Here is a 40,818-nt window from a genome sequence, read left to right as displayed (position 1 = left end):
GCTTTTCTTTTGAAAAAGGAAGAAAGTATACGCTTGGCTTTATCGGTACCCTACAATAACGGTCTCGTTGAAGGAACCAATAATAAGATTAAGTTGTTGAAACGTTCTGCTTTCGGATTTCGAAAACATGAGCATCTATTTGCCAGAATTTACTGGATGCAGACTCCTGCTGTCCACTCTATCTAAAAATCCCTCCCCTCTAAGGAGGGGAGGAAGGAAGATTGTCTTTATTCTATATTGTCAGTTTTCAGGGATTCCACACAACTTGACAAAGAACCTGATAAAAGGACTTAACGCTATTGGCTAAGTCCTTTCAGTTTTGGTTATTCTTCTGCCTCTTCTTGGCTGGAACTGGATGAGCTACTTGAATCGCTATCTTCCAGGAATTGTTCCGGGTGTAGGGCCTTGTATGTTGGGGAATCAAAGAGATCAATGGTGCTGGATTGACGTTGGCTAAACAAGCTGCTGGATGTTTGGCCTTTTTCTTTTTCAATTTTTAGCAGTTGATCCATGGCCTTATTGTAATTGATCTTACTTACATCTGGTTTGCCCAGGCGGTTCTCACTATAGAAGCGGAGGAGGTCCCCTGTTTGAATCATGTCTGAGATAGAGAGCTGTTTATTGGCCTTATCTCTGGCATCATCAATAGCTTTCTGGGTGGAGTCGTCAGGAGTGGTAATCTCTTCTCCAGTAGCAGTGTAGTAGGTCCGACCGGAATAGGACGTGTACTCTGGAGTTACAAAGTAGTTACTGGAGCGGAAGGCTACAATCTGCTCGTGGTCAGGTGATAAGAGATCCTGTCCAACTTGGAGGAAGTTGCTGGAGTTGATTCCAAGCAGGTGTTCCAGGGTTGGTAACATATCGATTTGGCCACCATAGGTGTCGATGACAGCTCCATCTTGCATGCCGGGTACGACAACAATGTAGGGAATCCGTTGCAACATGGCATTGTCATAAGAAGACCAGGTTTCAGGATTTTTGTCTAATAGGGGAGCCAAGGATGGGTTCCGTGAATTGGAAATTCCATAGTGGTCACCATAGAGGACAATGACTGAATTTTCATATAAGCCAGTTTCTTTGAGATAGTCAAAGAAGGATTTAATGGCTGAGTCAAGGTAGTTAGCTGTGGCGAAATAACCATTGATGGTTTCATCCTTGGTTTCTGCCAAGGGGAATCCTTGTTCATCGCCAATCAAGCTGGTGGTATAAGGGTAATGGTTGGAAACCGTTAAGTATTTTACATAGAAGGGTTGTTGCATATGTTCGAGGTACTTAATAGAGTCCTTGAACATGATTTTATCATTCAAGCCGTACTGGAAGGAATTTTCACTAGTGGCCTTACTCATATAGGATTGATCGAAGAAATAGTTGTAGCCCCATTGTTTGTAAGTTGTGTTTCGGTTCCAGAAACTTCCAATGTTTCCATGGAAAACAGCAGAAGTATAATCGCCAGTTTGAGCCAGAATATGCGGTGCCGCTTGCTGGGTATTGGTTCCTCCGTAGTTGACCATGAAGGATCCTTGGTTGAGTCCAAATAAGCCCGATTCAATCATGGTTTCAGCATCAGATGTTTTTCCAGCCTTAACTTGGTTGAAAATATTGGAGAAGGCGAAACTTTCGTTTGAATGATAGAGTGAGTTAATAAAAGGAGTCACTTCGTATTCTTGATTATCAGACTTGAGTTTGTAATCTATTAAAAATTGTTGGAAAGACTCCAAATGGAGATAAATCACATTCCGCCCCTTGGCAATTCCGAAGGTTGCGGGGTTCGGTTCTGCATTGTGCTCCTTGATATACTCCAAAACAGGTTCTAAATCGGTTTCGGAAGCCTTGGCCCGTTCCTTATCCGCCTGGTAGGTCTGGTTGGCACTATAACCAAAGAAGGCTGGAAGTCCCAATGCACGGACTACATAATAGTTGGAGAAGCCACGGCTCAATAGCTCCGGACGATCAACTTCGGCAAAGAACAGATTGGCCGAGAAGAGCATGGTGGATAAAGAGGTGATCGCAAAGCTAGCATTGAGGCTGAGCGGACGATCATCAAAAGTGACCTTTTTCTTCCAGAAAAGGTAAACAATAAGTGGAATATCCAACAAATAGAGCAGGTCGAATGGTCGAAAGAGCTTGGCCGCTGCATCTCCCAAACCTGCGGAAACACTGCTGGAAGCGAGCATGGTATTGAGCGTAATAAAGTCTGAGAATTCCCTGTAGTAAATAACATTGGAGAAAAGCCAAGAGAAGAGTACTAGGTACATAATGGCTAAGAGCGGGTAGTAGACTTTGGTCGGTTTGGCATAAAAAGGAAGTCCTAATAACAGGAGTCCCAGCGGTAGTGGGTTGAGAATGGCCAGGGCCAATTGGTAAAACCCTTGCATATTTCCGAGCTGAATATCCAGATTAAAATTGAGGAAATAGGCAACGATGCTTTTGAACCAGTAGAGGATTAGGAGAATAAAGACTAAGCCCAATCGACTACTCATGGTTGTTAGAAGTGTTTGTGTTAGTTTTCTCACGGAATAATTTCCTTACTTTGTCCATGTATCCATTATGGATGAGACAGTTATTTTTGGGAATCCTCCCAATTTTGTTTCAAACTTGATTATATCACAAAATGAAAGAGGGAAACCAGAATCAAGATAAGGGTGGTTTATTTTTAAGAATCGGTTAAGTTTGCAGGCTGGAGATGGAGGAAATAGGGAATAGGACTACTCGAAAAAGAGAATTTTGTCCAATTGTTCTGTAAATTTTGTTATAATTGAAGATATGAAACAAGCAGTTCTATCAAAGAAGTGTCAACTAGAGGTTGAACGGGGAAGAATTCTTCTGAATGAGAAGGACCTAAAACCAACTGATTTAGACAATGAGTTTGTACATTTCTACAATCAACATGGCGAGTTTTTGGCTTCAGGCTACCTTGCTAAACAAAATAAGGGTCTTGGCTGGGTTTTATCACGGGAGTCCGTGACCTGGGCGGACTTTGGGTTACAGGCTCTAGTCGCAGCTGCAAAGGAGAAGCGACAAGCCTATTTGCAGGACACAGGGACCACAGCCTTTCGGGTTTTTAACCAGGAGGGAGATGGTCTCCCGGGTCTGACGGTTGACTTGTACGGAGACTATCTGCTCTTTTCTTGGTATAACGCTTTTGTTTTCCAACAGAAAGAGGATATTATTGCTTGTTTTCAAGCGATTTATCCCGAGTGTCTGGGTGCCTATGAAAAGGTGCGCTTCCAGGGGCCTGGTTATGAAACGGCCCATCTCTATGGGGAGACGGCTCCTGATCACTTTTTGATTGCTGAAAATGGTGTCCGCTATCAGGTTTTTCTTGATGATGGCTGGATGACGGGGATTTTTTTGGACCAGCATGAGGTTCGCAAGGATCTGGCTCAGGGCTTGGCGCAGGGGCAGCGTGTGTTAAATCTCTTTTCCTATACAGCTGCCTTTTCAGTGGCAGCTATAGCTGGCGGAGCGGTTGAAACAGTTTCGGTCGACCTTGCCAAGCGCAGTCGGGAGTTGTCCCAGGCGCATTTTCAGGCAAATGGGATGGGACTTGACTCTCATGCCTTGGTGGTGATGGATACTTTTGAGTACCTGCGTTATGCGGCGCGGAAGGGTTTGACCTTTGATGTCATTATTATTGACCCTCCAAGTTTTGCCCGGAATAAAAAACAAGTCTTTTCTGTCAGCAAGGATTACCATCGTTTGGTGGAAGAGTCACTTAAAATTTTAGCTCCGCAAGGAAAAATGCTACTCAGCACAAATGCTGCTCAGTTGTCTTTGGACAAATTCAAGCAGGAGATTCAAAAAGGAATGGGGGAGACTTCTTATACAATTGAGAAGGTTTACCGTCTACCGCAGGATTTCCCAAGTTATGCCGAGGAGCCGACAAGTAATTATTTAAAAGTTATACAGATAAGGGTGGATGAATGAAGTTAGTTGTACCAATCATGCCGACCAGCCTAGAAGATGTACAGGCATTGGACACCGACCGCTTTGATTCGGTGGATATTATTGAGTGGCGGGCAGATTATAGTCCCAAGAAGGAGGATATTATCGCCCTAGCTCCAGCTATTTTTGAAAAATTTGCAGGTCGCGAAATTATTTTCACTTTGCGAACGACGCGTCAGGGTGGAAAGATGGAGTTGAGTGGACCGGAGTATGTGTCTATTCTACGGGAGATTCAGACCTTGTACCAACCAGAGTATATTGATTTTGAGTTCTATGCCTATCGTGAAGAATTTGAGCAGGTATTGGATTTTTCAAATTTGGTCTTGACCTATCATAACTATGAGGAAACTCCTGATAATTTAATGGAAATTTTATCCGAGTTGACGGCTCTGAATCCTCGAATTGTCAAGGTTGCAGTTCAGCCCCAGCATGAACAAGATGTGCTGGATCTTATGAATTATACGCGTGGTTTTAAGACCTTGAATCCAGAGCAGGAGTATGTGACGATTGCGACTGGAAAATTAGGGGTTTGGACACGGTTAACGGGTGATTTAACGGGATCTGCCTGGACTTTTGCAGCGCTGGAGACTCCAAGTGCTTTGGGGCAGTTATCCCTGCATAAAACACGACAGATTCTGGAAGCCATCGATGATGCGGATTCTGAGTAGTTCGGGCTCAAGGGAGGTGACTCATGCTTGAGTTTGGAATCTTTATCAGTATCGGTATCTTGGCAGGTCTGCTAGGCTCTCTTTTGGGTTTGGGTGGTGGTATCATTTTAACGCCAATCTTGACCATTGCCCTGGGTTATGACATTAAGGTGGCGGTTGTCGTCTCCATCTTTGCAGTCCTCGGGACCAGTGCGGGATCCGCCCTGGCTTACTTGGAGGATGACTTGCTCAACCTGCGATTGGCCATGTACTTGGAGATTTTTACGACCATTGGAGCCTTTGTCGGTGCGCTTTTGTCGAGGCTGGTGCAAGGTCAATTCCTTTTTATCCTCTATGGTTTGCTGATGTTTTATCAAGCCTATACCATGTGGAAAAAAATAAGGGGTGGGGAGACCCACCATTTGCAGAGTGCTGTTCAAAAAGAACCAAATCTCCTGCAAAAGTCCCTCAGTGGTTCTTACCAGGATTTGCAAAGTAAGACCCAGGTCGATTACCAGGCAGCCAATATTCCTCTGGGATCCTTTATTATGTTTTTAGCCGGTGTTGCGTCCGCCCTCTTGGGGATTGGAGCAGGAGCCTTTAAGGTTTTGGCGATGGATAATGTGATGGGCCTACCCCTGAAAGTATCATCCGCAACCGCTAATTTCATGATGGGGGTTACGGGAGTTTCTTCCGCCATCTTCTACTTTAGTCAAGGTTCGGTTGAGTTGCCCATTGTGGCACCGATTGTTCTTGGAGTCATTGCTGGTTCGACCTTGGGAAGCCGGTTGATGCCTCGAATTCCGGTGGCCTTTCTACGGGTCTTGTTTGTCTTGGTACTGTTGGTGACAGGGGTCCAAATGTTTCTCAGGGGATTAGGAGGATAAGATGCAGTCCATCAAAACGAGTATTCAAGCCTTGCTACGGATCGGTTTGGTGTTAACAGTGATTCTCTTGGCTCTGGGTAGTTTCTTACATGTCCTGGGCTTGGAGCAAGTCAGTCAGCTGACTCTCTTGCTTGGTGCTTGGACCTTGCTGCTAACGCCTATCCTCCGGGTGCTGATTTCCCTGATCTTTTTCTACCAGGAAAAAGACCGCCTGTATCTGGCGATTACCCTTTTGGTTTTAGCCATTATTGGCCTGTCAATTGTCTTTGCCTAATCAAGTTTTCTTTTAGGAAACTAGTTTATGATGTATAAAAAGGAGAAAATCATATGTCTAATATTTATGATGTCGCAAATGAGTTGAATCGTCGTCTTCGTGGTTTACCTGAATACCAAGCGGTCGTTCAGGCTAAGAAAGAGATTGGCCAAAATCCGGAAGCCCAAGCTATTTTTGAGGAGTACATTCAATTTCAAAATGAATTGCAACGGATGGCGCAAATGGGGCAAGCTCCTGAAGGGGATTTCGAAGGGCGGATGCGCGAGTTCTCTGAGAAAATTCAAAGTAATGAGCTTGTATCCAATTTCTTTGCTAAGGAACAGCAATTGGGAGTTTACCTCAGTGATCTTGAGCGGATTGTGTTCGAGCCTGTTCAAGAATTGCTGCAGTAAGCTGTGAGAAGGAGGTCGTTAGGCCTCTTTTTTGCTAAATACTTTTGTTAGAGAAGCAAAAAAACCAGCCATTTTGGCTGGTTTTTGAGACTTATTTGAGACCGTATTTTTTGTTGAAACGATCCACACGTCCATCTGCTTGTGTGAACTTTTGGCGTCCAGTGTAGAATGGGTGTGAGTCTGATGAAATCTCAACACGGATCATTGGGTAAGTTTCACCTTCAAATTCAACAGTTTCGTTAGAGCTCTTTGTAGAACCGCTAAGGAACTTGTAACCAGTAGATGTGTCCATGAAGACAACAGGGCGATATTCTGGATGGATATCTTTTTTCATGATGTTAAAAAATCCTTTCTGCCATGGTCTCTTTGCGAGCCATAGATTATTACCTAGCTAGTTTACCAAATGTGATGGGCTTTGGCAAGTTTTTTTGATTTATTTCTGACTTTTTTTCAGTAAATCTTGAATTTCAGAGTAGATTTGATCATTTTCGGCTAGATTAGCGGAGTTGGCTCCGCTGGCGAGGGGATGGCCCCCTCCGTCATGCTGTTTGGCAATGTCATTGATAGGGATCCTTTTGGAGCGGAGGCGAACTCGGTAGCCGCCATCTTCTTGCTCGACAAAGACGCCCCAGCTTTGGACATCTTTAATTCGTCCAGGAGCTCCGACTACCGTAGAGGTGTCGGTTTCTTTGAGCTTGAGTTGTTTGAGGAGATCCTGCCGGATGGTCACACGCGCAGCTCCGTTTTCGTCGATTTCAAGGTTGTCATAGACATAGCCCTGGAGTTTGGCAATTTCAAGGCTGATGGTGTCCATTTGGCGAGACAGGTCGCTGAAGTCAATAGAGAATTGGCGCAGGTAGGCAGCCATTTCAAAGGTCAAGCTGGAGGTTGAAGGGAAGAGGAAACGGCCGGTGTCGCCGACGATCCCCGCATAGAGTAGACGAGCGGTTTGAACGTCCATGAGAAGCTTGGCTTCACGGGAGAAGCGCGTGATCATTTCACTGGTGGATGAGGCTTGGGGATCGACCCAGGAAATATCGCCGTAGGGGGCATCATCCGGGTGGTGGTCGATTTTAATCAGCTCTTTTCCGTTTTGATAGCGCTGGTCATCAATTCGTTCCCGGTTGGCGGTGTCACAGACAATAACGAGGGCGTCTTGGTAGTCCTCGTCGGCGACATAGTTCATACCGGCTAGCCAGTGGAGGTTGGGTTCGTCGTAGCCGGTTACTAGGATTTTTTTCTCGGGATAGTTGAGGAGGAGGAGGTTCTGCAGGCCAACCTGGCTACCGATAGCATCGAGGTCTGGGCGGATATGCCGGTGGATGATAATTTTCTCGTACTGGGTAATCTTTTCCAGTATTTTTTCAACAATTGCTTCCATAGTGATTCCTTTTTGCTTTTTTTCCATTTTAACATAAGGGAGGAGCAATGCAAACTTTCAGATTACTTGTGATATAATGTAAAGCGAACGAGGAATGCTCATTTTCAAAAATTGAGTTTGTGGAGTATTCTGATTAGGTATAAAGAGGAGGAACTTATGGCATTAGCAAAAATTGTCTACGCAAGTATGACAGGAAATACAGAAGAAATTGCGGACATTGTTGCCGATAAATTACGAGATCTTGGTGTGGATGTGGCTATTGATGAGTGTACAATGGTTGAAGCAGAGGGTTTTCTCGAGGCTGATGTGGCTATCGTGGCTTCCTATACTTACGGGGATGGTGAGTTGCCAGATGAGATTGTGGACTTCTATGAGGATCTTAAAGATGTAAACCTTGAAGGCAAATATTATGGAGTAGTTGGCTCTGGGGATACCTTCTACGATGAGTTCTGTAAAGCAGTTGATGATTTTGATCAGGTTTTTGCTGAAATTGGTGCTGAAAAGATTTCCGAAAGTGTTAAAGTTGATTTGGCTGCCGAAGACGAAGATATTGAAAATCTCGAAAAATTTGCCGAAGAGATTGCTGCGAAGTTGGCTTAATGAAACAAGAGGCTGGGCCATGCCCGGCCTCGAAGTGTATTGTCGAGAAGACTGGAGGCAGTTCAAAGGGGAAGATTCTTTTCCTATTCCTTGCTGCCCCCGATAATCCCTCTTAGTGTGGAAAGGACGGAAGGACATGTCCAAACTTTATCAGGTCTTAACGAGACTATTGCAGATTTTTTTACTGATTCTAGCGGTGCATTGGGTGTTGATTGCTTTTGTCAATTTGAGCCAGCCTTGGTGGCTGACCATGCCGGCTGCCCTGGGTCTATTTTTTTGGATCTATAAGCAACCGGCTTTTTGGAAGCGGATCTATGATTTTTTAGACCGGCATAAGCTTGCAGTGATTTTGATTTTGACGGCTTTTCAAATCCTATTGCTCTTGTCAGCCCAGCTCTTGATTCGGCGGGATGCAGCGGTTGTCTTTTTAGGAGCCTTTGAGCTCTCCAAGCCGCTCTCGATTGCCAGTTACCTCACGCGCAACCCCAATAACCTTCCCTTGTTTCTCTATGAGCGTTGTTTTTTTAAGGTCTTTGGGATGAATGCCCTTTGGGTCTTACAGGGGATCAATCTACTGGCGACCAATGGTACAGCCTTGATTCTCTTTAAGGGAGTCGAGAGCTTTTGGGGACGCAAGCGGGCAGATCTGGTTTTTCTCTTTTATACAGCCTTGCTGGTGGCGTCGCCTTTCTTTATGGCCATGTATACAGATATGCTGGCACTGCCCCTGATTAGCCTGCAATTTTTCTTTGCTTTAGGCCTGCTGAAGGCGCGACAGATGACCCCGCTGATTATTCGTTTGGCCTTGCAACTAGGCCTGTTGACGGCCCTAGCCTATTTTCTCAGACCAACCGTTTTAGTGACGATTCTAGCCCTCTTTTTAATGTTATTTTTTACCAAAGAATGGAAGAAATGTCTTTTGGGCCTTAGTTTCTTTGGTTTGGGCTTTGCCTTGCTGAGCTTTCCGGTGCAACAGATGATGGCGCATCAAGATGAGGTGCAATTAATTGAAGGAGAAGGTTTGGCAAAAACGCCCCTCCTCTTCATCAATCTGGGCTTGACCTATTCCGGGACAGATCAAGAGGACATGAAGGAAGGCTTGCTGGCCTACTTGGAGCCGGAGGAGCGGGAGAAGTATAATAATGGCATGTTTGCTAAGGAGAATGTCAAAAAGGAAATTGTTCGTCGCCTCCAAGCCTATACTCCCTGGACCTTCCTGGAACACACCCAGGTCAAACAGGCAGGAACTGTGAAAAACGGAACGATGAATTGGATCTATTATGAAGACTTGGCCAAGGAAAAAACGCCTTATGTGTCTCCCCTCTATGAGGAAATTGGCCAGCAAGCCTTTTTCACCTGGATCCGCCGGCATTTTATCTCCTATGATCGGCCTGAGTTTCAGCTCTATGCTTGGGTCAAACAGCTGGTCTGGTTAGCCCTGGCCTGGGGAGTGTTGCGAGCTAGCCGGCCTTATGCTGGAGATCGGGTGGAGCTGCAGTTTGTGATGCTGGCAGTTTTGGGTGGTTTTCTCTTCTTACAAGTCTTTGAAGGGGGTAAGACTCGTTATCTAATTCAGTTTTTACCACAAATTTTAGCCTTATCAAGTATGGGATGGATTCGAAATGACAAGCATGGATAGATTGAAGCAAACAGACTGGTACCCCGCTTTGCTAGCGGAACTGGGAAGTGATTATTTTGACCAGATTCAGACTTTTCTGGATGAGGTTTATGCAGATAATCGTGTTTTCCCAGAACGGGAGGCTGTTTTTCGGGCTTTTGAGTTGACCAGTCTGGCTCAGACGCGGGTGGTGATTTTGGGTCAGGATCCCTACCATGGGGAGGGGCAGGCAGATGGCTTGAGTTTCTCGGTTCCGGCTGGGATCAAGGCTCCGCCTTCTCTGCGCAATATTTTTAAGGAGTTGGAAGCCGATCTGGGGGTGCGGCAAGAGACGGACTTGTCTGACTGGGCTCGGTCTGGTGTGCTTTTGTTAAATACCGTTTTGACGGTCGCAGCTGGTCAGGCTAACAGTCATCAAGGGCGTATCTGGGAATCTTTAACAGATGCCGTGATTTCGCTTGTGGGACGGAAAACAGAAGTAGCGGTTTTTATACTATGGGGCAAGTCTGCTCAAAGGAAAAAGTCTTTAATTGGGCCGGGACATGGTGTCTTGGAAGCGGTCCATCCCAGTCCTCTGTCAGCCTATCGAGGTTTCTTCGGAAGTCGGCCTTTTTCCCAGGCGAATGCATTCTTGGCAGAGCCGATTGATTGGTTAGGAGGGAAATCATGAAGCAGCAGTTGGCAACGATTTGTTATTTGGATAATGGGCAGGAGTTTTTGCTTCTGTATCGGAATAAGAAGCCTAATGATGTGCATGAGGGCAAGTGGATTGGTGTTGGTGGCAAGGTCGAGGCGGGTGAGAGTCCGGAAGAGTGTGCCAAGCGTGAGGTCTTTGAGGAGACTGGGTATGTGGTCGAGGCCATGGACCTGGTTGGGCTGATCACGTTTCCGTCTTTTACGCCTGGGACGGACTGGTACACCTATGTTTATCGGGTTCATGATTTTACGGGTGAGCAAATTGAGAGTCCGGAAGGAACTTTGGCCTGGGTGCCCTATGATCAGGTTCTCGCTAAACCAAGTTGGGAGGGAGATCATCTTTTTCTCCAGTGGATTTTAGACCAGAAACCTCTGTTCTCAGCCAAAATGGCCTATGAAGGACAGGAACTCACGGATTGGTCTGTTCATTTTTATCAGTAGGACGAAGAATAAGTAGTTCTATTTCTGTTTTTGTTTATAAAAGCCGAACGTTCATCTTTTTTTGGAAAAGTTATGTTGATTTTGTTCGGCTTTTTTTCTTTCTTGTGCTATAATAAGGTGTAGAAAATGGAAAGGATTGTATCAATGAAAAAAGAAGCATTGCTGCCACTTGTATCTGCTGGCCTCCTGGCCCCACTCTTCCTCTCAACAGGAGTTGCTGCTGACGAAGTCAGCGCCGAACAACCAGCGGAAGCGGTTAGTCAGGTTGAAAGTCCTGCTGCTGAACCAGCTTTTGCTCCTGCAGCAAGTTTGGCTGCCCAACCCCCAGTCGTGGAGGTTCCTGAAACAGCTGCAGTGGAAGTCGCCGAAGCGCAAGCTCAAGCTGAGCCAAAAGATGTGACAGCGCGTGCTGCTAGTGCGGAGGCTGAACCTGCTCAAACAGCTCAGGATTTAGTAATTCTCCATACGAATGATGTTCACGGGCGGATTGTCGAAGACCGGAATGTTATCGGTGATGCCAAAGCAGCCGCTGTCATCAAGGCTGAAAAAGCGCAACAGCCAACCTTGGTGGTTGATGCTGGAGATGCCTTTCAAGGGCTCCCAATTTCTAACTCTAGCAAGGGTGAGGAACGCTTGAAGATTCTTAACATGGTTGGCTACGATGCGATTGCAGTTGGAAACCATGAGTTCGACTTTGGTTTGGATCAACTTCGTCGTTATGAGCAATTGCTTGAGTTTCCAATCCTTTCTGCCAATACCTACATCGATGGAGCGCGTCTCTTCAAGGCATCTACCATTGTGGACAAAACTCCAGACCTTGCTGGAGATGAGTTTGTAGTTATCGGGGTCACAACACCTGAAACAGCAACCAAAACACATCCGAATAATGTGGTCGGTGTAACCTTTACTGAGCCGATTGCAGAAGTTCAAAATGTAATCGCAGAGATCGAAGCCAAGGCTAAGGCTGAAGGTAAGTCTTATAAAAACTATGTAATCTTAGCCCACCTTGGGGTGGATGCAACAACACCACTGGAATGGCGTGGCGATAGCTTGGCCGAAGCCCTTTCAAAAAATGAAAGTTTGAAAGATAAGCGTATCATCTTGATTGATGGTCATTCCCATACTGTTGCAACAGCGACCTACGGTAGCAATGTAACCTATAACCAAACTGGTTCTTACCTCAACAATATTGGTAAAATCGTTTTGAAATCCGATCAATTGCTTGGTCAGACCAGCTTGATTTCTGCAGCCGATTTGAAAAATGCTGAAGCAGATCCAGAAATTGCAGCAGTGGTGAGCCGGATCAAAGAGGCCTATGACGCCGATAATGCTGTAGTCGTTCGGGCCAATAATACCGTTGAACTAAAAGGAAATCGGGAAAATGTCCGGGTTCGTGAAACCAACCTTGGAAACATTGTCACAGATGCCCTTTATGCTTACGGTCAAACTGGTTTCCAAAATCCAAGTCACCTAGCGGTAACCAACGGGGGTGGACTGCGTGAAACCATCGCTAAAGATAAGGACATTACCAAGGGTGATGTGATTGCGGTGCTCCCATTCGGAAACTTGATTTCCCAAATCACCGTTAAGGGTCAACAAATTCAGGACATGTTCAAGCGTTCGCTGTCTGCGATTCACCAGAAAGGTGCCGATGGCAATCCTGTCTTGGATGAGAATGGTTTGCCATTGCTAGAGCCAAGCGGTTTCTTCCTCCATGTTTCTGGTGCGCGTGTCTTCTTTGACCCAACCCTTGAAGCATCTGAACGGATTCTGAAAATCCAAATCTTGGATCCAGAAACACAAACTTACCAAGATCTTGATTTGGAAAAAACCTACTACCTTGCAACCAATGACTTCGTTGCAGCAGGTGGTGATGGTTATGACATGCTCGGTGGTGCCCGTGAAGAAGGACCATCCATGGACGCTGTCTTTGCTGAATTTTTGAAAACAGCTGACCTCAATCAATACACTGTAGTGAATCCAAATTCACGGATTGTAGCTACATCCAGCGTTTTGGATAGTAATGCCAATGGAATCCCAGACTGGCAGGAAGTCGCTAAACCAGAAGAGCCAGTGAAACCAGAAGAGCCAGCTAAACCAGAGCAGTCAGCGAAGCCAGAACAACCGGCTAAACCAGAGCAGCCAGCGAAGCCGGAAGAGCCAGCTAAACCAGAAGAGCCAGCCAAACAGGATCAAGTTGCGCAAAAGCAAGGGAAACCTGCTACCAAACGGGTATCCTTGGGTTACAACCCAAGTTACCAGGCACCTGCTAAGGTTCAAGCTACAGCTAAGGCTAGCTCAGCAGCTAAGTCCTTGCCAAACACTGGTACTGAAGATGCATCAGGAGCTGCAGTTCTTGGACTTGGTTTCCTAGCAACTCTGGGAATGGTTCAACGCAAGCGTCGGAAGAACTAGACCTCAACTAGGAAAATAATGATACTTCATTTATAGCTCTGGAGCGTGTACTTGTCGCCTTTTCCAGCTAAAAATGATATTGATTACGGCACACAATTGAAAAGGTCTAGTCTCATCGTTTAGGCTAGACCTTTTTTACGATGGATGCGAATTAGATGGAGGTAACCTATGGAAAAATATTACAGCCTTTTAAAATCATCCTTGAAGGATAAAAGCTCAGTCATGACGGAAATTATAAACCTCGAAGCGATTCAACATCTGCCAAAAGGTACAGAATTTTTTGTGAGTGATTTACATGGTGAGTATGGTGCTTTTGACTATCTTTTAAGAAATGGTTCGGGAATCATCCGGAAGAAAATTGATGAATATTTTGGCGACGATCTTTCCGATTCTGACAAAGATGAGATGGCCTTGCTGATCTATTATCCGACAAAGCAAATAGCTCTTATGAGAGAATACCGTGGGAGTATTTATGTAGAGCAGTATCTGGAGCAGGTTTTGCCGAACTTGGTGAAATTACTTCAGTACATGGGGAGTAAATACACGCGCTCCAAGGTACGAAAGCTGCTTCCAAGTCAGTTTAGCTATATTATTGAAGAATTGGTAGCTGAGATTGAGCGATCAGCCTATAAAGAGCAGTATTTTCAAGTGATGATTGATAAAATTGTACAACTGGATCAGCTCGAAAATCTTGTTGAGGCTCTATCGAAAGTCATCCAAAGTTTAGCTGTTGATCACCTACATGTTGTTGGCGATATTTTTGATAGGGGACCCGAACCTGATTTGATTTTAGATCGTCTGGCAAGTTTGCGATCGGTCGATGTTCAGTGGGGGAATCACGATGTAACCTGGATGGGAGCCATGTCGGGCTCTCTCATCTGTATGATCAACATTGTTCGAATTTCAGCTAGATATAATAATTTACGGTTGATCGAGGAGAGCTATGGGATTAACCTTAGACCACTCATCGCTTATAGCCAAGCCTATTATCAGCCAAAACCAGCCTTTGTACCGATTCTTGATGAGGGGAATATTACGGAAGAGGAGAGCAATCTCTTAAACCAGCTGCAGCAGGCGACTGCCGTTTTGCAGTTTAAATTGGAAGATGCTTTAATCGAAAGACGACCAGATTTCCAATTAGACCATCGCCGTTTGTTTAGAAAAATCGATTTTAAGGAAACAAGGATCCATCTTGGAGAAAAGATGTATCCTCTGCGGGATTTTAACGTTACTTGTATCAACCCTGAAAAACCGGATCAACTGACATCCGAGGAGATGGAAATTCTTGAACAGTTAAGGCGTAATTTTTTAGCCTCAGAGCGATTGAAGAGGCATGTTGACTTTCTGTTTGAACATGGTTCTATGTACTTGAGCTATAATAACATGTTGCTCTATCACGGATGTATTCCAATGCATGATAACGGTGATTTTAAATCCTTACGGATTGGACAGGCCCTCTATCGAGGTAAAAGCCTATTAGATTTTTATGAGGAACAGATTCGTCAAGCTTACCGAAATCCTACGGTTGATAATGATTTGGCAACAGATTTATTTTGGTATCTTTGGGTGGGGGAATGTTCGTCTCTGTTTGGTAAAGCAGCTATGACAACGTTTGAACGCTATTATATTGAAGATAAAGGGACTCATAAGGAAGAAAAAAATGCTTATTACAGGCTACGCCAACGAGCAGATATCTGTGAAGGGATTTTGGAGGAATTTGGCTTAGAAAAGGAAAGCCATATCGTAAATGGCCATACTCCCGTTCGTGAAATTGACGGTGAAAATCCCATCAAAGCAGAAGGAAAACTTTTGGTAATCGATGGCGGTTTTGCCAAAGGTTACCAGAAGCAAACGGGTTTAGCTGGCTATACCCTGGTTTCAAACAGCTACGGTTTGGAGTTGGTTGCCCATAAGGCCTTTAAAAATGTTACAAGTATCTTGAAAGGTGATTCTGGCATTATTTCGAGAAACCGGCTCATTGAACGAGCGACTGAACGTAAACGTGTTAAAGATACAAGTATTGGCAAGCAATTGGCCGAGGAAATTCAGGATTTGGAGTGGTTGTACACCCACTATGAGGACTATTAAGGGAGTAGGACAGAACTAAGCTTCATTGAGTTGACCTTGTCAACTGGCTTTGCCATAGCTCTAGTCCTGTCTGTCACTTGTTTCCTAGACTAGCTTGTTAGAATAGTTGTGTGGAAGGCTTGTGCTCCACGCAACTTTTTTGTCATTTAGAATATAAAAGGTTCCAGAGTTTTGATTGACTCTGGAATCTTTTGGTCTTTTTGGTAATATATGCAGAAAATCTAAAATCGTTGGATTTTGTGGTATACTATAAACACATATGAATAAATATTTATGAGTGTTTCATTAATTTTCAGGTAGGTTGAGATATGAATTGCATCTTGTTTGGCCTAGGTTGTCATGCTCAAAGACTGTATTTGGAGTTTTTGGCAAAAGAAAAGTGGATTGATAAGGTTATCATTGTTGATTCTCTGACGGAAAAAGCACGATTAGAGAGTCTATTATCCAAGACAAGCCTTCAATATGAATTGCTACTCCTTGATCGTTTAATGGGACCTTCAAACATCTTACTCTCAAAATATGAACAGATGTTACAAGAAAAAGTAACTCAGAATGCTATTAAAAAGGCACTGATCTCAACAGATGTCGCTGGTTCTAAACTCTATCTTGATTTCTGTTTAAAAAACGGTATCGATGTGATGTGTGATCGTCCAATCATGGATGAGTACCAAGAAATCTTAGAACAGTTTGAACAGAGTTCAGCAAAAATGTTTGAGATTCAAGCCCCAAAGCGAGCCCACAAAGGTTATCAGAAAATTCGTGAACTGCTCAGTGAAGTTGTTGGAGAGTTTCAGGTTCCAATTACCAAGATAGACATTTCGTATTCTGGTGGAATCTGGAATATGCCCAGTGAGAGCTTTGTGCAAGAAAATGCTCCCTCCAAATATGGCTATGGAAAACTGCTGCACAGTGGCTATCCGTTTTTCGATCTGCTAGCATTTTTTACCGAAATTAACGAAGAGCATGGCTTTTCTTATTCAAAAAGATCTCTCCTGTCAACCGATTACAGACCTAATGATTTTTATCGGTATTTTGGCAAGGTTTTTCATGAAAAAGTGGGTGTTTATGAGAAGGAGGAGCACTATGATAACTTAGAGCTCCTTAAAAACCTTGAAGCAATGGCTATTTCAGCAATTATTGATTATCAAGATCCAGATGAAAATAGTTTAACAAGGGCCCGTCTAGAACTAGCTCAGTCTGGTTTGTTGACGGAGCCTTGGTTTGACCTACCGGAGGATGTCTATCAAGGAGACAGGGAGGTTAGACAGGAATTGCTGGATATATCGGTTGGTCCCTTGATAACCATCAAAGCCTTTGGCTTTCAGGCGTCTGAAGGGACAGACAAGAATCAGCTAGGAGGATTTGATCAGTTCCAAATCCGCGTCTTCCGCAATACTGCCATTATAGGCGGTAAACCTGTTGAGGTTTTCGAGTTCGGACAAGCTGAGGTAGCTGAGTTTGACCAGTTAAGGGATTATTTTTTAGATAAGGATTCTTCTTCCAGCATTCGGAAGCAGAAGGAAGCTCTTTCCTTACTAGCTGAGTTACAGCTGAACAGGTCCCAGAGATTTAAACAGGAGAATTTCCGGTTTGCTGTTGAGTTGCTCCTAAACTATAAGGGGGATTATCTGCTTTGTAAGAGAAGCTCAACTGCTAAAATTGCCCCCAATATTTGGAATATTCCCGGAGGCAAGGTCAAATACCATGAGGGAATTGAAGAGGCTCTGATCAGAGAATGCAAGGAAGAAACGAATTTGGATGTGGTTCATTTTCACTATTTAGATTCTATTTTTATCAATAAAGCCCATCAACGAATTGTTTATCTCTATTATGCAGAGGTTGAAGATATCTCTGATTTGGCCATTGACCGAAGCGAATTTGACAATTGGGATTGGATTTCTGCTGCGGATGTTGATTTTTATCAATCCTTAAATCCGCATCTGGTCCAGTGGATTAAGAAACTGGGTTAGTCTATGGGGATGATTTTGCCAAGATAGAAGCTGATACTCTTTCTATTTTTCTTCAAAGATCATTAGCTTGGACTTGCCTAACTTCAGCTATGCCTGCGTCTTGCTACTTAGTTTGAATTCAAAATAGTTTGAGTAATGATTTTAGCTTGGAAGTAGTATGAGGAAAAATGAAAACCACACTGTCATTTCCAATCTTGAAATGACAGTGTGGTTTTATCTTAGCTGGGTCAAGAAGAAATTACTCTTCCTCGCTCTCTGAGGAAGTCTTTTTGGGTTTCTGCTGGCTAATATTGATTCCCCAGGGAACAATATTTTCAGTTTTTTCCATAATTCGAACAACATTGCTGCGGTGGCGCACCAAAATTAAAAGCGAGATGCCAATAATGGTTAAGGTGAAGGCTGTATCGGATTGAGGAATGAGGAAATGAATGGCAGGGAAAATCAGCACGCCGAGAATGGCTGAGATGGCTGCAGCCATGCTGGATAGGGAAATCATGCTGAAGAGGTAGAGGATGCCAAAGAAAATAATGGCGAGGTAGATAAAGAAGCCAAAGGAGTAGGCGAAAACAGCTCCAGCACTGGTCGCTACGGCTTTTCCGCCCTTAAATTGGGCAAACACTGGAAAAACGTGGCCTAAAACGGCTGCCAGACCGAATAAAATAGGGGAAACAGGGAGTCCTAGGAGCATGGGCAAGTAGGTTGCGAGCGCCCCTTTAAAAAAATCCACCAAAAAGGTAATGATCCCCGCCTGTTTACCTAGCACGCGGAAGGTATTGGTGGTCCCGGTATTACCAGATCCTTCGGTTCGTAGATCAATGTTAAAAAAGTATTGGCCAATCCAAAATCCTGTCGGTATGGAGCCTAGCAGATAGGCGATAAGAAAGCAAAAGATAATCATAGGAATAGTATAGCACAGTTGGGCAGGAGGCAGGCAAAAAAGATGACCCAAATGAAGAGTTTTATACCGTCTAAAAATCACAAGCAGACCATTCGCATCCTTTCAAATAGAGGTTTGATTTTGAGATGAAATAACTTCTGTTTAGATAGAAATTTTGTCCCTGTTCTGATTTTGGGATGTTTTTGAAAAGCGGAACGGTTTAGGATTTCTATTGTGATTTAGAATAGCCTTATTTGCAATTCTAGGAAAAATTGGTAAGATAGAAAGTACTGAAAACAAGGAGGACACTATGGCAAAAAAAGAGGTCAGTTTGACAGCCTATAATGATGATGCCATTCAGGTCTTAGAAGGCTTGGACGCTGTTCGCAAGCGTCCAGGGATGTATATCGGTTCAACCGATGGAGTGGGCTTGCACCACCTAGTCTGGGAGATTGTTGACAATGCAGTGGATGAGGCCCTGTCTGGTTTCGGAGACCGCATTGATGTACGAATCCACGAGGATGGCTCCATTTCTGTTGCGGACCAGGGACGGGGGATGCCTGTCGGAATGCACGCCATGGGCAAGCCAACGGTTGAAGTCATTTTTACAGTGCTTCATGCTGGTGGTAAATTTGGCCAGGGTGGTTATAAGACTTCTGGGGGTCTTCACGGGGTTGGTTCATCGGTTGTTAATGCCCTCTCGCTGTGGTTGGAGGTTGAGATTACCCGTGACGGGGCGGTGTACCGCCAGCGGTTTGAAGAGGGTGGGACACCTGTAACGGGGCTTATGAAGATTGGTAAGGCTCCCAAGTCCCAATCCGGGACCAAGGTGCATTTTATGCCGGATCCAGCTATCTTCTCGACCACTCAGTTTAAGTTTGGCACCATTGCCGATCGTTTGAATGAGTCAGCCTTTTTGCTCAAGGATGTCACCTTAAGCCTGGAGGATGAGCGGACTGGGGATGCAGTTTCTTTCCATTACGAGAATGGGGTCCAAGACTTTGTGGCCTACCTCAACGAAGGGAAGGAGGTCTTGACACCGATTTTAGATTTTACAGGGGAAGATCAAGGCTTCCAAGTTGAGGTCGCGCTCCAATACAATGATGGTTATTCCGACCATATTTTATCCTTTGTGAACAATGTTCGTACCAAGGATGGGGGAACCCATGAGACCGGCCTCAAGACGGCCCTGACCAAGGCCATGAATGATTATGCAAGGAAGACCGGCCTCCTCAAGGAGAAGGAGAAGAACCTCGATGGTTCCGACTACCGCGAGGGGCTGACGGCAGTGCTGTCCCTGCTGGTGCCCGAAGAGCACTTGCAGTTTGAAGGGCAAACCAAGGATAAGCTGGGAAGCCCTCTGGCTCGGCCTTTTGTGGAAGGGGTCATGAGTGAGCAATTAACCTATTTTCTAATGGAAAATGGGGAATTGGCCGCCAACTTGATTCGCAAGGCCATTCGTGCGCGTGACGCTCGGGAGGCGGCAAGAAAGGCGCGTGATGCCAGCCGGTCTGGTAAGAAGAAAAAGGACAAGGGTCTCCTATCGGGCAAGTTAACCCCTGCTCAATCCAAGAATGCTGCCAAGAATGAGCTCTTCCTCGTCGAAGGGGATTCTGCTGGTGGTTCGGCCAAGCAAGGCCGGGATCGGAAATTCCAGGCCATCCTGCCCCTACGTGGGAAGGTCATCAATACAGCCAAGGCCAAGATGACCGATATTTTGAAAAATGAAGAAATCAACACCATGATTTATACCATCGGTGCAGGAGTCGGGGCAGACTTTAATCTAGATGATGCCAACTACGATAAGGTCATTATTATGACCGATGCGGACACAGACGGTGCCCACATTCAAACCCTTCTCTTGACCTTCTTCTACCGTTACATGCGTCCACTCGTTGAAGCCGGTCGCGTCTACATCGCCCTCCCACCCCTCTATAAGATGTCTAAGGGGCGCGGCAAAAAAGAAGAAATCGCTTACGCCTGGACCGACCAGGAACTAACAGCCCTCCGGCAAAGCTTCGGTAAAGGCGCCACTGTCCAACGCTACAAAGGACTAGGGGAAATGAACGCCGACCAGCTCTGGGAAACCACCATGGACCCAGACACCCGCACCCTGATTCGGGTCTCCATCGATGATGTCGCCCGCGCAGAACGGCGCGTGTCCACCCTCATGGGGGACAAGGTCGAACCTCGCCGCAAGTGGATTGAAGAGAATGTGACTTTTACCTTGGAAGAATCAACAGTCTTTTAAAAGGAACGGTTCCTAGTGAGGGAGGACAGAAATGGTTTTAGCCAATAAGTTAGGAATTGACAATGCTGCCGAGCTGGCTCGCAAAGAAGAAGAATTAAGCAAGAAAAAAGCGGTCCAACTCTTTGAGAGTGGCCAGCTGTTTGCCTTAGAAGTCGGTAGCTTCAAGGGTCTGACTCAGATTCATGAGCTTCTTTTTGAAGAAATCTATGATTTTGCTGGAAAAATTCGGGATGTGAATATCGCCAAGGATGATTTTCAGTTTGCCCCCCGTATTTTCTTAGAACAATCGCTCCTTTATATCGATAAGCTTCCCCATCAAACCTTTGATGAAATTATTGATAAGTATGCCGATATGAATGTGGCTCATCCCTTTCGTGAAGGAAATGGCAGAAGTATGCGCATTTGGTTGGACTGTATGCTTCGGGCTAGTCTGGGACAGGTGGTTGACTGGAATGCTGTCGATAAGGATGCCTATTTTAATGCCATGGTCAGAAGCCATGTCTCAACCGGAGAACTCAAGTACCTCCTGCTCCAGGCTTTAACAGATGATCTTGGAAGAGCAACTTTCTTCAAAGGGCTGGACCATTCTTATTATTATGAGGGCTATAACTACTACCAAGCAGAAATGTTTACAGGAATAGGGGATGAAGGCAGGGAGTGATTGGATTTCTCTGAGTTTGAAGAACAAACGAAGAGATCGATCGATTGCGAGCTCCTTTTGTGCTAGCAATTAAAAAAGAGGCTTAACATTGGTTTTGACCTCGCCTAAGAAATAAGAAAGGATTGTGTTGGTTAGTTGATCTAACTGAACACGGGACGATGTTTCTACGAAAAATTTTCGCAAGTGAACTGTCCCTTTGTATCTTAATTTATGTCAAACATTCAAACCATGTCCCTTGAGGACATCATGGGAGAGCGTTTTGGGCGTTACTCCAAATATGTAATTCAGGATCGGGCCCTGCCGGATATTCGGGATGGCTTGAAGCCGGTCCAGCGCCGAATTCTTTATTCCATGAATAAGGATGGCAATACGTTTGAGAAGGGCTATCGGAAGTCGGCCAAGGCTGTGGGGAATATCATGGGGAATTTCCACCCTCATGGAGATAGCTCGATTTATGATGCCATGGTGCGGATGAGCCAGGACTGGAAGAATCGGGAGATCCTGGTGGAGATGCACGGGAATAACGGTTCCATGGATGGGGATCCACCGGCGGCCATGCGGTACACCGAGTCCCGTTTGTCAGAGATTTCCGATTATCTCTTGTTGGATATAGACAAGGAGACTGTGCCGTTTGCTTGGAATTTTGATGATACGGAAAAAGAGCCAACGGTTTTACCCGCCGCCTTCCCCAATCTGCTGGTTAATGGGGCGACTGGAATATCGGCCGGCTATGCGACCGATATTCCTCCGCACAATTTGGCGGAAGTGATTGATGCCACGATCTATTTGATTGATCATCCCAATGCCAAGCTGGATAAGTTGATGAGCTTCCTGCCTGGGCCGGATTTCCCGACGGGCGGGATTGTTCAAGGCAAGGATGAGATCCGTAAGGCTTATGAGACCGGTAAGGGCCGGGTGGTTGTTCGTGCTAGAACAGCGATTGAATCCCTCAAGGGGGGCAAGCAACAGATTGTGGTGACAGAGTTGCCCTATGAGGTCAACAAGGCTAGTCTCGTTAAGAAGATTGACGATATTCGGGTGGCCAATAAGGTTGCCGGGATTGCGGAGGTTCGGGATGAAAGTGACCGGACTGGTTTGCGGATTGCGATTGAGTTGAAGAAGGACGCCAAGGCTGACTTGATTCTGAACTACCTGTTTAAATACAGTGACCTGCAAATCAACTACAACTTTAACATGGTGGCGATTGATCACTCAACACCAAGGCAGGTTGGTCTCCACCGGATTTTGACTAGCTATATTCAACACCGTCAAGAAGTGATTTTGGCCCGCAGTCGTTTTGAAAAAGCCAAGGCGGAAAAACGGCTGCATATTGTTGAAGGCTTGATCCGAGTGGTGTCCATCTTGGATGAGGTCATTTCCCTGATTCGCCAATCGGAAAATAAGGCGGATGCTAAGAAGAACTTGGAGGTGACCTATGACTTCACGCCGGAGCAGGCGGAAGCGATTGTCACCTTGCAACTCTATCGTCTGACCAATACGGACGTCCAAATCCTCCTTGCCGAGCAAGCAGAGCTGGAAGAAACGATCCAGACCCTGCAAGCCATTATTGGTGATGAGGGTACCCTCTTTAACCTCATGAAAAAGGAATTGCGCCAGGTCAAGAAGACCTTTGCCAATCCCCGTTTATCAGAATTACAGGACCAGGCTCAGACGATTGAGATTGATAGTGCCAGCCTGATTGTGGCGGAAGATACCTATGTGTCAGTGACAAAGGCTGGCTACATCAAGCGGACCAGTCCTCGTTCCTTCTCTGCTTCCAATCTGGAAGAGATGGGCAAGCGGGAGGACGACCATTTGATCCTGTTGGCAGCCTGTCAAACAACCCAGCACCTCTTCCTTTTTACCAATAAGGGAAATGTCATCTATCGCCCAGTCCATGAGCTAACGGACATTCGGTGGAAGGATCTAGGGGAGCATCTGAGCCAGTCGATCAGTAACTTTGCCCAAGACGAAGAGATTGTGTTTGCGCAGGTGGTGTCGGATTTTGAGCTGGGAACCTATTTGGTGGCTAGCCGATCTGGTCAAATCAAACGTCTGGCGCTGGCGGATCTCAAACCTTGGCGGACCTACAAGTCTAAGGCAACGGTCTATATGAAGTTGAAGGGGGCGGATGATCAGGTGATCACGGTGGCCCCAATTGGCCAAGAGTCGATCCTGGCGATCAGTCACCTGGGTTATGCCCTGCATTTTGCGGGTGAGGATGTGCCACAGGTTGGAGCCAAGGCGGCCGGGGTTAAGGCCATGAACTTGAAGGCGGACGATTGGCTGGTGGCTACCTTCCCAGTGACTTCTGAGACCTTCTACCTCTTGACACAACGCGGTGCCATCAAGGCCAATCGCCTTGCTGATTTCCCACTGGCTGGTCGTGCCGGCCGCGGCTTGCAAATCTTGAAAGAATTGAAAAAAGCACCGCACCGAGTCTTCATGGCGGGAGCTATTGCGGCCGATGGAGCAGGTCTTTTGGAAGTTTTGGACCAAGCCGGCCGTGCTTATTCAGTTGAGTTGGACCAGCTACGTCTCATGGAGCGGACCTCTAATGGTAGCTTTATCGACGAGCAGCTATCCGAAGCTGGTTTAGCAGAAGCCTATCTGAAAGTAGAAGTAGGAACTGATAAATAGTTTCTGAATTTAAAAATGCATCAAATCAAGTGGGAGAAAGTCCCGTGATTTGATGCATTTTGTTTTATAAAAGAAAAGATGATCTATTTTCCTAAACAGAATTGGGAGAAGAGTTGGGTAATCAGTTCATCAGGAGCAGCGTCTCCGGTAATCTCTCCTAGAATTTCCCAGGTACGGGTGAGGTCAACCTGGAGCAGGTCAACTGGCATTCCGAGAGCTAGGCCTTCGTTGACTGCCTGCAGGCTCGCTAGGGCTTTTTCAATTAGACTGATGTGCCGTGAATTAGACAGGTAGGTGGCATCCTGTTCCACCAAACCAGCATTTTCAAAGAAGAGCTGGTTGATCCGTTCTTCAATGGCTTCAAGATTGTCTTGTTTTAAAACCGAGATAGGGATGGCATCAGTAGGCAGCTGATCTTTTTCAATCTGGCTTTCCAAGTCGGTTTTATTGAGAAGGACAATTCGATTCATATCCTGGGTCAACTCCAAGAGTTGCCGATCTTGATCTGTCAAGGCCTGGCTAGAGTTTAAAACGAGGAGAACCAGGTCAGCCTCTTGCAAGGCCTTGCGGGATCGTTCCACACCAATCTGTTCCACGATATCTTCTGTTTCGCGAATCCCAGCTGTGTCAATCAGTTTGAGTGGAATCCCCTGGATGTTGACATATTCCTCGATGACGTCCCGAGTGGTCCCAGCAATATCCGTAACGATAGCTTTATCTTCCCTTAGTAGACTGTTGAGTAGACTGGATTTCCCAACATTGGGACGTCCGATAATGGCAGTGGTAATCCCTTCTCGTAGAATTTTACCACGGCGTGCTGTCTGAAGTAGTGAAGCTAGTAACTGCTCGAAGTCCGCTGTTTTTTCCCGCAAGAGCTGGGTCGTCATTTCCTCGACATCATCGTATTCAGGATAATCAATGTTCACCTCAACCTGGGCTAGCGTATTGAGAATTTCCTGGCGCGTGTCATTGATCAATTGCGAGAGGGAGCCATCCAATTGTTTAACCGCGATATTCATGGCCTTATCGGTTTTGGCACGGATTAAATCCATAATCGCTTCGGCTTGTGTCAGGTCGACCCTGCCATTTAAAAAAGCGCGTTTGGTGAATTCACCCGGTTCAGCCAAACGTGCCCCTTGCCGGATGAGGAGCTGGAGAATCTCGTTTGTGACAGCCACCCCTCCATGTGTGTTAATTTCAACCACATTCTCACGGGTAAAGGTCTTGGGAGCCAGCATAATTCCCACCATAACCTCGTCCAAAATCTCATCCTTATCGGGATCGATGATATGGCCGTAATTAAGAGTGTGGCTTTCTACCTGGTCCAGATTTTTCCCCTTAAACACTTTTTTCAAAATGGTTAAACTATCGGACCCTGAAAGTCGGACAATTCCGATAGCCCCTTCCCCTAAGGGAGTTGAGATAGCAGTAATGGTATCGAATTCTTTGGTAATCATAATTATCTTTCTAAATCCTTGTTTTAAAGGCTTTGTTTGGTATATTGACCCAAATCTGCCCCAAAAAGTTTTTTTATCTTTTGGTAATCCTCAATTTCTCTTTCTCTCAAAAGGTGAGAGTAAGTGTTCAGTGTAATTGTTGGGTCTTTGTGACCAATCAATTTAGAGATAGTCAGAACCTCAATTCCGCTTGAAAGTAAATAACTGACGTATGTATGTCTCAACGAATGTACATGGACAGTTCTGCCTACTAAGGATTTTATCCGTTTATTGAGAAAAGCGTGAGCGTCTGAAGTAAACAGGCGATTATGTTCATTTTGCTTCCAGTAGCCTTGTTTGTATTCACGCAGTAATTTAATTGTATCATCATCGATTGGAATAGTCCGTATTGATTGATCGTTTTTTGTCTTTGCGAACTTATCGCGAGTATAAATATCCCAAGTCTTATTGATATTCAACTCACCTTTTTCGAAGTCAACATCATCCCAGGTCAATCCCAAGCTTTCTCCTACACGCATTCCAGTTACTGCCAAAAGATAAAGTTGTAGGTTTCGGAGTTTAAAGGGATTGTTCTTAGTCTCTTCAATAAGCAGTTTATATTCTGATTCCGATAAAAATTTTTCATCTAAATTTTTAGGAGGAACAGAAGAATGGACTTTAGCAACTTCTGCAAAATTGACAGAGATAATTCTATCCATAACCGCATATTTGGCACACGATCTGTATTTGGAATTTAGCAGCCGAAGTGTACCTTTTCGATAATGCTTTCCCATTTCATTCAGTGTTTCTTGATATATGGACGGGGTGAGCGATTTCAATTGTATGTTTCCGAAATATTTTAGAATAGCAGCATGCGCCGTTTGGTAGTGCTTAATTGTCCCAGTAGAAATATGGGGTTGTTTATGTATTAGATACCACTTTTTGAAGTAATCCGCAAAGGTAATCTCTTTTTCAATCCGTAAACCTGGTTCTAATTCAAGTTCCGCTTCGGATGCAGCGCGAACAGCTTCGCTTTTTGTTCGAAAACCAGACTTAGATTTCTGCTTGTACTTCCCATCGGGAGTCTTGTAGGAGATGCGATATTCCCATCCGTTGGTTCGTTTTCGAAAATATGCCATAAACTCACCTCATTTTATGATAAAATGGGTATAAGAAAAAGCCGTAAGGCTGATTCTCATACAATCGTTTTACTCCTCACACTGTGCTTGGCGGCGGAAGTGTGGGGAGTTTTTTGTTAGTGTAAATTTTTACCTGATTTTACACTATGAATACTACGGAAAGAACAGTTTAAACAAAGCGATACCGATTGTAACCAATAGCCCGATAAACCATTTATTAGTTGCTTTTCTTTCGGTTTCTCGTTCTTTATATTGCGCTAGCTGAAGCTCGTTAAGCATGTTCTTTGTTTCTGATAAAATGTGTTTTGTACTAGATTCTAGACGTTCATTTAGCAAAGTAAACTGACTATCTACCTTGTTTTCTAAATTCTGCAACTTCAAGTCAATCTCGCTTTTTGAGTAAGTATCTTTGTTCATGTCCCTGACCTCCGTTTTTGTGGTTGTCTCCATTGTACCACTTTGGACAGTTGGTTTTTGAGGGTGAAAAGGTATTATGTTATTTTCCGGCATGGTTTACCTCCCCGAAAACAAGATATGATTCAAATGTTGATAGTAATTTAGGTGTATCTGAGTCATGTCGATAAAGCATTAGATTAAATTTTATTTCATCTGGGTTGGATAAGGGTAGATTAACATCAAAACTTCCAAATGCTAGACCATAGCCATCCTTTATTTTTATCATATCTATCTCGGGGATATTTAACATAACGAGAGATACATTCACGTTATCTGGGGCTTGACCGTAGAACCACTCTAAGCTTATTGAGTAATCAGTATCAGGTTGGATATTTAGGAAATGAATTTGAAATACAAGTTTAAATTCTGTAGGGTAGGTTTCTAGGTCGTAAGCTACTCCTTTTTGCAAATTTCCGAATTTATCAACAGATAGTATCTCAATTTTTTGTATTCTTTCAAGGAAATGTTTCATGGCGTCAATTCTTTCAGTCTAAATTGAAATAGGTTGGAAACTACCAACAATCTTTCCGATGATCCGTGGATCTTCGTCGTAAGGGGCAAACTTATCTTTATATTTTGAGTTTAGAGAAATAAGACGGAGACCATCTTTTTCACGTTTGACTTTTTTGATATAGGTTTGTCCGTCCCATTCAACAGCATAGATGGCACCGTCGTAATCGAATCCAGTATCTTTAATGAGTGCGACCTCACCGTTTAAGAAACGAGGTTCCATGGAATCACCAAAAATCCAAGAGGCAAAATCATGGTCGATTTCTTCATCGTAGTAGACTTCGTCGTAATTCCAGTCGTTGAAATAAGATTCTCCGGTTCCAGCCGAAAGCTTTTCGTAGACATGGTATTTGAATAGTTTTTTCTTTATTGAGACCACTTTATCGCTACTGTATTCAGCAGATTCTTCTTGGACGGTATTCTGTTCTTCTAGTAGTTCGTTTCCGTAATCAATCCACTTGCTGTGATTTTCTGTATTAAGTTCAGAATTGAGTTTACTGACGGAAGAGGGTATTTCTTGGGGAGTTGTCGAATCTTGCGAAATAGAGTTGATAGGAGGAAATAGATCATCAATGGAAATATCAAACGCATTCGCTAATGCAAACATGGTATCTTTTTTTGGAGAACGAAACCCTTTTTCATAATTCGCAATAGTAGTATCTCCCATTTTGATTTTTTGAGCTAACTCTTTTTGTGTCAATCCCCTTAATTTACGATACTCTTTTATTTTCGAACCAATATATTTGGCTAAGTCTTTCTCATTCATAATCTTACTTCCTTTTTACTTGATTATCTTAAGTAGATTATAGCACGAAAACTCACGAAACGAAAGTTTTTTTGTGTTTTAGCAAAAAAACTCTTGACACCTCACTTATCGTGAAGTATAATATAATCAAGGTCAGGGAATGACCTAGCAAAAAGAAAGGAGGTACAGGATATGGAGTCAAGGCTAAATAAAAAGCCTAAGCACAAGGAACTAGCTTTCGAAATCAGTTTCCTAGGGCTTAAGCTCAAATTCAAATTCTTAATCAAGTGGTAACTTGGTTAAGAGGGAGGCGAAAGCCTCCTCCCCTTAGGGGGATATATTTAGTCTAACACATAGCTTGTACCTCCGCAAGAAAAAGGAGAGTAATAATGGACTGGGAAAAAGTTTTAATTGGTAGTTTTGAGAAATCTCAGATGGTTTCTGATGGAGTAGAAAAAACTAAGATTTCCATCAGAGGTGGATTGCTTCCAAGTGTATTGATTCTTGGAGCAATTGCTTACGGTGTTTATCGGTTGGTGTTTGGGTAGAAAAGGAGTTGATATGTTGTACTTTCACCTTCTATTATTCCTTGTGAATTTTTGGGCTATCGCGAGGTGTCTGGTAAAACTTAAGAAGTTACGCGAAAGATATAGGATGCACCAAAAGTACATAGATCTATACTTTGAAGATAAGTAATTAAGCTATTTGAATAATGGTATGAAGTTTTACTATATCTTTAATCGGGAAATCTATATCAGTTATAGCATTATCTTCAATTTGCTGAAAAAAGAATTGACGTATTGTGCTTTGGTCAATCCAGTTTAATGCTTCTCCGTATAGAATAACAAAAGTCTTATCGTTGTACTTTGTGAAGTAGGATTGGTCTATGAGGATATGTCGGAAATGAACATAGGGTTCACCATTAACTATCAGTTTATCAATAGTGTTCCATTCTATCTCGTGGTCTAAGGTTAGATTAACCAAAGAATCAATAATATCTTTCATTAGATTCCATCCTTTCTAATAGAAATGATATTGTAAATTGACTTAAAAGGCTTAGTTACTTCCTCAAAAGTAGTATGTTCTTGTTTACAAAGATCAGTAAGCTTCTGTAGATTCTCGTTGAGAGTTGTATTATTTTGAGTAGCCCGTGGATAGCGAGTTTCTATATCAGTTAAGGTATTGTATAAACTAGCTAATATATTTTTTGGAACTTCGTTTTTTAGATTATCATTTTTATCAATAACAATCTTTATAGCATCTAAGTGACCTAAAAAGAGGTTGGACTCTGCGTTTAATCGACTAATTTCCCTTGTCTCTTCTAATTTATCACTGGTGGCTCTAGCTACATTAAAAGTGTATATGGTTATTATAAAAGCTATGGGTGTTGTAATTGTGTTGAAAATTTCTAACCATTCTAGCCATGGAATTCCCAGCATAGTCTATTCTCCAATCGTTTTTCTTTAATTATACCAAACTCATAAGCCAGAATTGGTCTTTATCGTGGTTCGATTCCACGGCTGGCTGTTGCCCAACAGGGCGAATAAAAATTTATAGGAAGGGAGGTGGCTATCATTGCAAGTAAGATTATATGAACTTAGAAAGGAAAGAGGGCTAACTCAAGCTCAAATGGGTAATTTTCTAAACATTTCGGAAGCGTCATATAGAAGTAAAGAGTTAGACCAAACTGATTTTAAACTTTCTGAAGTTTTTAAAATAGCCAAATTATTCGAGAAGGATATTGGCTATATTTTTACAGAACGAACTTCACGAAAAGTGGAGTAGGTGATAAAGGAGGCGCAGAATGATGGAAAACCAAACTTTGATTTTTTTATCGAACATCCAAAAAATGTTCAGGGATATTGAAGAAGCCTATGAAAACGAAAAAGACCCCCTTGCAAGGTGCGAACTTGCAAAAGGGTACTTAGTTTTAGGCGATTTCCTAGATAATGCAGGTGTTTTATCTACCGAACTGAACAGAGAGTCTATTGCAATTACAATAGACTCGAAAAAAGTCGGGGAAATAATCAAAAATCGTTATTTATAGCCTTTAGCGCTGCTGAATAGGCATTTCGATAGATAGCGTATATATCAAAGGGGTTTTGTTTATCGTATTTACCAGAACGAATATTCGACGCTTCGATTTTTGTGGCTAAGAGAGCTAAATCATGCGCTCTCTGTTCATTTGTTAATTTATCCATAACTTTTCCCTCCTTTCTATCTTGATAACTCGATTATAGCACTGGAGAGGAGGTAGGCAAAAGGAAAAGAGGTAAGTAATGACAGAAAAACTAATTCATAATTGGGAAAGGAAAAATCATCAGTTAAGTCAACTGATGATTGATAGCCTAGAAGGCTTGGATGTTTGGGAGACGGTTCTGGCTCTCGGAAAAATTAGGAAAGGGATATAGAGAGGTAGTGATGGAGAATGGCATTGAACAAGAAAACCATTAAAGTTTGTGGTCTGATTTATACAGTCCTTGTGACTGAGTATTTTAAAGCAGGAGATGATGACAGAAATCTTTGGGGATATTGTGACCATGAAAGTCAAACGATATACATTAGAGAATCGTTGTCGGAACAAAAGAAAAGGCAAGTGCTAATCCATGAATTAACACATGCCGTCTTGCACGAAGCTGGATATCCAGAACAAGATGAGGATATGGTCAATCGCTTTTCCATTATTCTTCATCAGGTTTTACAAGATAATCAAGGTTTAATGACTTGAATCAGAAGGGAGAGAAGTCATGATTAATATCATCACAGAGTACGATAATGCTTTATTTATCAATGATTACCGAGTGCCTTTTGTGCTAAAAGACTCTGTTGTCTTTGATAAGGAGAATGGACAAGTGACGCTGACTATTGCAGTAAGTGATTATTATCGTGTTTTTGAACAAATGGAAGTTGAAGAAACGTATAAATTCTCTGATTAGGAGGTGGGATAAATGTTTAAAAATAAAACCAACCAATCTTTAAAGAACACAGTTGAAAGGTTAGAGGTGGAGAATGAAGCCTTACGATCTGAATGCCACTTCTTGAGAAAGATGATTGATGATGAACGTAACTTCTTTCTACGGGTACTAAAATATAATTCGGTTGAAGAGTACAGAAAAGTTCGTCGTATGAATCTGGATCATGCAAAAAAGAGTTGCTCAGTGCAACCCTAAAAAATCAACCATGATGTTCTGTAGGCATGCAGAAAAAACAACCATCAAATTTTTTCCAAGATAATTTTCTAGCATTCTGCATTGCTTGAAAGTCATAGGTGAACTCCCCAATGTATGAAGCATTATGAAGATTAGGCATGTATTTACAATTTGATCTATGAACTTCATGATTTCCATGCGAATCGATTTTGTCGTTGTACCAGTAATAAGGCATAATTTTTCCTCCTTTCCGTGAATTTTTGAGTAAAAATAATGAACGCTTTCTACTCAAAATCATTATATCACGCTAGGGGAGTATGGATAATGTTACCCGCTAATGAAAAAAAAGCCCCAACAAACGGCAATTTGTCAGGGGCTAACTAAAATAAATCACTTTAATTATACCACAGAAAGGAGTTTTTATGGACGATATAGCAGATAGTTTGATAAAACGTTTTATTTCGAAGTTAAAGGTGGCGATTGCTGAAGTTTTTGAAACCTTCAACATTGAACTTGCTCTACCTTTGATTTTAAACAGTGAGCAATGTAAGAAGTTGCTTGGTGTTAGTAACTATGAACGTTTCCAAGAAATAGTTTCCATTCCTGGTTTTCCAAAGATTGACAAAGGTAAAGGTTCCCATGTTCGCTTTCCGAGAGATGCAATCGTGGAATGGATGAAAGAAAATTGGGAATTACTGTAAAAAAGGAGTTAACCATGCTAGAAACAATTAAAAACTTATCAATTATTTTCGCACTAAACGTTGCATCAGTATCTGCAATTCACCTCATGATTAAGGCAGCACGTTTGAAACGCAAACGGAAACGAGACGCTGAACTAAAAGCGGTAGAAGCGAAAGCTTACGAACAGGCTAAGCGAGACCTAGAACAAGAACGAATCCAGGTTCGTGAAGAATACAAACGGAACTACAAAATGCTGGATGTAGATTATGATCGTGCTGCCATGGCTAAGCCGGCTAATGTGATTGAGATGTATTAAAGGAGAGTCAATAAATGTCAAATGCAGAAAAAATTAGGGAACTTTATCGAGATAACCCACATATCTCACGGGATGAAGTTGCTGAAAAATTAGGAACATCAAAAGCAGTAATTAAAGCCAGTATCTCACGAGATGTTAAACAAGGAAAAGCCGTTTATATCGAAAACAATGGCGTTGACTATTCGCATTATTTTAATACAAACACGGCGAAAAAAGCCTTAATGGACTCCAAGAACGAAATTCGTTGGGAGATGGTGGAATTGCTGCTTGCAGCGATGAGAAAAGAAACAGACGGAGATAAGTTATCAAAACTCTCCGACAAAGTTGATCGATTATTGAAGGAGATTACAGAATGAATCTATACGAACTAGCAGAACAATACAAATTTCTCTATGACTTTGACTTTTCAGAGGAAGAGGAAGATTTATGGATGGCCCAGCTTGAAGTTTTAGATGATGCCATTGAACTAAAAGCGGACAATATCGCTCGCCTAATTTTGGATATTGAGGGAATGATGGAAGCTCGCAAGAAAGAGATGGAGCGTTTAAAGATGGCTAATCGTATTGATGAAAACAAAATCAAACGACTTAAATCCTATCTCCAAGATGCTATGGAGCGGTCAGACAAACGTAAATTCAAGACGGAATTATTCTCTTTCAACATTCGTAAAAATGCGCCGTCATTGTTAGTTGAATCAGAAGAGAATATTCCAGATGAATACTTCAAAGAAAAAACTGAAATCAAACTAGACAAACGAGAGCTACTTGCTGACGTGAAAGAAGGACTAATCGTTGACGGCGTATCACTTCAGCGGACAGAAAGTCTGGTGATTCGATGAGTTTAAATATTACACCAGCTACTGAACTTAACACCAACAATGCTTGCTACCTAATCTATGCGAATCCAGGAAGTGGAAAGACTACATCGCTTAAATATATTCCAGGGAAGACATTAGTTGTCAATATCGATAAATCAGCCGGGGTTTTAAAAGGTGCTGAGAACATCGATATCGTGGACATCAATACCCGTGAAATTTGGAATGAATGGATGGATTTGGTCAAAGAGCTTTTAAACGGTGCTGCTAAAGATTATGACACCATCGTTATTGACAATGTATCAGAGCTATTTCGTGCTACTCTTGCAAATCTTGGTCGTGAAGGGAAGAACAACCGTGTTCCATCGCAGGCTGACTATCAACGGGTTGACTTCACTATACTTGATTCCTTACGAGCACTCTTACAGATCAATAAGCGGATTATCTTCACTGCCTGGGAAACCAGTGATGTTTGGACGTCAGAGAGTGGTCAGTCATTCAATCGGGCAATGCCTGATATTCGACCAAAGATTTTGAACAACTTCATGGGGTTGACCGACGTTACTGCTCGTTTAACGGTTCATAAGGGTGATGATGGAGAGGTAAAACGTGGATTTATTCTTCAACCTACAAACTCAGTTTATGCTAAGAACCGTTTAGATGATCGCAAAGGATGCAAGGTGGAGGAACTGATTCAAAATGTTTAAGCTATACGACTACCAACGAAATTTGATTGATCAGGCACGCAAACAGGTTGCTGACGGCAAGAATGTTCTAATCGTCAGTCCTCCTGGGAGTGGTAAGTCCGTAGTTATTTCAGAGATTATCCGTCTAGCTACCACTAAGGGAGGACGAGTTTTATTCTTAGTTCACAGAAAAGAACTGATTGAACAGATAACGGGAAGTCTTACTAAGCATGGTGTTGATCTATCCATGGTTGACTTGCTGACGGTTGGGAAAGCCAAGAATCGCTTGGATACTTTACAGAAACCAATGCTTATTATCACCGATGAGAGTCACCACAGTAAGGCTTCAACCTATCAAGCTATCTACGATTACTATTCTGATGTCACACGAGTTGGGCTTACCGCAACCCCGTGGCGTATGTCGGGAGATGGGTACACAGATACTTATGAGGTCATGGTGGAAGGCAAGTCGGTGCAGTGGTTGATTGAGAATCAGAGGCTTGCTCCCTGCAGGTATTATAGTGCACTATCGATTGACACTAATAAATTAAAAACCAGGAACGGCGAGTACACCAACCAGTCTATTGATGAGGCGTTTGGAAAGGCTATCTATGGCAATATTGTTGAAGAATACCGCAAACATGCTGATGGTCAGAAGGCTATTTTATATGCCCATTCGTTAGAGGCCTCTAAAAGCTTCTCTAGCGAGTTTAAACAAGCAGGGATACAATCAGTCCACGTTGATTCTAAAACGCCACAGGCGAAACGTGAGGCTATCATGCAAGCCTTTCGTGACGGAGAAATACAGGTACTCTGCAATGTGGACTTAATCAGCGAAGGATTCGATGTTCCAGATTGTACGGTTACTATTCTTTGTCGCCCAACACGGTCCTTGGTGTTATTCCTCCAGCAGTCTATGCGGTCTATGAGATACCAACCGGGGAAGACAGCTATCATTCTTGATTGTGTAGCTAATTGGCGACTTCATGGGCTTCCTTATACGCCTCATGACTGGTCTAAGTACTTTAAGGGTGGATGGAAACGAAAGAAAAAGAAAAATACAGTCCAAGCAAAGGAGTGCCCTAATTGCGGAGCTCTCTGGCCCCTTGCTCAAGTGATTTGTGAAATTTGTCAATATGATTTCGGAGAACAGGAGCGAAAAGCAAAGGCTCGGATTGATGCGGTTCTTGAAGAAATTCGACAAGAAGAATTGAATAACAAACGCCTAGCTAGTCACCGTTATGGTTCTGATCCAGAAATGAACTGGAAAATTGCAAAAGCAAAAACTAAGGTGGCTGGAAAAGGTCGCGCACTTTACAAATTACTCTTTTTCTACGTGGATAATCAAAATTACCAAATTAGTGACGAGGAACTTATCCGAATCACTGGTGCTAGTCCACAGAACTACAGAATTGCCCGTGAATGGGTAGAAAAACAAAAACGAAAGATTACGACGAGGTATTAAACAATGGCATTTACAACAGATTTTTCAGAAGTACAAGAATTTGCAGATTTTAAAGCAAAAGAATACGAGATGATTGTATTTGATGCTTATGAAGAAGAGAACAAAGATGGAACCAATAAAGCAGTCGTGATTGATTATGTGGTTCGTAACGATGTGGACCAGGACAAACAAAACGCCCACCTTTGGGATCGTCAATGGCGCAGCAAAGAAACAGGAAAATACCATATGGGATTCTTGATGGGGAAAGCGAAAGCTCTCGGGATTCCAGAAGGTAAGAAATACAACAATATGGAGGAATTCCTAGCTGACTTCAAGGGGCGTGCAGCCAAGATTAAGGTAAAACTTGAGGAATATAACGGTCAAGAATATCCACGAGTGCAATATACAAATGCAACTGCATTCCCTCAAATTAATCATGAATGGAAGGAAGCACCAGCTACTACTGGACTAGACATTCAGGATGACGATCTACCATTCTAAGAGAGGTAGTCTATGGAGCAATTTTCTGAACGGCTCGCAAAATTGATTAACCAAGCGGACTGGGCTTCCAGTCTGTTTGGGGAATCGATTTTAAAAGCTGAACTAAAAAAACAATTACACGATATAAAGCCCGTAGATAAAAATGGCGTTGCTAAGTACTTGTTTGAGACTGTTCAAATTGATGCAGATGATATTGGCTACTACACATCGAATGGACGAACTAATTACCGTTTTGTATCTGGTACATTCTCAACTCATAATCAAACCAATGAGATTACATTTACAGCAAACAGGGGATTCCAACCTTTCGCAAAATTGGTCTGCGATTATCTGATTGGACGCTATGCTTTCATTGAAGGTAAACTCTACGATGTCAGTGGGCGGCAGTTCAAATCACTGGATGATTTCGCTATTGCAACTAGGTACGGATTCAAGGACTTAAACCATATTCTTGAAATCCTTGAGGGGATCCATCATTTCTTAGATGTTCCACCAGCGAAAGGTATAGAACTTTATAAAATTGCTTGTGAGGATTTCGTGATTGATCTTGAAAGCAACGAACTCTTGAATGAGGTTCCAAAACAGAACATCTCATACTTCAAGTATTATCCAGTCACTCGCAAACTGGCTAAAGCTGGGATGTTAGTTGCTGAGGATTTCTTAAACAAAGTTATTGCTGATCCAGACTCACTCCATAATGCCACACTGCAGCCGTACTATATGGCGCACGTCGCTTGTGGCATCCGTCCTAAAACCAATTTCTTCATCTCTAAATCAGGGGTGCGGACTGGGAAGGGGTTGCGACATATCGCTTTATCTGGCTTGTTCAAGAAAATTGATGTGGAGTTGGATCTCCTGAAATCCGGCGGGTTTGAAGGTCTACAAGCCTGGGCCATGTTTTCAGGCGGTGAGATGGCTCTTGCGACAGAGCAGGGTGATATCCAAGGATTTGCAATGGAGCGAGTCTTAAAGATTATCGCAACGGAGCGCACACACGTTGCTAGGGCAATCCAGCAGAACCAGTCTTTGGTTGAGTTGACCAGTGTTTTGTGTATCGATACCAACCGAACTGTTGCCTTGTCTGATGAGATGAATTCTCGTTCTGTACTAATTCAGTATAAAGACAGACCGAAAGAGGAGACGGACTTTGAACGTGAGGAGTTTTTTGCACCTTACTGGAAATCATTTACTTATCGAGATAAGTCACCAAAGGTTGCAGCAAGCGTTGGATTTTTACTTCATGCCATGAAGTATTTTAAAGAGCAGGATTGTAAGTTCTTCTGGAGAAATGTTGAGGTGTTTAATGACATTGATTTGGATGATTTTCAGTTAGCTTTAATCAACGCTTTGCAAGAAGTTGATTTTGTCCAGCGGACGGACAACAAAGAAGTGATTGATTTATCAAATGTAGTTTATGGCAAAAACGGATCAAAACTTGGAAAAGCTTTGTCTGAAATTGGAGTGAGGACCGTATCTAAACGAGTTAACGGTCAAGTGGTCCGAGGATATGTCATCGATAACAAAAAACGGTTTGATATGCATATCGTTTAATTTGTATCAGGGTGTTCGGGGGTGTAACAGGGTGACCCTGTTACATACCTAAAGCCTTGGTACTAAAGCATTTATAAGGTCTAAAATAGATAATGTAACAAGGTATCAAGGTCAATCTAAGATATGATGATTTATATTTTATTTATATATAAGGTATGGGTCGGTCTCAACCCTGTTACTCTGTTACAAAATCTTCTAAATCCGCATGGTTGATGGATTTTTCTGTCACAGGGTGTATCAAGGTGTATGGAGTCAACAATGAAAACAGCACTAGCATTCTTAAAAAAAGGCTATCAAGTCATACCACTTAGCAGAAGGACTGGAAGTCCTGTTATTAAATTCAAGGATATTCCGATTACTGAAGAACTAATCAAATCAATCAACTGGAACAACTGCGATTATGCATTACTCATGCGTGGTGTTTGGGCGATTGATATTGACACGCATTCCATGGATCCAATTATTGCTCAAGGATTGAAGTTTCTACTCAAGTCTCAGAAGGCAGATTTGTTCACTATTCTGTCTACAGACCAAAATAATTTTGGTTTAGATGGCTATTCTTCAATTCTTCGAAGTGAGTACAAAGAGGAGCTTATTCGTAATTTCAAGAATACATTTTTTGAACTGACAGATTCTGGTGGTATGCATGTTTTGTTCAAGAAGAGAGAAGAGATACCTTATTCGCAAAAGATTGGGCCTCTACCGGGTATTGACATTAAAGCAAATGAAAATAACTATGTGAAGATATTTCCTTCAAAAGGCCGGGAGGTTCTGCAAGCAGTTAAGAACCTTCCTGTTTATGAGGGAGAATTTGAGAAAGATATTTTTAAATCAAAACCAAAGATCGTAACGAATTATTTTCAACAGTCATTGCCGACAATTCAAGGAAATGGAAATCATGAAGGCAGAGATGCCTACAATCGAATCTTAGAGGGAACTTGGATGAATCGGAATGATGATCTATTCAAAGCAGCTTGTTGGGCGATAGAAGGTGGGCACGATTTAACCTCGCTGGAAATTTTAATTGGCAGCGTCAAAGGTCGTGATGAGTTTACAAGGGAGGAGTTTGAGAGAACCATTGAATCGGCAAGAAGAAAAGTCGCAAGTGGCGGATACACCATTATCGGAACATGACATTCAGAACTTGATTCGCATGGAGCTAGCAAGAATTGGAATTCCAGTTTATCGAGCGAATGTCGGTAAGGTTAGGACGACTGATGGTCGGTATTTTGATACAGGTTTGCCAAAAGGTTTTCCTGATTTGTTTGGTTTTAGACTAGACGGACAGATATTCTTTATTGAAGTCAAAAATCAAAAAGGGAAGGTTAGACCCGAACAGGAATTATTCATAAGGAGAGCAAGACAACAAGGTGCCTTAGCTGGTGTGGCTAGGAGCGTTGATGATGCTTTAAAGATTGTAAGAGGTTCAAAATGACAGAAAAAAAGAGTTATATAGTCGAATACTGGTTTCAAGGTGAGTATCGAGATTCGAAGTATTTTGAAACCAGAAAAGAAGCAATGGAGTGGATGGATGAGAACAAATCGTCTGTCTATGATTTCAAGATGGTGGAGGTTTAGATGACAGATAACGTGAATAAACCAAAGCACTATCAAGGCAAGTACGGTTTAGAAGCTATTGAAATTATTGATAATTTCATTGGAGACCTAGAAGGTAAGGCAGCCTGGTCCTGGGGGAACGCAATCAAGTATCTTACTCGTTTTCAGAACAAGAACGGACTTGAGGATGTGAAAAAAGCCCGTAAAAATTTAGATTGGTTGATTGAGGAGATGGAGAAAAATGAGCAATTACAGAGTTAAGCATTTTGAGAATTTAGTTGAGTACCTTGATGAAGAGGTGAATGATTTCATTAGAGAAAATAAGATTGAAGTTTTGAGATATACCTTAATTCCGCCTGCTTTAGAAACATTACCTCTATTTGTCGGCATTCTAGAATACGAGGAGCTGGATCATGAAGATTGATGATAAGCGAGTCAATTTCTTTGGACAGTATATGTTTTTAGTAGATGGCAAGTGGATTTCTGTAAGCCCCTACGATTTTCACTGTTATCATGTCGGGGATAAAGTCCCGCAGTATGTGCTAGAAAGGGCGAAATATTTATGATTGGACCATGTCATTTTTGTAAACAAGAAAAAGAAATTGCAGCTAGAGGTATTGCTTGCGGACCAGGAGGAGGATTCGTGGGACTTTGTCATGAATGTTCCTTCGCACTGTTTGAAGAAGATGAGGAGGATGATTGAGTGACTAATCGAGAAAAAGGAATTTTAGAATCGGCTCTTTTTGGTGTGTGGGTCTTCGCTATGCTTATTTTCGTCATTCAAATCCATTTTGGAATTCAGCTGCACGAGCTGGAGCAGAAGGTAGAACGCTTAGAGATGAGCCAGACACAGCTTAGACAGGCATACACAGGTCTGACTGTCGGAAAAGTGGTCGACAAGCAAGAAAAAGATGGCAAGTACACGCTGACGGTATCTGGCTATGGGAATTTCTTGGTAAGCGAGAAGACTTACAAGGAAGCTATTCTAGGTACTGATATGCCGGAGGAAATCAAGGAGCGTGTGGAAGTGAAGAATGGAGTAGGAGGTTAATTATGGAGTTTTTGTGTTGTAAAGAGTGTGGATACTGGTTTTCGATAGAGTCTGGAGATGGTGACAGTATCTATCAGACAGGTTATTGCGGTGATTGCTTGCTAAAGCGAGTTGAAAGTGGGGAAGAATGGTAGTACCAAAGTTCAGGGCTTGGTTTAATGCGAAAATGTATAATGAACCCGTAATTTGTGATGGAAAAGTTTATCTTGACTGGCGAGATTTTGAAGATGGGCGTACTTACAAAGACATCATCCTCATGCAGTCCACAGGACTGACTGACCCGAAAGGGGTTGAAGTATTTGAGGGGGATGTTCTCTATTACCCAGAAAATCCAGAAGGTGAGAAGTATGGGATTGTTGTTTGGCAGAAAGAATCTCTCGCATTTGTATTGGAAACAGCTTTCGATTATTTACCCTATAATCTTTGGTTAGTTGGAGAAGTTGTTGGAAACATCTACGAGAATCCAGAATTGCTAGATGAGGTGGGGAATGGTTAAAGTTCGGAAAATTCCAGTAGTGGTTGACGCTGAGCGTACAAAATCAGACCGATATATAGAGACTTTAGAGGGGACTATGAAAGCCTCTGCTGGTGATTGGATTATTACTGGAGTAGATGGTGAAAAATATCCTGTTAAACCAGATATTTTTAAAAAGACATACGAAATAATTGGAGACTAAGGAGGCGGAAAATGACAGCTAAACCACGGAAAAGAGCCATTGCAAAGGCTAATCATTCACTACAAAAGAGCCTATAAAAAAGAATCTTGAAATATGACGGATTCTCTATTAGCTCTTGCAAAAGTCTTTAAGGGCACTTCTAAAAACCAGAAGTATTCCATCATATAAAAAAGAAGGGACTCTTGCCCTTTAATTTCCAGCAAGAGTCCCTGTATTTCCTACTTTTCTATCCCGATTATCGGGAGAATTCTGATTTTTGGGCGCACTAAGCCCATGTATTCAAATTCAGTCGTTTGATCTGTTCAAAACGACAAATATTGTA

General features: G+C 42.9%; 52 protein-coding genes. 40 read left to right on the top strand and 12 right to left on the bottom strand.

Annotated elements, in window-relative coordinates:
- A partial coding sequence (locus tag E5983_RS00860; RefSeq protein ID WP_160332058.1) for a transposase occupies positions 1-186 on the top strand: 186 nt, incomplete at its 5' end.
- 137 nt (positions 187-323) lie between these two features.
- Here the strand turns inward: E5983_RS00860 and E5983_RS00855 are convergent.
- Positions 324-2,513, bottom strand: coding sequence for an LTA synthase family protein (locus E5983_RS00855; RefSeq protein ID WP_331251084.1), 2,190 nt, complete (start codon positions 2,511-2,513; stop codon positions 324-326).
- A gap of 250 nt (positions 2,514-2,763) precedes the next feature.
- Here E5983_RS00855 and E5983_RS00850 point away from each other — a divergent pair, with 250 nt between their 5' ends.
- Genes E5983_RS00850 through E5983_RS00830 form a run of 5 tightly spaced genes read left to right on the top strand, consistent with a single transcriptional unit; the run spans position 2,764 to position 6,145 of the window.
- Positions 2,764-3,927, top strand: coding sequence for a class I SAM-dependent rRNA methyltransferase (locus E5983_RS00850; RefSeq protein WP_160332057.1), 1,164 nt, complete (start codon positions 2,764-2,766; stop codon positions 3,925-3,927).
- On the top strand, positions 3,924-4,613 hold the full coding sequence (locus tag E5983_RS00845; RefSeq protein WP_160332056.1) for a type I 3-dehydroquinate dehydratase: 690 nt from the start codon (positions 3,924-3,926) through the stop codon (positions 4,611-4,613). The genes E5983_RS00850 and E5983_RS00845 overlap by 4 nt, the downstream gene beginning before the upstream one ends.
- A 23-nt stretch (positions 4,614-4,636) precedes the next feature.
- Positions 4,637-5,479 (top strand): sulfite exporter TauE/SafE family protein, encoded by an 843-nt coding sequence (locus tag E5983_RS00840; RefSeq protein WP_160332055.1) that lies wholly within the window; start codon positions 4,637-4,639, stop codon positions 5,477-5,479.
- A 1-nt stretch (position 5,480) separates the two neighbouring features.
- Positions 5,481-5,753 carry a DUF1634 domain-containing protein gene (locus E5983_RS00835; RefSeq protein ID WP_160332054.1) on the top strand — a complete coding sequence of 91 codons (273 nt, stop codon included), beginning with the start codon at positions 5,481-5,483 and terminating at the stop codon, positions 5,751-5,753.
- A 53-nt stretch (positions 5,754-5,806) separates the two neighbouring features.
- A complete protein-coding gene (locus tag E5983_RS00830) occupies positions 5,807-6,145 on the top strand; it encodes a YlbF/YmcA family competence regulator (protein WP_160332053.1) in 339 nt (112 codons plus the stop codon).
- Between the two features lie 91 nt (positions 6,146-6,236).
- On the opposite strand, the gene E5983_RS00825 is transcribed toward E5983_RS00830, so the two are convergent.
- Entirely contained in the window at positions 6,237-6,479 is a 243-nt protein-coding gene (locus E5983_RS00825) for a type B 50S ribosomal protein L31 (protein WP_160332052.1), read from the bottom strand.
- Between the two features lie 99 nt (positions 6,480-6,578).
- Positions 6,579-7,526, bottom strand: coding sequence for a DHH family phosphoesterase (locus E5983_RS00820; protein ID WP_160332051.1), 948 nt, complete (start codon positions 7,524-7,526; stop codon positions 6,579-6,581).
- A gap of 156 nt (positions 7,527-7,682) precedes the next feature.
- On the opposite strand from E5983_RS00820, the gene E5983_RS00815 reads away from it, so the two are divergent.
- The 7 genes from E5983_RS00815 to E5983_RS00785 all read left to right on the top strand — a co-directional run bounded on the left by E5983_RS00815 (position 7,683) and on the right by E5983_RS00785 (position 17,354).
- Complete coding sequence (locus tag E5983_RS00815; RefSeq protein ID WP_160332050.1) at positions 7,683-8,126, top strand: flavodoxin; 444 nt, start codon at positions 7,683-7,685, stop codon at positions 8,124-8,126.
- Between the two features lie 136 nt (positions 8,127-8,262).
- Positions 8,263-9,765 carry a glycosyltransferase family protein gene (locus tag E5983_RS00810; protein ID WP_160332049.1) on the top strand — a complete coding sequence of 501 codons (1,503 nt, stop codon included), beginning with the start codon at positions 8,263-8,265 and terminating at the stop codon, positions 9,763-9,765.
- A 1-nt stretch (position 9,766) separates the two neighbouring features.
- Positions 9,767-10,414 (top strand): uracil-DNA glycosylase, encoded by a 648-nt coding sequence (locus tag E5983_RS00805; protein ID WP_414486742.1) that lies wholly within the window; start codon positions 9,767-9,769, stop codon positions 10,412-10,414.
- On the top strand, positions 10,411-10,881 hold the full coding sequence (locus E5983_RS00800; RefSeq protein WP_160332047.1) for an NUDIX hydrolase: 471 nt from the start codon (positions 10,411-10,413) through the stop codon (positions 10,879-10,881). The genes E5983_RS00805 and E5983_RS00800 overlap by 4 nt, the downstream gene beginning before the upstream one ends.
- 144 nt (positions 10,882-11,025) lie before the next feature.
- Positions 11,026-13,296, top strand: a complete 2,271-nt coding sequence (gene nt5e / locus E5983_RS00795) for a cell surface ecto-5'-nucleotidase Nt5e (RefSeq protein WP_160332046.1) — start codon at positions 11,026-11,028, stop codon at positions 13,294-13,296.
- A 168-nt stretch (positions 13,297-13,464) separates the two neighbouring features.
- A complete protein-coding gene (locus tag E5983_RS00790; protein WP_160332045.1) occupies positions 13,465-15,384 on the top strand; it encodes a fructose-1,6-bisphosphatase in 1,920 nt (639 codons plus the stop codon).
- A 365-nt stretch (positions 15,385-15,749) separates the two neighbouring features.
- On the top strand, positions 15,750-17,354 hold the full coding sequence (locus E5983_RS00785; RefSeq protein WP_160332044.1) for an NUDIX domain-containing protein: 1,605 nt from the start codon (positions 15,750-15,752) through the stop codon (positions 17,352-17,354).
- Between the two features lie 238 nt (positions 17,355-17,592).
- On the opposite strand, the gene plsY is transcribed toward E5983_RS00785, so the two are convergent.
- Entirely contained in the window at positions 17,593-18,252 is a 660-nt protein-coding gene (gene plsY / locus E5983_RS00780) for a glycerol-3-phosphate 1-O-acyltransferase PlsY (protein ID WP_160332043.1), read from the bottom strand.
- 289 nt (positions 18,253-18,541) lie between these two features.
- Between plsY and parE the strand changes: the two genes are divergently transcribed.
- The 3 genes from parE to parC all read left to right on the top strand — a co-directional run bounded on the left by parE (position 18,542) and on the right by parC (position 23,783).
- Positions 18,542-20,482, top strand: coding sequence for a DNA topoisomerase IV subunit B (gene parE / locus E5983_RS00775; RefSeq protein ID WP_160332042.1), 1,941 nt, complete (start codon positions 18,542-18,544; stop codon positions 20,480-20,482).
- A 31-nt stretch (positions 20,483-20,513) separates the two neighbouring features.
- Complete coding sequence (gene fic, locus E5983_RS00770) at positions 20,514-21,143, top strand: protein adenylyltransferase Fic (protein ID WP_160332041.1); 630 nt, start codon at positions 20,514-20,516, stop codon at positions 21,141-21,143.
- A gap of 210 nt (positions 21,144-21,353) precedes the next feature.
- The gene (parC, locus tag E5983_RS00765; RefSeq protein ID WP_160332040.1) at positions 21,354-23,783 is read left to right on the top strand and encodes a DNA topoisomerase IV subunit A; all 2,430 of its coding nucleotides are present in this window, start codon (positions 21,354-21,356) and stop codon (positions 23,781-23,783) included.
- Positions 23,784-23,866: 83 nt separating this feature from the next.
- Here the strand turns inward: parC and mnmE are convergent, their stop codons facing one another.
- The 5 genes from mnmE to E5983_RS00740 form a co-directional block, all read right to left on the bottom strand.
- On the bottom strand, positions 23,867-25,240 hold the full coding sequence (gene mnmE / locus E5983_RS00760; protein WP_160332039.1) for a tRNA uridine-5-carboxymethylaminomethyl(34) synthesis GTPase MnmE: 1,374 nt from the start codon (positions 25,238-25,240) through the stop codon (positions 23,867-23,869).
- A gap of 23 nt (positions 25,241-25,263) precedes the next feature.
- Positions 25,264-26,358 (bottom strand): site-specific integrase, encoded by a 1,095-nt coding sequence (locus tag E5983_RS00755; RefSeq protein ID WP_160332038.1) that lies wholly within the window; start codon positions 26,356-26,358, stop codon positions 25,264-25,266.
- A gap of 153 nt (positions 26,359-26,511) precedes the next feature.
- A complete protein-coding gene (locus tag E5983_RS00750) occupies positions 26,512-26,868 on the bottom strand; it encodes a hypothetical protein (protein ID WP_160332037.1) in 357 nt (118 codons plus the stop codon).
- Positions 26,855-27,286: a hypothetical protein gene (locus tag E5983_RS00745; protein ID WP_160332036.1), complete on the bottom strand. Its 432-nt coding sequence runs from the start codon at positions 27,284-27,286 to the stop codon at positions 26,855-26,857. Before E5983_RS00745 ends, E5983_RS00750 begins: the two co-directional genes overlap by 14 nt.
- Positions 27,287-27,304: 18 nt before the next feature.
- Positions 27,305-28,090, bottom strand: coding sequence for a S24 family peptidase (locus E5983_RS00740; RefSeq protein ID WP_160332035.1), 786 nt, complete (start codon positions 28,088-28,090; stop codon positions 27,305-27,307).
- Positions 28,091-28,458: 368 nt separating this feature from the next.
- Here E5983_RS00740 and E5983_RS09665 point away from each other — a divergent pair, with 368 nt between their 5' ends.
- Entirely contained in the window at positions 28,459-28,617 is a 159-nt protein-coding gene (locus E5983_RS09665) for a hypothetical protein (RefSeq protein ID WP_202056267.1), read from the top strand.
- A gap of 148 nt (positions 28,618-28,765) precedes the next feature.
- On the opposite strand, the gene E5983_RS00735 is transcribed toward E5983_RS09665, so the two are convergent.
- Both E5983_RS00735 and E5983_RS00730 read right to left on the bottom strand, forming a co-directional pair.
- Positions 28,766-29,074 carry a hypothetical protein gene (locus E5983_RS00735; protein WP_160332034.1) on the bottom strand — a complete coding sequence of 103 codons (309 nt, stop codon included), beginning with the start codon at positions 29,072-29,074 and terminating at the stop codon, positions 28,766-28,768.
- The gene (locus tag E5983_RS00730) at positions 29,074-29,508 is read right to left on the bottom strand and encodes a hypothetical protein (RefSeq protein WP_160332033.1); all 435 of its coding nucleotides are present in this window, start codon (positions 29,506-29,508) and stop codon (positions 29,074-29,076) included. Before E5983_RS00730 ends, E5983_RS00735 begins: the two co-directional genes overlap by 1 nt.
- Positions 29,509-29,644: 136 nt before the next feature.
- Here E5983_RS00730 and E5983_RS00725 point away from each other — a divergent pair, with 136 nt between their 5' ends.
- Both E5983_RS00725 and E5983_RS09660 read left to right on the top strand, forming a co-directional pair.
- Complete coding sequence (locus tag E5983_RS00725; protein ID WP_160332032.1) at positions 29,645-29,854, top strand: helix-turn-helix transcriptional regulator; 210 nt, start codon at positions 29,645-29,647, stop codon at positions 29,852-29,854.
- Positions 29,855-29,873: 19 nt separating this feature from the next.
- Positions 29,874-30,116, top strand: coding sequence for a hypothetical protein (locus E5983_RS09660; protein ID WP_202056270.1), 243 nt, complete (start codon positions 29,874-29,876; stop codon positions 30,114-30,116).
- On the opposite strand, the gene E5983_RS09655 is transcribed toward E5983_RS09660, so the two are convergent.
- Positions 30,097-30,270 (bottom strand): hypothetical protein, encoded by a 174-nt coding sequence (locus E5983_RS09655; protein ID WP_202056263.1) that lies wholly within the window; start codon positions 30,268-30,270, stop codon positions 30,097-30,099. The two genes, E5983_RS09660 and E5983_RS09655, sit on opposite strands and share 20 nt — an antisense overlap.
- A 78-nt stretch (positions 30,271-30,348) precedes the next feature.
- Between E5983_RS09655 and E5983_RS09990 the strand changes: the two genes are divergently transcribed.
- From E5983_RS09990 to E5983_RS00625, 21 genes are all read left to right on the top strand, one after another.
- On the top strand, positions 30,349-30,480 hold the full coding sequence (locus E5983_RS09990; protein ID WP_262092347.1) for a hypothetical protein: 132 nt from the start codon (positions 30,349-30,351) through the stop codon (positions 30,478-30,480).
- Positions 30,481-30,503: 23 nt separating this feature from the next.
- Positions 30,504-30,797, top strand: coding sequence for an ImmA/IrrE family metallo-endopeptidase (locus E5983_RS00720; RefSeq protein WP_237397555.1), 294 nt, complete (start codon positions 30,504-30,506; stop codon positions 30,795-30,797).
- 19 nt (positions 30,798-30,816) lie between these two features.
- Entirely contained in the window at positions 30,817-31,005 is a 189-nt protein-coding gene (locus E5983_RS00715) for a hypothetical protein (RefSeq protein ID WP_160332030.1), read from the top strand.
- 12 nt (positions 31,006-31,017) lie between these two features.
- Entirely contained in the window at positions 31,018-31,239 is a 222-nt protein-coding gene (locus E5983_RS00710) for a hypothetical protein (protein WP_160332029.1), read from the top strand.
- 401 nt (positions 31,240-31,640) lie between these two features.
- The gene (locus tag E5983_RS00705; RefSeq protein ID WP_160332028.1) at positions 31,641-31,919 is read left to right on the top strand and encodes a DNA-binding protein; all 279 of its coding nucleotides are present in this window, start codon (positions 31,641-31,643) and stop codon (positions 31,917-31,919) included.
- Positions 31,920-31,933: 14 nt separating this feature from the next.
- The gene (locus E5983_RS00700) at positions 31,934-32,215 is read left to right on the top strand and encodes a hypothetical protein (protein WP_160332027.1); all 282 of its coding nucleotides are present in this window, start codon (positions 31,934-31,936) and stop codon (positions 32,213-32,215) included.
- Positions 32,216-32,229: 14 nt separating this feature from the next.
- Positions 32,230-32,571, top strand: coding sequence for a hypothetical protein (locus E5983_RS00695; RefSeq protein WP_160332026.1), 342 nt, complete (start codon positions 32,230-32,232; stop codon positions 32,569-32,571).
- Positions 32,568-33,053, top strand: coding sequence for a siphovirus Gp157 family protein (locus E5983_RS00690; protein ID WP_160332025.1), 486 nt, complete (start codon positions 32,568-32,570; stop codon positions 33,051-33,053). The genes E5983_RS00695 and E5983_RS00690 overlap by 4 nt, the downstream gene beginning before the upstream one ends.
- Entirely contained in the window at positions 33,050-33,736 is a 687-nt protein-coding gene (locus tag E5983_RS00685) for an AAA family ATPase (RefSeq protein ID WP_160332024.1), read from the top strand. The genes E5983_RS00690 and E5983_RS00685 overlap by 4 nt, the downstream gene beginning before the upstream one ends.
- Positions 33,729-35,180, top strand: coding sequence for a DEAD/DEAH box helicase (locus E5983_RS00680; protein WP_160332023.1), 1,452 nt, complete (start codon positions 33,729-33,731; stop codon positions 35,178-35,180). The genes E5983_RS00685 and E5983_RS00680 overlap by 8 nt, the downstream gene beginning before the upstream one ends.
- Positions 35,181-35,183: 3 nt before the next feature.
- Positions 35,184-35,660, top strand: a complete 477-nt coding sequence (locus E5983_RS00675; protein ID WP_160332022.1) for a DUF669 domain-containing protein — start codon at positions 35,184-35,186, stop codon at positions 35,658-35,660.
- A gap of 12 nt (positions 35,661-35,672) precedes the next feature.
- Entirely contained in the window at positions 35,673-37,211 is a 1,539-nt protein-coding gene (locus tag E5983_RS00670; RefSeq protein WP_160332021.1) for a phage resistance protein, read from the top strand.
- A gap of 258 nt (positions 37,212-37,469) precedes the next feature.
- The gene (locus E5983_RS00665) at positions 37,470-38,345 is read left to right on the top strand and encodes a bifunctional DNA primase/polymerase (RefSeq protein WP_237397554.1); all 876 of its coding nucleotides are present in this window, start codon (positions 37,470-37,472) and stop codon (positions 38,343-38,345) included.
- On the top strand, positions 38,290-38,646 hold the full coding sequence (locus tag E5983_RS00660) for a VRR-NUC domain-containing protein (protein ID WP_237397553.1): 357 nt from the start codon (positions 38,290-38,292) through the stop codon (positions 38,644-38,646). Before E5983_RS00665 ends, E5983_RS00660 begins: the two co-directional genes overlap by 56 nt.
- Positions 38,643-38,789: a hypothetical protein gene (locus E5983_RS00655; RefSeq protein ID WP_160332018.1), complete on the top strand. Its 147-nt coding sequence runs from the start codon at positions 38,643-38,645 to the stop codon at positions 38,787-38,789. Before E5983_RS00660 ends, E5983_RS00655 begins: the two co-directional genes overlap by 4 nt.
- Positions 38,790-39,029, top strand: a complete 240-nt coding sequence (locus E5983_RS00650; RefSeq protein ID WP_160332017.1) for a DUF3310 domain-containing protein — start codon at positions 38,790-38,792, stop codon at positions 39,027-39,029. It abuts the gene before it with no gap.
- On the top strand, positions 39,010-39,192 hold the full coding sequence (locus E5983_RS00645) for a hypothetical protein (RefSeq protein ID WP_160332016.1): 183 nt from the start codon (positions 39,010-39,012) through the stop codon (positions 39,190-39,192). The genes E5983_RS00650 and E5983_RS00645 overlap by 20 nt, the downstream gene beginning before the upstream one ends.
- Entirely contained in the window at positions 39,182-39,334 is a 153-nt protein-coding gene (locus tag E5983_RS00640) for a hypothetical protein (RefSeq protein WP_160332015.1), read from the top strand. Before E5983_RS00645 ends, E5983_RS00640 begins: the two co-directional genes overlap by 11 nt.
- A 137-nt stretch (positions 39,335-39,471) precedes the next feature.
- Positions 39,472-39,819 carry a DUF1372 family protein gene (locus E5983_RS00635; protein WP_160332014.1) on the top strand — a complete coding sequence of 116 codons (348 nt, stop codon included), beginning with the start codon at positions 39,472-39,474 and terminating at the stop codon, positions 39,817-39,819.
- Positions 39,820-39,946: 127 nt separating this feature from the next.
- The gene (locus tag E5983_RS00630; RefSeq protein ID WP_160332013.1) at positions 39,947-40,315 is read left to right on the top strand and encodes a YopX family protein; all 369 of its coding nucleotides are present in this window, start codon (positions 39,947-39,949) and stop codon (positions 40,313-40,315) included.
- Positions 40,308-40,496, top strand: coding sequence for a hypothetical protein (locus E5983_RS00625; RefSeq protein WP_160332012.1), 189 nt, complete (start codon positions 40,308-40,310; stop codon positions 40,494-40,496). Before E5983_RS00630 ends, E5983_RS00625 begins: the two co-directional genes overlap by 8 nt.
- Positions 40,497-40,818: the final 322 nt, after the last annotated feature.

This window comes from Streptococcus danieliae, assembly GCF_009767945.1.
Lineage (GTDB): Bacteria > Bacillota > Bacilli > Lactobacillales > Streptococcaceae > Streptococcus > Streptococcus danieliae.
This window is presented reverse-complemented; position numbering and strand designations above follow the sequence as displayed.

Coding starts and splice junctions, on each gene's coding strand:
- E5983_RS00850 (WP_160332057.1), top strand. CDS start 2,764: ATGAAACAAGCAGTTCTATCAAAGAAGTGTCAACTAGAGGTTGAACGG.
- E5983_RS00845 (WP_160332056.1), top strand. CDS start 3,924: ATGAAGTTAGTTGTACCAATCATGCCGACCAGCCTAGAAGATGTACAG.
- E5983_RS00840 (WP_160332055.1), top strand. CDS start 4,637: ATGCTTGAGTTTGGAATCTTTATCAGTATCGGTATCTTGGCAGGTCTG.
- E5983_RS00835 (WP_160332054.1), top strand. CDS start 5,481: ATGCAGTCCATCAAAACGAGTATTCAAGCCTTGCTACGGATCGGTTTG.
- E5983_RS00830 (WP_160332053.1), top strand. CDS start 5,807: ATGTCTAATATTTATGATGTCGCAAATGAGTTGAATCGTCGTCTTCGT.
- E5983_RS00825 (WP_160332052.1), bottom strand. CDS start 6,479: ATGAAAAAAGATATCCATCCAGAATATCGCCCTGTTGTCTTCATGGAC.
- E5983_RS00820 (WP_160332051.1), bottom strand. CDS start 7,526: ATGGAAGCAATTGTTGAAAAAATACTGGAAAAGATTACCCAGTACGAG.
- E5983_RS00815 (WP_160332050.1), top strand. CDS start 7,683: ATGGCATTAGCAAAAATTGTCTACGCAAGTATGACAGGAAATACAGAA.
- E5983_RS00810 (WP_160332049.1), top strand. CDS start 8,263: ATGTCCAAACTTTATCAGGTCTTAACGAGACTATTGCAGATTTTTTTA.
- E5983_RS00800 (WP_160332047.1), top strand. CDS start 10,411: ATGAAGCAGCAGTTGGCAACGATTTGTTATTTGGATAATGGGCAGGAG.
- nt5e (WP_160332046.1), top strand. CDS start 11,026: ATGAAAAAAGAAGCATTGCTGCCACTTGTATCTGCTGGCCTCCTGGCC.
- E5983_RS00790 (WP_160332045.1), top strand. CDS start 13,465: ATGGAAAAATATTACAGCCTTTTAAAATCATCCTTGAAGGATAAAAGC.
- plsY (WP_160332043.1), bottom strand. CDS start 18,252: ATGATTATCTTTTGCTTTCTTATCGCCTATCTGCTAGGCTCCATACCG.
- parE (WP_160332042.1), top strand. CDS start 18,542: ATGGCAAAAAAAGAGGTCAGTTTGACAGCCTATAATGATGATGCCATT.
- fic (WP_160332041.1), top strand. CDS start 20,514: ATGGTTTTAGCCAATAAGTTAGGAATTGACAATGCTGCCGAGCTGGCT.
- parC (WP_160332040.1), top strand. CDS start 21,354: ATGTCAAACATTCAAACCATGTCCCTTGAGGACATCATGGGAGAGCGT.
- mnmE (WP_160332039.1), bottom strand. CDS start 25,240: ATGATTACCAAAGAATTCGATACCATTACTGCTATCTCAACTCCCTTA.
- E5983_RS00755 (WP_160332038.1), bottom strand. CDS start 26,358: ATGGCATATTTTCGAAAACGAACCAACGGATGGGAATATCGCATCTCC.
- E5983_RS00750 (WP_160332037.1), bottom strand. CDS start 26,868: ATGCCGGAAAATAACATAATACCTTTTCACCCTCAAAAACCAACTGTC.
- E5983_RS00745 (WP_160332036.1), bottom strand. CDS start 27,286: ATGAAACATTTCCTTGAAAGAATACAAAAAATTGAGATACTATCTGTT.
- E5983_RS00740 (WP_160332035.1), bottom strand. CDS start 28,090: ATGAATGAGAAAGACTTAGCCAAATATATTGGTTCGAAAATAAAAGAG.
- E5983_RS09665 (WP_202056267.1), top strand. CDS start 28,459: ATGGACTGGGAAAAAGTTTTAATTGGTAGTTTTGAGAAATCTCAGATG.
- E5983_RS00735 (WP_160332034.1), bottom strand. CDS start 29,074: ATGAAAGATATTATTGATTCTTTGGTTAATCTAACCTTAGACCACGAG.
- E5983_RS00730 (WP_160332033.1), bottom strand. CDS start 29,508: ATGCTGGGAATTCCATGGCTAGAATGGTTAGAAATTTTCAACACAATT.
- E5983_RS09660 (WP_202056270.1), top strand. CDS start 29,874: ATGATGGAAAACCAAACTTTGATTTTTTTATCGAACATCCAAAAAATG.
- E5983_RS09655 (WP_202056263.1), bottom strand. CDS start 30,270: ATGGATAAATTAACAAATGAACAGAGAGCGCATGATTTAGCTCTCTTA.
- E5983_RS09990 (WP_262092347.1), top strand. CDS start 30,349: ATGACAGAAAAACTAATTCATAATTGGGAAAGGAAAAATCATCAGTTA.
- E5983_RS00715 (WP_160332030.1), top strand. CDS start 30,817: ATGATTAATATCATCACAGAGTACGATAATGCTTTATTTATCAATGAT.
- E5983_RS00710 (WP_160332029.1), top strand. CDS start 31,018: ATGTTTAAAAATAAAACCAACCAATCTTTAAAGAACACAGTTGAAAGG.
- E5983_RS00705 (WP_160332028.1), top strand. CDS start 31,641: ATGGACGATATAGCAGATAGTTTGATAAAACGTTTTATTTCGAAGTTA.
- E5983_RS00700 (WP_160332027.1), top strand. CDS start 31,934: ATGCTAGAAACAATTAAAAACTTATCAATTATTTTCGCACTAAACGTT.
- E5983_RS00695 (WP_160332026.1), top strand. CDS start 32,230: ATGTCAAATGCAGAAAAAATTAGGGAACTTTATCGAGATAACCCACAT.
- E5983_RS00690 (WP_160332025.1), top strand. CDS start 32,568: ATGAATCTATACGAACTAGCAGAACAATACAAATTTCTCTATGACTTT.
- E5983_RS00685 (WP_160332024.1), top strand. CDS start 33,050: ATGAGTTTAAATATTACACCAGCTACTGAACTTAACACCAACAATGCT.
- E5983_RS00680 (WP_160332023.1), top strand. CDS start 33,729: ATGTTTAAGCTATACGACTACCAACGAAATTTGATTGATCAGGCACGC.
- E5983_RS00675 (WP_160332022.1), top strand. CDS start 35,184: ATGGCATTTACAACAGATTTTTCAGAAGTACAAGAATTTGCAGATTTT.
- E5983_RS00670 (WP_160332021.1), top strand. CDS start 35,673: ATGGAGCAATTTTCTGAACGGCTCGCAAAATTGATTAACCAAGCGGAC.
- E5983_RS00665 (WP_237397554.1), top strand. CDS start 37,470: ATGAAAACAGCACTAGCATTCTTAAAAAAAGGCTATCAAGTCATACCA.
- E5983_RS00655 (WP_160332018.1), top strand. CDS start 38,643: ATGACAGAAAAAAAGAGTTATATAGTCGAATACTGGTTTCAAGGTGAG.
- E5983_RS00650 (WP_160332017.1), top strand. CDS start 38,790: ATGACAGATAACGTGAATAAACCAAAGCACTATCAAGGCAAGTACGGT.
- E5983_RS00645 (WP_160332016.1), top strand. CDS start 39,010: ATGAGCAATTACAGAGTTAAGCATTTTGAGAATTTAGTTGAGTACCTT.
- E5983_RS00640 (WP_160332015.1), top strand. CDS start 39,182: ATGAAGATTGATGATAAGCGAGTCAATTTCTTTGGACAGTATATGTTT.
- E5983_RS00630 (WP_160332013.1), top strand. CDS start 39,947: ATGGTAGTACCAAAGTTCAGGGCTTGGTTTAATGCGAAAATGTATAAT.
- E5983_RS00625 (WP_160332012.1), top strand. CDS start 40,308: ATGGTTAAAGTTCGGAAAATTCCAGTAGTGGTTGACGCTGAGCGTACA.